Genomic DNA, 51,189 nt, shown 5'->3' with positions numbered 1-51,189 from the left:
CGCGAAGGCATAATGACACCTTTCCGTCCGGTTTGAGTTCTCAGGCGACTCGACGTAGCCTTAATCGGTTGACTTGTGCCCTCGTGGCAGTCGCCCCTGTACACCCGTCCCCGGTCTCGAGCGTCCCGGTGACACCTGATCGGAAGTAGTCCCTCATGAGCAAGCGCACCTTCCAGCCCAACAACCGTCGCCGCGCCAAGAAGCACGGCTTCCGCGCCCGCATGCGCACGCGCGCCGGCCGCAGCATCCTCTCGGCTCGTCGCGCCAAGGGGCGCACCGAGCTCTCGGCCTGAGCCGAGCGGTGCTCGCGAGGCCGAACCGACTCACCCGCGGAGCGGATTACAAGGCCGTCGTCCGTCGGGGTCGCCGGTGTGCCGGCGCGCACACCGTCACCTACGTCAGCCGCGTCGTGACCGATGGTCCGGCGCGGTTCGGCTTCATCGTGAGCCGCCAGGTCGGAGGAGCGGTGATCCGCAACACCGTGCGGCGCCGGCTCAAGGCGCTGTGCTTCGAGTCACTGGGAGCGGTCGCACCCGGGAGCGACGTGGTCATCCGTGTCCTTCCCAGCGCGGCGTCGGCGTCTTTCGCCGAGCTGCGCACCGACATGACGAAGTGCCTGCCGCGGAGGGTCGCATGAGCGTGCTGCCGGCCTATGCGATCGGGGACGCGCGGTTCGAGGCATCCGATTCCCTCCGCAGCCTTCCGCTGCTCCCCCGCAACGCCCTCCTCGCCCTGCTGCACGGCTACCGCGCCACGATCTCGCACACCTACGGCGACGTCTGCAAGTACTACCCGTCGTGTTCGGCGTACGCCGTCGGCGCGGTGCAGCAGCACGGCGCCGTCGTCGGGTCCGCCCTCACCGTCGCCCGGATCGCGCGGTGCCACCCGTGGGCCGCGGGCGGCGTCGACGATGTGCCCCCGCACCGGAACTTCCGGCACGCACTGACCCCGCACGGGTTCGTCGTGCCCGCCCCCACCCGAAAGGACTGATCCGCCGCATGGATCTCTTGCTGGCCTCCACCCCCGCGCCCGAACAGACCGGCGGAGGATTCGATCTGTTCGGGATCATCCTGTGGCCGCTCAAGTGGGCGGTCGAGGCGGTGCTGGTCTTCTGGCACTGGCTGTTCACGGCGATGGGCCTTCCGGCCGCCGACGGCATCACCTGGGTGCTGGCGATCGTCGGCCTCGTGATCGTCGTTCGCTCGGCGATGATCCCGCTGTTCGTGCGGCAGATCAAGAGCCAGCGGAAGATGATGGAAATCGCCCCTGAACTGCGGAAAGTTCAGGAGAAGTACAAGGGCAAGCGCGATCAGCTGTCTCGCGAGGCGATGAGCCGCGAGACGATGGCGCTGTACAAGAAGCACGGCACCACTCCGGTCTCGAGCTGCCTTCCGCTGCTGGTGCAGATGCCCGTGTTCTTCGCGCTGTTCAGCGTGCTCAACGACGTCACCAAGCACGCGACAGCCGGGATCGGTGGGGTGGGCCTGCTCAACGCCGAGCTCACCGAGGAGTTCTACAACGCCAAGCTCTTCGGCGTCGCGTCCCTCCACGAGACCCTCATCGACGCGATCAACACGGGCAACACGGCCGCCATCATCATCCTGCTGGTGCTCGTCGTCCTGATGATCGTGTCGCAGTTCTTCACCCAGCTGCAGATCATCTCGAAGAACCTCTCCCCCGAGGCCAAGACCGGCCAGGCGTACCAGATGCAGAAGATCATGCTGTACGTCCTGCCGTTCGCCTTCGTCTTCTCGGGTGTGTTCTTCCCGCTCGGCGTGGTCATCTACTGGTTCGTGTCCAACCTGTGGACCATGGGCCAGCAGTTCCTCGTCATCCGCGAGATGCCCACGCCCGGCTCGGACGCCGCCAAGGCGCGCGAAGAGCGACTGGCTCGCAAGGGCAAGGCGATCGACGCATCGGGCAAGGTCGTGCCGATGGAGAAGTACCTCGCCGAGCAGCAGCGCCTGTACGAAGAGGCGGAGCGTGCGCGCGCCGCCGCCCCCAAGCGCCAGCAGCCGGTGAGCAAGCAGCGTGCGAAGAAGCAGTCGCAGAAGCAGCCCGGTGCCAAGCAGGGCGGCGCCAAGCCGGCGGGTGAGACGGATGCCGGTGCCGCCGGCTCCCGTCCGGCCTCCTGAGTCCCGACCGACCGTCTCCCGCTCCCCCGGAGGATCACGTCCATGACCACGTCTCCTGACTTCGTCCACACCGAATCCCGCGACGACCGGACGCCGGCGACCGTCGCCCAGCTCGAGGAGGAAGGTGACATCGCCGCCGACTTCATCGAGGGACTGCTCGACATCGCCGACATCGACGGCGATCTCGACCTCGATGTCCGAGCCGGGCGGGCCTACGTCTCGGTCGAGGCGCCGGAGGGCGGGTCGGTGGCGCTGATCGCGGCACCCGACACCGTGCAGGCGCTGCAGGAGCTGACGCGGATCGCGGTGCAGAACCGCACCGGACGGTTCTCGCGGCTGATCCTGGACATCGGCGGGTCCCGCGACGCGCGGGAGCACGAGCTTGCGGCGCTCGTCGATCGCGCGATCGCCCGCCTCGACGACGGGGCGTCGCAGGCGTCGCTCCCGGCCATGTCGAGCTACGAGCGGAAGGTCGTGCACGACATCGTGGCCGACCGCGGCTTCGTGTCGGAGTCGTACGGCGAGGGTGCCGATCGTCACACGGTCATCCGCCGCGGCTGACGTGCCGTTTCACGTGAAACATGTCTGACTCCGCGCACCAGCCGATCATCCAGATCGAACCGGAGCCTTCTGCGGCCGCCGAGATCTTCGGCGACCGTATCGACGTGGCCCGCCGCTTCACCGAGGCCCTCGGCCGCCACGGTGAAGAGCGCGGGCTGATCGGTCCCCTCGAGCCGCCGCGCCTGTGGTCGCGGCACATCCTCAACAGCGCGGTCATCGCGCCCCTGTTCACGGGTCGCGTCGGGGACGTCGGCTCGGGCGCCGGCCTGCCGGGCTTGGTGCTGGCGATCGCCCGGCCCGACGTCGAGTGGGTGCTGATCGAGCCGATGGAGCGTCGTGTGGCGTGGCTCTCCGAGCAGGTGGCCGAGCTGGAGCTCGACAACGTCGAGGTGCTGCGAGCCCGCGCCGAGGACTGGAAGCGCGGTCCGGTGCTGGACGCGGTCACCGCGCGTGCCGTCAGCGCATTGCGCACGCTCGTGCCGATCACCGCTCCCCTGGTTCGGGATGGCGGCGAGCTGATCCTGCTCAAGGGTGCGAGCGCGCCCAACGAGATCGAGGCCGCGCAGAAACAGCTGCGCAAGCACAGAGTCGCGAACGCGCGCGTCGAGGTCGTCGGTGAGGGCCTCCTCCCGGAGCCGTCGCGCGTGATCCGCGCCACCGTTCGCTGACCCCTCTTGCCCGTCGGTCCCCCACCCGTTGGTTGCCGGTCGAGCAGCGAGGGCCCGCGGGTGTGCCGGTCGAGTAGCGAGGTAAGACCGTATCGAGACCCGGGGGTGTGCCGGTCGAGTAGCGAGGTACGAGCGTATCGAGACCCCCGGTTTGCCGGTCGAGGGGCGAGGTACGACCGTATCGAGACCCCGCGGGCGTGCCCGTCGAGCAGCGACGCGCGAGCGTATCGAGACCCCGGGGGGTGCCGGTCGAGCAGCGACGCGCGAGCGTATCGAGACCCCCGGGTGTGCCGGTCGAGTAGCGAGGTACGAGCGTATCGAGACCCCCGGGTGTGCCGGTCGAGTAGCGAGGTACGAGCGTATCGAGACCCCCACGATCAACCGGACTCCCAAGGATCCATAGCGCACCGCCCACCGCGTCGGGCCGATCCGGTAAAGCCCCTGGGCTAATGATGCGCCGCCGCACGCCGTTTTCACTAGCGCCTGATGGTGCGTCCGCCCGGCACCGCAAAGCTGATGTTTCACGTGAAACGACAATCCGGGACGTCCTCCTCGCCCCGCGCGTGCACACAACCTGACAGGCTGCGCTGTTTTACGTGAAACTTTCGCCAGTTTGCCTGAAATCGCACCCGGGGCTGGTCGGTGGTCGAGTCGTCTCCTCCCCAGGCGCCCGGCCTCGCCTCGCTATGCACGAGTCTGATCTTGCGCACGTATGCACGCATGGATCGCGGGCACGCTCGTTCCATGGCATACATGTACATCCTCCATTGCGCGGACGGGTCGACGTACGTCGGGAGCACGCTCCACCTCGAGCGCCGCATCGCCCAGCACAATGAAGGTGAAGGCGCTCTGTACACGAAGACCCGCCTGCCGGTGCAACTGCTCTACTTCGAGCAGTTCGATCGGATCGACGATGCGTACCGCCGTGAGAAGCAAGTGCAGGGATGGGGCCGTGCAAAGAGGTTTGCCCTGGCTGCTGGGCACCTCGATTCCCTGCCGCCACTGAGCAAGAAGACCTTTCGGAGACCGTGATCTTGGGGGCGGAGGCCCGCCTGCGTGTGCGTTTCACGTGAAACGCGCGCGCTGCGAGGGTCGATCAGAGAGGTGACGAGCCTGACCGAACTGCCCCCTTCGGGCTCTCCTACTCGATGTCGCGCGTGGCCGCAAAGAAGCGAGTAGCGATGAGCGAGAATCACCCAGATCCTCGGCGCTCCACTCCGTCCCCACTGCGACACCGAATCCCCCTGTTTGGTGAGCGGGGTACAGAGACACTCCCCCAGGCGTGCGGCCGCAGCGAAGTTCTCGCCACGCGTGTCCTCGAAAGCCAGGCTGCGGGCGTCGCGAACGGGCAGCTCTCCCCTCAGACGTGGCGTACTCCTCACGCAGGAGCCCGCTACACCGGGGTCTCGACACGCTCGTTCCTCGCTACTCGACCGGCGGGATCCGGTCCCGCGCTATGGGGTTTCGATGCGCTCGTGCCTCGCTCCTCGACCGGGACACCGGGGTCTCGATACGCTCGTTCCTCGCTACTCGACCGGCGGGGTCCGGTGCCGCGCCGCGGGGTTTCGATGCGCTGGTGCCCCGGCACTCGACGGGCACCCCGGGGGTCCCGATACGCTGGTGCCTCGCTGCTCGACCGGCACCCCGGGGTCTCGGTACGCTCGTGCCTCGCTCCTCGACCGGCATCCCGGGGTCTCGATCGCTCGTTCCTCGCTCCTCGACGGGCACCCCGGGGGTCCCGATACGCTCGTTCCTCGCTCCTCGACCGGCACCCCGGGGGTCTCGATCGCTCGTTCCTCGCTCCTCGTCGGGGACACCGGGGTCTCGATACGCTGGTGCCTCGCTGCTCGAACGACGGGGGTCCGGTCTTGCGCTACGGGGGTCTCGGTGCGCTCGTGCCTCGCTACTTGACCGACGACGGGCAACGCGTGGCGGCCGAAGCGCGCCCGTGGGGTGTTTCACGTGAAACATGGGAGCCACGAGGCCATGGAGGGGCGTTGCGGAAGGGGCGCGGGGGTGGCGCGGGATAGAGTGGAAGACGTTGTTCACCGGCTCGCGAAAGGGAGAGTGTTTCACGTGAAACAGCCCGACGAGACCGAAGCTCCGGCATCCTTCTCGTTCGACGACTCACCGATCGCCCGCGAAATCGCAGACCTCTCCGCCCGGCGGAAGCTTCTTGAAGCGACAGAGGTCGAGCTTTCCGGCCGCACCCGCGTGCTGACGGTGTCGAACCAGAAGGGCGGAGTGGGCAAGACCACCACCACCGTCAATCTCGCCGCCGCCCTCGCCGACCGTGGGGCTCGCGTTCTGGTGATCGACCTCGACCCACAGGGCAACGCCTCCACGGCGCTGGGGGTACCGCACACCGCGGAAACGCCGAGCGTGTACGACGTGCTCATCGACGAGTTCCCCCTCGCCGACATCGTCCAGGTGAGCCCCGAGTCGCCCAACCTGCTGTGCGCCCCCAGTACCATCCACCTCGCCGGGGCCGAGATCGAGCTGGTCTCGCAGGTGGCCCGCGAGCATCGCCTGCGGACGGCGGTGGAGGAGTACCTCGACAGCCTCGACGAGCGATTGGACTTCATCCTCATCGACTGCCCACCCTCGCTGGGTCTGCTGACGATCAACGCGTTCACCGCCGCCGGCGAGCTGCTGATCCCGATTCAGTGCGAGTACTACGCCCTCGAGGGTCTCAGCCAACTGCTCGGCACGGTGCGCATGATCCAGAAGCACCTCAACCCGCGCCTGCACCTGTCGACGATCATGCTGACGATGTACGACGGGCGCACCCGGCTCGCCCAGCAGGTCGCCGACGAGGTGCGACAGCACTTCCCGCGCGAGGTGCTGCACACCGTCATCCCCCGCTCCGTGCGCGTGTCGGAGGCGCCGAGTTTCGGACAGACCGTCATCGCCTACGACGGCCAGTCCGCCGGCGCCATCGCCTACCGGGAAGCGGCAGTGGAGATCATCCGGCGCGACAGCGCCTCGGACCAACAAGAAGGGGACGCCTGATGGCCGCGAAGCGCACAGGACTGGGACGTGGAATCGGTGCACTCATCCCGACCAACGAGCAGGTCGAGGAGCGCCCCGCCGATGTCTTCTTCCCGCGACCGGTCGCGGTCGAGGAGATCGAGGAAGACCTGGTCGACGTGCCCGGCGCGCGACTGGCGCACATCGATCCGCACGAGATCGTCCCCAACCCGCGCCAGCCCCGCACGAACTTCGATCCCGAGCACTTCGCCGAGCTGGTGCACAGCGTCCGAGAGTTCGGGGTGCTCCAGCCGGTCGTCGTGCGCACGAACGAGAACGGCCAATACGAGCTCATCATGGGCGAGCGCCGCACCCGCGCGGCGCGGGAGGCGGGCCTCACATCGATTCCCGCCGTCGTCCGCGACACGGCCGACGAGCACCTCCTCCGCGACGCACTGCTCGAGAACCTCCACCGCTCCGAACTGAACCCCCTCGAGGAGGCGTCGGCGTACCAGCAGCTGCTCGAGGACTTCGGCATCACCCAGGAAGAGCTCGCGACGCGCATCGGGCGCTCCCGCCCGCAGATCAGCAACACAATCCGCCTGCTGAAACTGCCGGTGCCGGTGCAGCAGCGCGTGGCGGCGGGTGTGCTGACCGCCGGACACGCGCGCGCCATCCTCTCGCTCGAGGACCCCGCCTCGATGCAGCGCCTCGCCGACAAGATCGTGAACGAGGACCTCTCGGTGCGTGCGGCCGAGGCGGCCGCGAAGCTGCCGGATGCCTCGCCGACGCGTGCCGGGAAGCCGCAGGCCGGTTCGCGACGCGCCCACCTCGACGACCTCGCTGAGCGCCTCGGCGACCGCCTGAACACCCGCGTGAAGATCTCCTTGACGGCAAGGAAAGGCCAGATCAGTATAGATTTCGCGAGCATCCAGGATCTCAATCGCATCCTGGAGGAGCTGGGCGAGACGGGCTACGGCGAGGGCTGAGGCCCGGCCCCGCACGCGTCCGGACGAGGGTAACGCGGCAGTGACGCGCGCGGCGGCCCTCCACGTCGGCGTCGCCGCGTACCCTGGTCTGGTGGCACACGACGAGCAGACCCCGCGACGACGGGCGAGCCTGGAGCTGCTGCGCGCCGAGGCCGCCGACGAACTTTCCGTCCTCGTCACCGAGCGCCTGCGCGCGGGCGAGGATCCGTGGGAGTTCATGGAGGACCTCCCCACGGTGGACGAACTGGTCGTCTTCATGCTGCGAGCCGAGAACATCGCCGCGAACGGCGGCGCGAGGCCCAATGCCAGCCGCCACTACCGTGTCCTGCGTCAGATCGCCCTCGACTACCCGCCGCTCACGCGCGCCGTCTGGCGGCTGCTGGGAGACGCGAACACTCATCGCCGCTGGGACGCCACAGTGCGCGCGGACGCCGGCTGACCGCCGGTTCGACGGCTCGCTCTGCGGGCCCGCGCTCTCAGATTCCTCACCCGGCATATGACTCGCCCGCCGTTGCACGACGAGACCCCGCCAGCCGCAGCCGACGGGGTCTCGTGAAGCCGGGAGCTCAGCCGATGTAGCGCGCGAGGTCCTGCTCGAGCGCGAACTTCGGCTTGGCGCCGATGATCGTGGTCTCGACCTGGCCCTTGTTGAACACCTTCATCGCGGGGATCGACGTGATCTGGTACTTCATCGCGAGGTCGGGGTTCTCGTCCACGTTGAGCTTGAGGATCGTGATCTTGTCAGGGTGCTCCGACTGGATCTGGTCGAGGACGGGCGAGACCATGCGGCACGGCCCGCACCACTCGGCCCAGAAGTCCACGAGCACCGGGCCGTCAGCCTGAAGCACATCCTGCTCGAACGTGGCGGAGGTCGTCGCCTTGGCGGTCATCTGGTTCTCCTTCGGTGGAAGTCTGTCGTAGGTGGAAACGGATGCCGCGGGGGGATTGTTCCCGGCATGCCGCGGACTCTCAGGTTCAGACCGGGGCGACCTCGGGCAGGCCCGCGATCTGGTCGCCGTGCGCATCGGGCTCGCCCGCCTCGCCGAGAGCAGCGAGATAGTGCTCGAGGTCGAGGGCGGCGACCGTGCCGCTGCCCGCTGCGGTGACGGCCTGCCGGTACGTCGGGTCGATGACGTCCCCCGCGGCGAACACGCCGGGCACCGACGTCCGCGACGAGCGCCCGTCCACCCACACCGTGCCGTCGGCGGTCAGGTCGAGCTTGCCGTGCACGAGGTGGGTGCGGGGGTCGTAGCCGATCGCCACGAACACACCGTCCAGCGTCAGCTCGCGCGTCGAGCCGTCGACCGTGTCCTTGAGGACCACGCCGCTGACCGCGTCCTCGCCGAGGATGTCGACCACCTCGGCGTTCCAGATGAACTCGATCTTCTCGTTCTTGAATGCCCGGTCCTGCATGATCTTCGATGCGCGCAGCTCGTCGCGACGGTGGATGACGTAGACCTTCGACGCGAACTTCGTGAGGAACGTGGCCTCCTCCATCGCGGAGTCGCCGCCGCCCACGACCGCGATCACGCGCTCGCGGAAGAAGAACCCGTCGCACGTGGCGCAGTACGAGACCCCGCGACCTGACAGGCGGGACTCGCCCTCGATGCCGATCTTGCGCGGGGCGGAGCCGGTGGCGAAGATGACGGACTCGGCCTCGTGCGTGGCCCCGCTGCCGAGGGTGACCCTCTTGACCGCACCGTCGACGTCGAGCGCGACGACGTCGTCGTACAGCACCTCGGCGCCGAACTTCTCTGCCTGCTCCTGCATCTTCGCCATCAGGTCGGGGCCCATGATGCCCTCGGGGAAGCCGGGGAAGTTCTCGACCTCGGTGGTGTTCATCAGCTCGCCGCCCGCTTCGACCGAGCTCGCCACGACGAGCGGGCTCAGGTTTGCACGCGCGGCATAGATCGCCGCCGTGTAGCCCGCGGGGCCCGAACCGATGATGATGACCTGACGCACGTGCGCCCCTTTCCTCGTGAAGCCCCGGCGCCTCGGACGACGGACAAGGGCTCCGGATGCCTCAACACATGGTAACCGCGCGGCATTCCGCGCCCTCCCCCCTTGCGGGCGCGCCGCACGGCAGGTGTCGCGCCGGAGTCACTGGAGCTCCGGGGATCAGGGCGTCAGCGCCCGCCCGGCAGGAACCGCCGCACGAGGCCCGCCGCGACGGAGAGCTCCGGCGCCCTCAGCAGCGCCAGGAACCCGGCGTACACCACGAGGACGACCACCCCGATGATGGCGGCTCCCACGGCGCCCAGCACCTTGTCGGCCATGGTCCACCCTTCCACGCCGCCGAGCAGCTGGAAGGTGAACCAGCCGGCGGCGGCGGCCGGCAGCGCGGCCAGGGCGAACCGGCCGAGCGACAGCATCCAGGAACCCACGCGGATGCCGCCGAGCCGACGATGCAGCAGCCACGCCGCGACGATCACCTGCACCACGCTCGCCAGCGACTGCCCGAGCGCGACCGCCGCCGTGAGGCGGCTCGGCGCCAGCGCCCCGGCGGTGAACGCCCAGAGCGCGCCCCAGGCCGTGAGGACGACGAGCGCGCACTGGAGGATCGTGAAGAGGAAGGGCGTGCGGGTGTCGTCGTAGGCGTAGAAGGTGCGCTGCACGACGAACAGCACGGCGAGCGGGATCAGGCTGACGAGGTAGCAGAGGAGCACCGCTGATGCCGCGACGGCTTCGTCCGGGCTGTCGGTGAAGATGCGGGACGCGGGGATCGCGGCCACCCCGAGCGCGGCGGTGGCGCCCACCACGAACAGCCCGAGGGTGCGGATGCTGCGTCCGACGTCGCCGCGGACATCCTCGTCGCGCCCCGCAGCGGCGTGCTCGCTGAGCTGAGTGAAGTACGGCGTCCCGATCGAGAGGACGATGATCGAGTACGGCAGCATGAACAGCAGCCACGCGTTGCCGGCGACGAACACGCCCGGGTCGCCCTCGGGGATGCGCGACATCACCTGGGACTGCACGAGGCCGGCGAGCTGGCCGGCGAGCACCATGAGGAAGGTCCACCCCGCCAGCTTGCCGACCTGGCCGAGGCCGACGCCGCGCCATCCGAAGTCGGGCCGGACGTGCAGGCCGGTCTTGCGCCAGAACGCGAAGAGGATTCCGGTCTGCACCACGATGCCGAGCGTGGCGGTGCCGGCGAGCACCGCGATCATCTCAGGGGTCCACGCGGTGGTGCTGCCGGCCGGACCGAACAGCCAGATGAAGGCGACGAACCCCGCGATCGAGACGAGGTTGTTGACGATCGGCGCCCATGTGTAGGGGCCGTACACCCGCCGGGCGTTCAGTGACTCTCCGACGAGCGCGAACAGCCCGTAGAAGAGGATCTGCGGCAGGCACCAGTAGGCGAAGGCGGTCGCCAGAGCCTGCTGCTCCGGGGGGAAGGCGGGGGCATACAGCTCGACCAGCAGCGGCGCAGCGGCCGTCGCGAGAACCGTGGTGCCCAGAAGCACCACCGCGCCCAGGGTGAAGAGCTTGGACACGAACGCGCGCCCGCCGTCGTCGTGCGCGGCGGCCTTGACGATCTGGGGCACGACGACCGCACTCAGCAGCCCGGTCGAGATGATCGCGTAGATGTTGTTGGGCAGTTGGTTGGCCACCGCGAAGGCGTTGCCGCCCGCCGTCGTCGCCCCGATCGCCGACACCAGCACGACCGCGCGGAGGAACCCGGTCAGCCGCGACACGATGGTGCCGGCACCGATCAGGACGCTCGCGCGCCCGATCCCGCTCACCGCTGCGCTCCCTCACTCGGCGGGGCGGCGTCGGCGTCGGCTTCGTCAGCGGCGTCGGCGTCGGCGTCGGCGTCGGCGGCGGTGTCGCCGGGAGCGGGTGCGTCTGCAGGGGTGGCGGCATCCGCTCTCCGGCGCCGGCGGCGCACGCGCAGCACGGTGCGGACGATGCCCATCACCAACAGGGCGCCGACCAGGACGGCGAGGGCGCCGATGCCGACCGCCTCCCAGTCGGCCCACACGTTCACCTCGACCGATTCCGGCTCGCCGATCGCCACGAACGCCGGGCTGCGCAGCTGCAGTGTGAGCGTGACCTCGCCGCGCCCGACGCGCGCCTGGACCGGCACCTCGACACGGGTGTTGCTCTGCGCGGTCGCGACGACCGGGGTCTCGTTCTGCACGTCGAGCCGCAGGTTGTCGCGGGTCGTGTACAGCACGAGGTTGACGGGGTACGGCAGATCGTTGCGCACCCAGAACCGCAGCGACGCGTTCGAGCCGTACAGGTCGCTCGGAACGGTGGGAAGCAGCGAGACCGAGCCGAGCGTCGCCCTCGTCTCTGCGCGGTGCTCGGCGATCGCGCCGGGCCACTGCGCATTCCCCACCCATGCGACCCCCAGCAGCTGCAGCATCGCGTTGCGTTCGGGGCCGGTGAGAAGCGACGGCTGGTCGAGAATGGTCGCGAACCGGGCGAGCTCGCCTTCGTCCTGGACCAGAGCCGCCGCCGCCACGGAACCGTCCGGCGACGGCTCGACGTCGGCGACTGAAAGCTCGACGGGCTCGCCGGCGGCGAGGGCGGGCAGCGCACGAGGAACCACGCCGGGCGCGGTGAACGCGGCCGACACGGCCGCCCCGAGCTCGACGCCCGAGCGCCCGTCACCACGGCCGACCGTGACGAGCAGGGGTCCCGAAGCCTCCGCGGCGGCGAATGCCAGATACGCGGTGGCCGCCGTCAGCGGCCCGCCGCGCAGCCACGGCTCCTCGCTGCGCGTGGCCTCGCCGAGCGCCGTCGAGATGTCGCTGTCGTAGACGAGCACCTCGGACTCGCCGACGCGACCGAGCGCAGCCACGGTGCCGCCCGCGGCCCCCGACGGGATCGTGGCGGAAGGCAGCACGGTCATCGAGGGGATGCCGGCGTCGGTCGGCAATCCGCCGAGCTGAGAGACGATGTCGGCGCCGGCGGTGCCGTCGGCCGGCCAGTAGACGCCTGTGCGCGTCGCCGGGCCGATGTCCAGCAGCTCGCCGGTGCTGGGCAGCGTGACACCGGGCGGCGCGGTGGGCGTGGGGCTCGGGGTTCCGGGCCGCGGGGTCGGCGTGGGGGTCGGGCTGGGCGTGAGCCCGGCGAAGTCCGACGGGGACATGTACGCCGCGAACGAGGTGGGGGCGAGCGGCCGCGGCAGGCCGGCCTGCAGCTGGGCGGTGACGTCGGCATCGCCGAACTGGAGGGCGAAGCGGGAGTTCTGGATGCCTTCGAGCCGGGTGAGCCACTCCGCCGCCGAATCCGGGGCCGAGGTGCCGAGCACCCGGATGGCCGCCGGGATCGCCGGGTCGACGGCGAGGATGGCAGGGGTGCCGCTCACCGCGTCGAGCTGGTCGGTCAGCGCGCCGTCGGGCCCGGTCAGCACGGCGAGCTCGTCGGCGGTGAGGAGGCCGTCACGCAGCGGACCTGCGGTGATCGGGACGATCACGCCCAGCCCGACCTCCGGCGCCCCGGCGGGAGGGACGACCATCGCGCTCACGGAGGTCTCGGCGCCGGTCTCTCCCGGGAAGGATGCCGCGAGGGGGTAGACGCCCGGAGCCCGGCCGGCGAGCGACGGATCGTCGGCCGGGATCGTCAGTCCGCGCACCTGGAACGATCCCGCAGCGACGGCTCCGATCGTCTCGGTGGCGATCGGCTGGAGGGAGGGGTCGGATGCCTCGCCCGCCAGCCACGCCGTCAGCGCCGCGCGGTCGGCGAGCGGGGCGGCACCGAGCGAGAGCGTGACGTCGACCGGCGCGAGGTCGGCGCCGGTGCCGTTCTGCCGCGAGATCGAGACGCTGAGCGCCTCGCCCGCCGGGACGACGCCGTTGCCGAGCGGGGACAGTGTGAACGCAGTCGTCCCGGCCGGCACGCCTGACGTGGGGGTGGGCGTCGGTTCCGGCGAGGGAGCCGGTGCGGCCGAGACCGCCGAGGCGGCTGCGGTGGCCGGCGCCGGCAGCACGAGAGGCGCGAGCACGGCCGCCGCGGCGAGCACGGCGGTCACGAGACGCTGTGCGCGGCGAGGGGTGCGCCGCAGTGCTCGCGGTTGGGTCACGATCATCCTGTCGGGGGTTCGCTCCTGTGCGATGTCCTGACCGCACGATCGACTGCGATTCTACGGTCCGTGGCTCCGAGGCCCCCGGATGCCGGGCCGCACGCGGCCAGGCCGCCCCCCGCCACCGCGCGGCGGCCACGTGGGCGCGATTGAATGGTCGGGTGCTTCCCGCATCGGATCCCGCCCTCTGCCACGCCCTCGCCGCCGACCTCCGCGCCGCCGGGTACACCGCCGAGGCGCTGCGCGACGCGTGGGGACCGGCGGCCGACGACGCGATCGCGCGCGGCCTGCGCTCGCCGGCGTCGCGGGCGCTCGGCGACCGCGAGGATGCGCTGGCCGTGCTCGGGCGACTGCTGGTGCTCGGGATGCCGCAGGCCGAGGCATCCGTCGATCGAGCGCTGGTCCGCACCGGCGCGGCGGGGCTGACCCGGCTGGGGCTGGCGGACGTCGAGCGCGGCGAGGTCCGCCCGCGCGCGCTGGTGCGGCCGCAGTCGTACGCCGACGAGACCGGATCCGGGCAGTGGTGGATCGCGAGCGACCTCGACGAGGCGGCGCTGGGCGGCCCCCTTCCCGAGGACCACGTGCTCGGGGTCGGAGGCGCCTCGCTCACCCTCGCCGGGCTGCAGCTGTCGACGCCCGCCGCGCGCGGGCTGGACATCGGCTCGGGGTGCGGCATCCAGGCGCTGCGGGCCCGCGCACACGTCGACCACGTCGTCGCCACCGACGTCTCGGCGCGAGCCCTCGCCTTCACGCGGTTCAACGCGCTGCTCAACGGCGTGGGCGGCATCGAGGTGCGGCAGGGGAGCCTGTTCGCGCCGGTGGCAGGCGAGCAGTTCGACCGCATCGTGTCGAATCCGCCGTTCGTGATCACGCCGCGCGCCGACGACGTGCCGGCCTACGAGTACCGCGACGGCGGCATGGTGGGCGACGACCTCGTGGCCGCGTTCGTCGCCGGCGTCGGGGCGCATCTCGCGCCAGGGGGCGTCGCGCAGCTGCTGGGCAACTGGGAGACCCGCGACGGCGTGGCGGGCCTCGACCGCGTCCGCCGCTGGATCGAATCGTCGCCGGTGCCGCTGGACGCGTGGGTGGTCGAGCGCGAGCGCCTCGACCCGCTGTCGTACGCCGAGCTCTGGGTGCGCGACGGCGGGACCCTCCCCGGCACGCCGGGATTCGCCCGCCTCGTCGACGCCTGGCTGGACGACTTCGGCGCCCGGAGCGTGACCGAGGTCGGCTTCGGATACCTGCTGCTGCGGCGACCGCTGGAGGGCGCGCCGACCCTGGCCCGGTACGAGACGCTCCACGCCGCGCTCCCCGGCGACGGTCTGGGCGCACACCTCGCGACCGCGCTCGAGGCGCACGACCGCCTCGGTGCGCTCGACGACCGCGCGCTCGCGGCATCCGTGCTCCTCGTCGCTCCCGATGTCACCGAGGCCCGCCACCACCTCCCCGGCGCCGAGGATCCGACCGTCATCGAGCTGCGGCAGGGCGGTGGATTCGGGCGCGCGCTCGGTGTCGATCCCGGGCTCGCGGCGCTCGTCGGCGCGTGCGACGGGGACCTCCCCGTGGGCGTGCTCGTCGACGCCATCGCCGAGCTCCTCGGGGTGCAGGCGGGCGCCCTGCGCGCCGACCTCCTCCCGCGCGTGCGCGAGCTGCTGTTCACCGGCTTCCTCCGGTTCGGCTAGCCCGGTCTTCCCGGCCGGAGGTGAGGGCTCCCGGCAGAATGGGCCGGTCTCCGCGTCGGTAGGCTGGAACCCATGCTCAACATGGCCGAGGGCATCGCGCGCCTCGGCGCGCTCGCCGAGTCCCCCGTCGTCGCCGCACTCGCGCGGGCGTTCTCCGCCGCCGGCTTCGACCTGGCGATCGTCGGCGGACCGGTGCGCGACGCGCTCCTCGGCAAGGCCACCAACGATCTCGACTTCACCACCGACGCGCGGCCGGACGACATCCTGCGCGTCGTGACGCCGATCTCGACGGCGCAGTGGGACATCGGCCGCGCCTTCGGCACCATCGGCGCCCGGGTGCGCGGCGAGCAGGTCGAGATCACCACGTACCGGGCCGACAGCTACGACGGGGTCACGCGCAAGCCGACGGTGCAGTTCGGCGACACCATCGAGGGCGACCTCGCGCGCCGCGACTTCACGGTGAACGCGATGGCGCTCCGGGTGCCCTCCCAGACCCTCGTCGACCCGACGGGCGCGGTGGAGGATCTCGTCCGCGGGGTCCTGCGCACGCCGACCGACCCGGCGGTGAGCTTCGGCGACGACCCGTTGCGCATGCTGCGCGCTGCGCGGTTCGCCTCGCAGCTGGGCTTCGAGGTCGACCCCGCGACCGAGGCCGCGATGGCCGAGCTGCGCGAGACGCTCGCGATCGTGAGCCCCGAGCGCGTGCAGGGAGAGCTCTCGCGCCTGCTGGCGACCGACGATCCGGTGCAGGGCATCCGCCTGCTCGTGCGGACGGGGCTGATGGACGAGTTCCTCCCCGAGATCCCCGCGCTGCAGCTGGAGGTCGACGAGCACCACCACCACAAGGACGTCTACGAGCACTCGCTCACCGTGCTGCGGCAGGCCATCGATCTCGAGAAGCGACGGAATCCGGATGCCGCCCCCGACGTCTCCCTCCGGCTGGCGGCGCTGCTCCACGACATCGGCAAGCCCGCCACGCGGCGCCTCGAGCCCGGCGGCGGGGTGACGTTCTACCACCACGACATCAAGGGCGCGCGGCTGGCGCGCAAGCGGCTGCAGGCGCTGCGCTTCGACTCGGCGACCATCGCCACCGTGACGCGCTTGATCGAGCTGCATCTGCGCTTCTTCGGCTACTCCGAGGGCGCGTGGACCGACGCGGCCGTGCGCCGCTACGTGCGCGATGCCGACGCCGAGCTCGAGCGGCTTCACATCCTGACGCGGGCCGACGTCACCACGCGCAACGTCCGCAAGGCCACGCGGCTCGCCCGCGCGTACGACGACATCGAGCGCCGCATCGACGAGCTCGCCGCGCAGGAGGAGCTCGACGCGATGCGTCCCGAGCTCGACGGCAACCGCATCCAGGAGGTGCTCGGCCTCAAGCCCGGGCGCGAGGTCGGCGAGGCGTACCGGTTCCTCCTCGACCTGCGGCTGGACGAGGGCGTCGTCGGCGAGGCCGAGGCCGAACGCCGCCTGCGGGAGTGGTGGGCCGCCCGCACCTGAGCCCGCGCGCCTGGGCCGGGGTGCCCGGGCCGGGGTGCCCGGGCCCCGCGCCTGCCGGGGTGCCGGGCCCCTACACTGGACCCACGCTCCCGCCGACGCCGATCGGAGCACCATGGATTCATCGTGGTCGCCGCGGCGTGAGGTGTCGCCCGAGACCTCGCGCCTGCTGATCGAGCGCGCGCACGAGGAGCTCGTCGCCGGGAACGCGCAAGACGCGCGGCTGCGCGACGTCCGCGCGCTCGTCCGGGAGTCGTGGCGACGCTCGCTCGACAGCCTGGTCGGCGCCGAGGCGCTGCCGCCGCTCGATCTTTCGGCCCAAGAGCTCGAGGCGTACCGCCGCGCGCACCCGCTGGCCGGCGTCATCGACATGGTGCGAGGGCTGCTGCTGCCGGGCGAGGCATCCGAATCCGGCGTCGTCGTGGCGGTCGGCGACGCGGCCGGCCGGCTGCTGTGGGTCGAGGGTGACCGCCGCGTGCGCGCGCTCACCGGCGGCATGGGCTTCGTCGAGGGTGCGAACTGGTCGGAGCTCGCGGTCGGCACCGCCGCGCCCGGCACGGCGCTCGCCCTCGACCGCTCGGTGCAGATCCACGGAGCCGAGCACTTCAACCGTCTCGTGCAGCCGTGGTCGTGCACCGCGGCGCCGGTGCACGACCCCGAGACGCGTCGCATCCTCGGCGTGATCGACGTCACGGGTGGCCCCGAAGCCGTCACGCCGCAGGCGCAGCTGCTCGTCGACGCGACGGCCCGGGCGATCGAGGGTGAGCTGTTGGTGGCGCGACTGCGCGCGCGGGCGGCGCCGGCGCGTCCGGCACGCCGCACGAGTGCGCGCGCCGAGCCGACGCGAGCGGTGCTGCGGGTGCTGGGGCGCGACCGGGCGCAGCTCGAGGTGGTGGGCGACGGCAGGCAGACGCTGTCCGAGCTCGGGCCGCGCCACGCCGAGCTGCTCCTCATGCTCGCGGTGCACCGGCAGGGGCTCTCGGCCGAGCGGCTCGGCGACCTCGTCTACGGCGAGGCGGCCGGGGACGCGGCATCCGTCACCCTCCGCGCCGAGATGGTGCGCCTGCGCAAGGCCCTGGCGAAGGCGGCACCCGCGCTCGTCCCCGAGTCCCGTCCCTATCGCCTCGGCGTCGAGGTCGAGACCGATGCGCACCAGGTGCTGTCGCTGCTCGACCGCGGCGCCCACCGCGTGGCGCTCGCGGCGTACCGCGGCGACGTGCTCCCCGACTCGGTCGCGCCCGGCGTGGAGGAGTTCCGCGAGACGGTGCGCACGACGCTGCGCGAGGCGCTCATGGCCGAGGCATCCGTCGACGTGCTCCTCTCGTATGCCGAGACGGATGCCGCCTCCGACGACCTCGAGCTGCTCCGGCTCTGCCTGTCGATGCTGCCGGCGCGCTCGCCGAGGCGGGCCGGGCTGGTCGCCCGCCTCGAGCGACTCGAGGCTGCCGAGGCCTGACGGCGGAACTCCACGGATCTGCGCGCTCCCGGCGGCTGGGGACGCCCTATCCGCCGTCGCAGGCGCGGATCCGTGGAGTTCTGCCGAACCCCCCGCCGACAACGGTGCAACCTGATGCAACCTCCCGCCGCCTAGCGTCGACGCATCGCGACGACGGACGTCGCGGACAGCGTCGAAGGAGACCAGCATGACCATCGTCGAAGAGGGCGTCTCGAGCATCTACGCCGCCCCCGGGCAGCGCGGCTCGATCGCCGACTACCGCCCTCGCTACGGCCACTACATCGGCGGCGAATGGGTCGAGCCGATCAAGGGCCAGTACTTCGAGAACATCAGCCCGGTCAACGGCAAGCCCTTCACCGAGGTGGGCCGCGGCACTGTCGAGGACGTCGATCGCGCGGTCGACGTCGCGTGGCGCGCGTTCGAGTCGTGGAAGCGCACGACGCCCGCGGAGCGCGCCGTCATCCTCAACAGGATCGCCGACCGCATCGAAGAGAACCTCGAGCGGATCGCGGTCGCCGAGACGTGGGAGAACGGCAAGCCGGTCCGCGAGACGCTCGCCGCCGACATCCCGCTCGCCGTCGACCACTTCCGCTACTTCGCCGGCGTGCTGCGGGCGCAGGAGGGCTCGCTCAGCCAGCTCGACGAGGACACCGTGGCGTACCATTTCCACGAGCCGCTCGGGGTGGTCGGCCAGATCATCCCGTGGAACTTCCCGATCCTCATGGCCACCTGGAAGCTGGCGCCCGCGCTCGCCGCGGGCAACTGCGTGGTGCTCAAGCCCGCCGAGCAGACCCCGGCATCCATCCTCTTCCTCTTCGACATCATCGGCGACCTGCTGCCGCCTGGCGTCGTGAACATCGTGAACGGATTCGGCATCGAGGCGGGCGCGCCGCTCGCACAGCACAAGCGCATCCGCAAGGTCGCGTTCACGGGAGAGACGACGACCGGCCGCCTCATCATGCAGTACGCATCGCAGAACCTGATCCCCGTGACCCTCGAGCTCGGCGGCAAGAGCGCCAACGTGTTCTTCGAGGACGTCGCGCGCGACACCGGCGACGCGTACTACGACAAGGCGCTCGAGGGCTTCACCTTCTTCGCGCTCAACCAGGGCGAGGTGTGCACGTGCCCGTCGCGTGCCCTCATCCAGCGCTCCATCTACGACCGGTTCCTCGGCGACGGGCTCGATCGGGTGGCGAAGATCGTGCAGGGCAACCCCCTCGACCCGGCCACGATGATCGGCGCTCAGGCGTCCAACGACCAGCTCGAGAAGATCCTGTCGTACATCGAGATCGGCAAGCAGGGCGGCGCGAAGCTGCTCGCCGGCGGCGAGCGGGTCGACCTCGGCGGCGACCTCAGCGAGGGCTTCTACGTGGCGCCCACCGTGTTCGAGGGCACCAACGACATGCGCATCTTCCAGGAGGAGATCTTCGGCCCGGTCGTCTCGGTCACCTCGTTCGACGACTTCGACGATGCCGTCTCGATCGCGAACGACACGCTCTACGGCCTCGGCGCCGGGGTGTGGAGCCGTTCGGGCGACACCGCCTACCGCGCCGGCCGCGCGATCGAGGCCGGCCGCGTCTGGACGAACACCTACCACCAGTACCCCGCGCACGCCGCGTTCGGCGGATACAAGCAGTCCGGCATCGGCCGCGAGAACCACCTCAAGATGCTCGACCACTACCAGCAGACGAAGAACCTGCTGGTGTCGTACGCCGACGGCGCGATGGGCTTCTTCTGAGCCTTCCCCAAGACCCGGGCGGCGCTGCTTCGCGCGCCGCCCGGGTCGCAGCATCAGCCCGCAGACGCCGTGAGGAGCCACGATGACCGAGACCCAGACGCACGCGAGGGTGGCGGTGACGGATGCCGCGGCATCCCTGCTCCGCGATCTCACTGCGCAGCACGGCCCGCTGATGTTCCACCAGTCGGGCGGGTGCTGCGACGGCAGCGCGCCCATGTGCTACCCGGTGGGCATGTTCGTCACGGGGCCCGCCGACGTGCACCTCGGCGCGCTCGACGTCGGGCTGGCTGCGCCCATCGACGTGTTCATGTCGGCGGCCCAGTTCGAGTACTGGAAGTACACGCACCTCACGATCGACGTCGTGCCCGGGCGCGGAGCCGGCTTCAGCGTCGAGGGACCGACCGGGATGCGGTTCCTGATCCGGTCGCGCATGCTCACCGATGCCGAGCTCGTCGCGTTCGGGCTGGGTTGACCGGGACACCGGCCGGCGCGGGGGCGCATCGGCGGGCCGGGACTACCGCGAGAACAGCCCGAAGAAGCCGGAGTTCGACAGGAGCCACCAGGCGACGACGATGCCGGCCACGATGATGGTCTTCCACGGGACGCCCTTCTGCAGGCGTCGTCCCTGCGGGGCGACGCCGGGCGGCGGCCGCAGGGCGTCCAGCGGGGCGACGAAGGGGACAGCGGATGCCGCATGCCCCGCGTGGCCGGCACCCGGCAGCGGCGCGGCACCCGGAGTCGCGGCATCCGTCGTCGCGGCGCGTTCCGCCGCCAGCCGCTCATCGCGCCAGCGGGCCCACTGCGCGAGCTTGTCGAGGAGGGCGCCGACGACGGAGAACAGCCACGCCCAGGTCTGCGGGTCGAGCGTGGAGAAGTCGCGCTTGGCGTAGAGGAACAGCCAGTCGTCGACGATCTCGACGTCGAGGGCGGCGGCGTTGTCGATGAAGCGCGCCATGATGTCGGGCGTGAACAGGTAGAGGGCGTCTCGCTCGTAGCCGGCGGGGCACGACAGCGCGAAGTAGCGATCGAAGTCGCCCTCGAGACTGAGGCGCTGATCGCGGTCGAAGGTGAGCGGGAGGTTGGAGCCGAAGAGCGAGTTGTTGCTGGTCGCGTCGAGCACGATGTGCGGAAGCGGCGTGTCGAGCTTCACGGCGACGTAGCCCCACTGGTGCGTCTGCCGGTTCTTGCCCGAGCCGGTGGTGTAGCGGTAGTTGGCGAACTCGACGAAGCGGGGCGTGTCGCCGCGCACCAGATCGCTGGCCTGCCGCGTGCCGCCGATGGCGAAGATCATGCCCGGCAGCGGCGGCGCCGAGAGCCGCGGCAGATACGTCATGCCGTTCGATCGGGCGAAGCGGTCGAGCCGGTACATGCGCTCCTCCGCGCGGCGGGTGCCGCCGAGGAAGAGCAGGACGGCGCCGCCGGCGATGACGCCGAAGACGACGAGCGGGAAGATCAGGAAGAGCACGCTCGCCCCGCCGCCGCCGGCGGCGATCGCGCTCGCCACCGCCGAGACCAGGGTGATCGCCACCGAGCCGAACACGACGGCGAAGATCGCGCCGATCACGATGACCACGACGACGCTGGTGCCGGACCCGGCGAGGCGGCCGGTGCGCCGCAGCTCCTCCGCGAACGCACGGGCGGCGGCGCGTGGCACCGGTTCGACGAGCGGACGCGCGTCGAACGGATAGGCCGGGGCCGTGCCTGCTGCCTGACCGGGTGCGCTCACCCCCTCACGGTACCGGCGAGCCCGCACCGGGCGGGCGGGTGCGCACCGCGGGTGCGGCAGAACTCCACGGATCTGCGCGCGTCGGGACCTGAACCGTCCGATTTTCGCCGTCGGCCACACACATCCGTGGAGTTCTGCAGGCCGCACCGGCGGCGGGGGCCCGCCCGCGCCATGCGGCAGGATCGAGGAAGACGCGAGGAGGCGCCATGACCGATGACCGACGCGACCCCGACGACCTCGACGCGCTGCGCGCGGCATCCGACGTCCTCGGCCTCGACGGGCTCCTCAGCGCCGACGAGCGCGCGACCCGCGACCGGGTCCGCGCCTTCGTCGACGCCGAGATCCGCCCGCACATCGCCGGGTGGTTCGACCGCGCCCACTTCCCCGTGGAGCTCGCCCCGGCGCTCGGGAGCCTCGGCGTGCTGGGCATGGAGCTGGACGGGTACGGATGCCCCGGCCGCAGCTCGGTCGAGTACGGCCTGGCCGCGCTCGAGCTCGAAGCCGGCGACTCCGGCATCCGCACGTTCGTGTCGGTCCAAGGCTCGCTCGCGATGGGGTCGATCCACCGCTGGGGCACCCAGGAGCAGAAGCAGGAATGGCTGCCGCGGATGGCGGCGGGCGCCGTGATCGGCTGCTTCGGGCTGACCGAGCCGACGGCGGGATCCGACCCGTCGCGCATGAAGACGTTCGCGCGCCGCGCGGGCGGCGACTGGATCATCTCGGGCGCGAAGCGCTGGATCGGGCTGGCCTCCGTCGCGCACGTCGCGGTGGTGTGGGCGCAGACCGACGAGGGCGTCCGCGGATTCCTGGTGCCCACCGACGCCCCGGGCCTCGAGATCTCCGTCCTCGAGCCGAAGGGCTCGATGCGCGCGTCGGTGCAGACCGAGCTGCGGTTCGACGGGGTGCGGGTGGCGGCATCCGCTCTCCTTCCCGGTGCGCGGGGACTGCGCGGACCGTTCTCGGCGCTGAACGACGCGCGCTACGGCATCGTGTGGGGCGCGCTGGGCGCCGCGCGCGACAGCTATGAGGCGGCGCTTCGGCACGCGCTGCGCCGCGAGCAGTTCGACCTGCCGATCGCCGGCTTCCAGCTCACGCAGCGCAAGCTCGTCGACATGGTGGTCGAGCTGCAGAAGGGCGGGCTGGTGGCGCTGCAGATCGGGCGGGCGAAGGATGCCGGCACCCTCACGCCCACGCAGATCTCGCTGGGCAAGCTCAACAACGTGCGCGAGGCGATCGGGATCGCGCGGGAGGCCCGTACGATCCTCGGCGGGGACGGCGTGCTGCTCGAGCATTCGCCGATCCGGCACGCGGCGAACCTCGAGTCGGTGCGCACCTATGAGGGGACCGACGAGGTGCACACGCTGATCCTCGGGCAGCACCTCACCGGTCTCGGCGCCTTCCGGTGACGCGCTCGACCAGCCCGGCGGGGCCGGTTGCAGCCTCCTCCCCAGGAAGGCCCGGCGCCGAGGGCCATTGAATGCCCCCGCGCGCGGCGCTAGCGTGTGCACCACGACGCTCGCCGGTCGTCCTCCGTGCGCGTGTCCGTCGGGCAGCGAGGGGGCACCATGGCCGGCACGCGGACGGTGTCCAGGGGCGTCGCGGCGATCGCCCTCCTGCTGACGGCGATCGCGGCGACGGGATGCACGGTCGGAGGCCCGGAGCCCTCTGCGGCGACGTCCACGACCAGCCCGACCCCGGGCGAAGGACCGGGCTCCTCGGAGGCGGGCGGGCTGGATGAGGGCACGCGCTTGCCCCGCTGATGACCTCGCTGATCACCCACCCGATGCCGGTCGAAGGGACCGACGAGAAGGTCCACGTCACCTACGAGCTCCTCCTCACCAACGGGACCGGCGTGCCGTTCCGCCTCGACGCGCTCGAGGTGGCCGACGCGCAGACGCACGAGACGCTCCTGATCGAGGACGAGGAGCGACTCCCGCAGACGGTGACCCGCGTCGGCGCCTCCGCGGGCGGTGTGCCCGGCTCCGGCTCCGTCGTGATCGGGCCGGCCGAGACCTGGATCGCGTGGCTCGACGTGCAGCTCGACCCCGACGCGGAGGTGCCCACGGCCCTCGAGCATCACGCGCAGGGGGCGGTCGTCCCGCCGGAGGGTGAGCCGCGCGACTTCGACGTGATGATCGGCACCACGCCCATCGAGCCCGGGCCGGCGCCCGAAGTGGGCGTTCCCGTCGGCGACGGCATCTGGCTCATGAGCGAGGGATGCTGCCGCGACGACACGCACCATCGCCGCGGGTTCGCGCCCGTGAACGGGCAGGCGCTGGTACCGCAGCGCTTCGCCATCGACTACTACCTGCTCGACGAGGAGCACCGCACGTGGGAGGGCGACCCCTCGCAGCTCGAGAGCTACTTCACGTACCGGCAGCCTGTCCTGGCTGCGGCCGCGGGCACGGTGGTGCGCGCGCTCGACGGCATCCCCAACACCACCTCGCTTCCGGAGCCGCCCCCGATCCCGCCCATCGAGGAGACCGTGGGCAACCACGTCATCGTGGAGATCGCGCCCGGACTTTATGCGCTGTACGGGCACATGGACCCCGGCTCTGTGCGCGTCGAGGTCGGCGACCGGGTCGAGATGGGCCAGGAGCTCGGGCTCATCGGCAGCAGCGGCAACTCCACGACACCGCACCTGCACTTCCACTTGCAGACCGCCGAGACGTTCTTCCCCTCCGACGGGGTGCCCTACGTCTTCGACGAGTTCGAGCTGCTGGGCTGGGTCCCCGAGCGCATCTGGGACGACGACCTCGGCCTGCAGCCGACCGGAGTGCTGCCGTTCGAGGAGTTCGAGCCGAGCGTGCGGCGCGCCGAGCTGCCGCTGGACCGGACGGTGATCCGGGTGGACCGGTCGGAGTGAGCGGCGCCCGTCGCCCGCCGATTCGGCGGAGCAGGCGGTATCCGGTACCATAGGAGGGTTGTCCGCACGCGCACCGAGCGCGGTCAGCCGGATGACGTGCAACACACCCTCCTGCTGCCGGGAAATGCCCGGCAGCCGTTCTAGTCCGAAGGAGGTGGGTTAGTGACGCACCAGTACGAACTCATGGTCATCCTGAACCCTGAGATCGACGAGCGCCAGGTCGGCGCCAATCTCGACAAGTTCCTCAAGGTCATCACGGCCGACGGCGGCACCATCGAGAACATCGACATCTGGGGCAAGCGCCGTCTCGCCTACGAGATCCAGAAGAAGACCGAGGGCATCTACGCCGTCGTCAACTTCACCGCGACCGCCGCGACCACCCAGGAGCTGGACCGCCAGCTGAACCTGAGCGAGCAGATCATGCGCACCAAGGTCCTGCGGGCCGAGGAAGCGATCGCCATGATCGCCTCGGAGAAGCAGCGTGCCGACGAGCGCGCCGCCCGCAAGTCCTCGAAGGGCGTGCGCCGCGTCGAGCCCGTCGAGACCAAGGCTTAAGGGTCATGGCCGGCGAGACGATCATCACCGTCGTGGGAAACCTCACGGCTGATCCCGAGCTGCGTTACACGCAGAACGGCCTTCCCGTCGCGAACTTCACGATCGCGTCGACGCCGCGCAACTTCGACCGTCAGGCCAACGAGTGGAAGGACGGCGAAGCGCTGTTCCTCCGCGCGAGCGTGTGGCGCGAGTTCGCCGAGCACGTGGCCGGCTCGCTGACCAAGGGCATGCGGGTCATCGCGACCGGCCGTCTCAAGCAGCGCAGCTACCAGGACCGCGAGGGCAACAACCGCACCGCGATCGAGCTCGAGGTCGACGAGATCGGCCCCTCGCTGCGCTACGCGACCGCCCAGGTCACCCGCGCCGCGGGCGGCTCCGGTGGTGGCGGCAGCTTCGGCGGCGGTGGCCAGTCTCGTCCGGCGCAGGTCGCCGACGAGCCGTGGTCGACGCCCGGCTCGCAGAACGCCGGCGGAGCCGGCGGCGGCGACGCGTGGGCGGCTCCGGGCGCGTACGGCGACGACACGCCTTTTTGATCGCTCGATCTCAGACAGATTCCGGATGCCTCGTGACGAGGCATCCGATCAAGAAAACGTAAAGGAAACACCATGGCTGGAAAGGCAACCGGCGACCGCCGGAAGCCGCGGAAGGGCGCGAAGAACGCGGCCCCCGCGAAGGCGATCCGTGTCGGCGTCATCGACTACAAGGACGTCGCCACCCTCCGCAAGTTCATCTCGGAGCGCGGCAAGATCCGCGCCCGTCGTATCACCGGTGTCTCGGTGCAGGAGCAGCGTCTGATCGCCAAGGCGATCAAGAACGCGCGCGAGATGGCGCTCCTGCCCTACGCCGGCGCTGGCCGCTAAGGAGTACCCACATGGCAAAGCTCATTCTCACGAACGAGGTCGCCGGGCTCGGCAGCGCCGGTGACGTGGTCGAGGTCAAGAACGGGTACGCCCGCAACTACCTCATCCCCCAGGGCTTCGCGGTCGCGTGGACCCGCGGTGGCGAGAAGCAGGTGGCGTCGATCCGCGCCGCCCGCGAGTCGCGCGCGATCCACGACCACGAAGAGGCCGTGGCGCTCAAGAACAACCTCGAGACCAACAAGGTCCGCCTGGCCGTGAAGGCCGGCTCCGAGGGTCGCCTGTTCGGCGCCGTCAAGACGTCCGACGTCGCCGAGGCCGTCAAGGCCGCGGGTCTGGGCGAGCTCGACAAGCGCAAGATCCACATCACCTCGCCGATCAAGTCGACGGGCGAGCACGAGGCGACGGTCCGTCTGCGCGACGACCTCACCGCCGTGATCACCCTGCAGGTGGTCGCCGCCAAGTAGTACCTGGCTCACGAGCGGATGCCGCGGACCCTCGGGTCCGCGGCATCCGTGGTCTTCGCGGCGCGCTGTTCGGGATTCAGTCTGCAGCGCTCGGCCCGGCCGACCGAGCCGCGCGGTTCTGCGGCGACGGCAGGCGTCGCCGGGCGACGAGACTGAATTGTGAACGGGGAGAGCGGATGCCGCGACGCCTGGTCGCGGCATCCGCAGTGCATCTCCCCTGCGGGCCGGCCCGATCCGGCAGCCGCAGGGGAGATGACTCGCTCCGTGGCCCGTGGATCCGTCCAGGCAGTGCCGGATGCCACGGGCCGGGAGATCGGGAAGTCACGAGGAGGGAGGGCCGGAAACGCCGTGCTCCGGTGGGTCGGTCGGAGGTGCGCCGCACGTGTCGACGCACCCCCGTCGACTCACGCTGCGCGGCGCCGCACGGCGCTGGCGAAGCCGCCCGCCACCAGGAGGGTGAGACCCAGGAGCACGAACGGCATCGCGCCGGACCCCCCGGTCGCGGCGAGCTGAGCGACCGCGTCGGCCGAGGCGGCCGAGCCGGTCAAGCTTGCGGTGCCGGCGTCACCCGAGGCTCCCGGGGTTCCGGACGTGCCCGGGGTGCCGGGAGTGCCCGGGGTGCCCGGGGTGCCCGGGGTGCCCGGGGTGCCGGGGGTGCCGGGGGTGCCGGGGGTGCCCGGGGTGCCGGGGGTGCCGGGGGTGCCGGGGGTGCCGGGGGTGCCCGGGGTGCCCGGGGTGCCGGGAGTGCCCGGGGTGCCGGGGGTGCCGGGGTCGGTCGTCGAGCTGTCGCCGATCACCGAGATGGCGTTGCCGTCGATGGTGACGGGCAGCGTGATCGGGGCGAGGATCTGCGTCCCGCCGACGATCGAGCCGGTCCCGTCGGTGCCGCCCACGATCCCGCTGCCGGCCGTCGCCGGTGCGGTGGTCGTGCCGTCCGTCGAGCTGTCGCTGATGACCGAGATGGCGTTGCCGCCGGCGGTGATCGGTGCGGTGATGGGCACGATGACCTGGGTGCCGCCGAGGAGGGAGTCCTCGCCGTCGGTGGTGCCGGTCGGTGCGCCGGTGCCCGTTCCCGGCGCCGCGGTGGCGGCATCCGTCGACTCGCTGTCGCCGATGACCGAGATGGCGTTGCCGCCGGCGGTGATCGGTGCGGTGACGGGCGCGACGACCTGGGTGCCGCCGAGGAGGGAGTCCTCGCCGTCGGTGGAGGCATCGGTGCCGGTGCCCGTCGTGCCCGCCCCCGGCGCGGTGGTCGCGCCGTCCGTCGAGCTGTCGCCGAGGACCGAGATGGCGTTTCCGCCGGCGGTGACCGGTGCGGTGATGGGCGCGATGACCTGGGTGCCGCCGAGGAGGGAGTCCTCGCCGTCGGTGGAGGCATCGGTGCCGGTGCCCGTCGTGCCCGCCCCCGGCGCGGTGGTCGCGCCGTCCGTCGAGCTGTCGCCGATGACCGAGATGGCGTTGCCCGACACGGTCACCGGAGCCGCCGCCGAGACGATCCCTTGGGTGCCGGCGAGGATCCCGTCCTGGCCTGACGTCTCAGCGGTGGCCGGCGCGGGCGCCGGTGCCGGCGCAGCGGTGGCGGCATCCGTCGACGAACTGTCGCCCACGACCGAGATCGCGTTGCCCGCGACCGTGACCGGCACGTTCACCGACACGAGGCCCTGGGTTCCCGACGCGACGCCGTCGTTGCCGCTGGTGGTCGCCTCGGCAGGCGCCGTCGTCGATGGCGAGGCAGCGGTGCCGGCCTCGCTGCTGGAGTCGCCGACCAGCGAGAACGACGTGCCGCTGACGGTGACCGGGAGTGTGACGTCGACGACGGCCTGGCTGCCCGACAGCAGTCCGTCCTCGCCGGTGGTTTCGGCCGCCGTGGCGACCGTCGCGCCGAGCAGCGTGATGCCGCCGGCCAGAAGCGTGCCCCACAGGGCGCGCTTGCAGAAAGTACGCATGAGTGTGTTCCCCTTCGAGATGAATCGGATGCAGCGCGCGAAGAGGCGCTGCGCAGCGCGCGGAAGAGCGCGCTGAATCTGCCGCAGCCCGCTCGCAGGAGCGGGGCGGCGGCGATCCGATCAGTCGGGGGAGACGTCGGTGGAGCCGGCGGGTGCCGGTGGCGCATGCTCGTCCTCGGGACCTGCTCGACGCACCCAGGCACGGTGTGCGGCGAGTGGAACGAGGGCGACGAGCGCCCAGGCGCCGGGACCCGCACCACCGGGTCCCGCCGACGCGGAGGGCAGGCAGAGCCCGCCCGGAGAGCTGGAAGGTCCGCTCGCGCCGAGCGCGGCGGAAGAGTCGAGGAGGACGTCGGCGACACCGGCCACGGTGACGGATGCCGCAGCCCACGCGACGCGCAGGGCGACGGTGGCAGCGTCCGAGGCGCTCGCGAGGAGAGGAGAGACGCCCGCAGCGCCGAGGTCAAGGTCGGCGGGCGCGGCGTCGCCCGCGCTGGAGTGGGCGGGGCTGGAAAGGTCGAGCGCGGGCAGCTCCGGAGCACCGGGGAGGGGCGCGACGCCGTCGACGGGCGGCTCGCCGATGGTGGCGCCGGTCTCGGAGACGGAGCCGACGACGCCGGCGAGCGTCTCATCGACGGTGGTGCCCACGGTGGTGACGGCCTCATCGATCCCGACGGCCGCGACGAGGTCGCCGACGACCGGCACCTCCTTCACGGCGTCGACCACCGGCTGCGCGATGCTGCCGACGGCACCGCCGGAAGCGGCATCCGCAACCGGCTGCGTGGCCGCCGCGACGGCCGCTCCGACGTTCTGCACCACCTGGCTCACCGGCTGCTGGACGGGAGGCGGCGCCGATGCCACCGCCGTATCGGCCGTCGACACCACACCTGTGGTCACGGTCGAGACCGTCTGCGTCACGGTCGCCGCCGCGGTGTCGACCGCGGCAGTGACGCCGCCGAGTGCACCCCCGAGGAGCCCCTTCTCGTCGTCCTGCGCGTGCGCCTGCCCGATGCCGAGCACGAGCGAGAGGACGACCCAGGCGAACGCGGTAGCGGTCCCGATGAGGGTCAGCCGCATGATCCTCGGCAGCTGCGAGGTTGCGATCTCCACGTTCACCTCCCACGACGAAAGGGCCGCACGTCCGGACGGATCGTGCGTGAGGGTGCCTGGACCTCAGAGGTTAGCGGGTACCCGAGGCCGGGGCAAGGGCGTCGGGGCGGGGGTTGCGCTCGGCCGGATATGGCGCTACCGCCGACTTGCACAACGCGCAGAATTGTGCACAGGTCGGCGCGCTCGCGCGAACCTTCAACCCCTGGTTCAACCACATCGCCGTCCACAGCCTGTGAAAACCAGAGACGCAGATCAGCGGCGGTTTCCCGCATCGAAGGCGGAGAATCACCGACGGTTCTCCACAGGCGTTGCTCACAGGCGCATCGGCGTTTCTCGCAACCTCTCCACAGAGTTATCCACAACCGCTGTTGCGAGTGTCGGAGGCCGTCCATAGCGTGGGGTCCGGCCCACTCGGGACGCGCGCGTCGCAATGCTGGGGGTGGCGCGGCAGTCGGGCCAGACGCAGAAGCGGAGTGCGATCCTTCAAGATCCCGCTCCTCGGTCGTGCGCGCAGGCGTGCGTTTCGGATGCCCGAACATCCATCGACCGACGACCACGACGAGTGCCAGGGAGGACGCGCAGCCTATGTCGATCGCCGACATCTCCGAAGAGCGCATGGGAGGCCCTCGGGAGTTCGAGCGCACTCCCCCGCACGATGTCCTCGCGGAGCAGAGCGCGCTGGGCGGCATGCTGCTGTCGAAGGACGCGGTGGCCGATGTCATCGAGACGCTGCGCGGCACCGACTTCTACGTCCCGAAGCACGAGCTCATCTTCGAGGCCATCCTCACCCTGTACTCGCACGGCGAGCCGACCGATGTGGTCGCCGTCACCGACGAGCTCATCAAGACCGGTGAGCTGCAGCGGGCTGGAGGCGCGGACTACCTCCATACCCTCACCTCGATCGTGCCGACCGCGGCCAACGCCGGCTACTACGCCTCGATCGTCTCCGAACGCGCCCTGCTGCGCCGGCTCGTCGAGGCGGGCACCCGCATCGTGCAGATGGGCTACTCCGGCCAGGGCGAGGCGCTCGACCTCGTCAACAACGCGCAGGCCGAGATCTACTCCGTCACCGGGGCGGAGCAGGCCGAGGACTATGTGCCGCTGACGATCGCGGTCGACGCGGCGGTCGAGGAGATCGAGGCCGCACGCGGCCGCGACGGCCAGATGACCGGCATCCCGACCGGCTTCTCGGGTCTCGACCAGCTCACCAACGGACTGCATCCCGGTCAGATGATCATCATCGCGGCCCGTCCTGCGATGGGTAAGTCCACGCTGGCGCTCGACTTCGCCCGCGCGGCGGCGATCAAGGCCGACATGCCCACGATCTTCTTCTCGCTCGAGATGGGGCGCAGCGAGATCGCGATGCGACTGCTGAGCGCGGAGGGGGCGATCCCGCTGCAGTCCATGCGCAAGGGCACGCTGGACTCCCGCGACTGGACCACCGTCGCTGCCACCCGCGGCCGCATCAACGACGCGCCGCTGTACATCGACGACAGCCCCAACATGACGCTCGTCGAGATCCGGGCGAAGTGCCGCCGCCTCAAGCAGCGCGCGGGTCTCAAGATGGTCGTCATCGACTACCTGCAGCTCATGACGTCCGGCAAGCGTGTCGAGTCGCGCCAGCAGGAGGTGTCGGAGTTCTCCCGTGCGCTCAAGCTCCTCGCCAAGGAGCTGCAGGTGCCGGTGATCGCCCTGTCGCAGCTGAACCGTGGTCCCGAGCAGCGCGCCGACAAGAAGCCCGCGCTGTCAGACCTGCGTGAGTCGGGCTCGATCGAGCAGGACGCCGACATGGTCGTCCTGCTGCACCGAGAAGCCGCGTACGAGAAGGACTCCCCGCGGGCCGGTGAGGCCGACCTGATCGTGGCCAAGCACCGCAACGGGCCCACCGACACGGTGACCGTGGCATTCCAGGGCCACTTCTCGCGCTTCACCGACATGGCCCCGGGCGACTTCGGGTGACCGCCGTAGTGTGGAGGGCGTGACACGGTCTCCCGCACAGCGGCGAGCCCGCCGGCGTCTGCTCGGCTGGCTGCCGATCACTTTCGTGGCGCTGATCTGCGTGGGAGTCGTCATCGCCGCCGTGCTGATGCAGAACTCGTGGTGGACCGATTCTCGCCGGCCGGCCGCGGCAGACCAGCAGGCAGCCGATGGCACGTCGATGTTCGGCGGGCCTGGCATCGACTACCTCACGCGACAGGGAATCCTCCGCATCCGCATCGGCGAAGACTCCCTGCCCGCACGAACGGTGGGGCTCGAAGAGCGCGGACGCCAGACCTTCCGGCCGATCACGCCGATCGAAGCGGTGGTCGTGGCGCCCGACGGCGCCTTCTACCTGGATCTCGTGCGCTCCTTCACCGTCGTGACAGACGGCGATCGCGTGGAATCCGTCGAGCTGGTCCGTGAAGCGGACGGCGCGTGGCAGAGCGTCTTCCCGCAGCTGCGCGACGTCGCTCCGTCCTGGGGGTGGACGGATGCCGACCTCGAACGGTTGCAGGACGATCTGACGGTCGCATCGGCCGCCGAGGGCGGCGGGGTCTACTCCGCGAGGACGGCACCCGTTGCCCACAAGGGCGCGGAGGTCTCCGCCGAAGTGTCGGTGGACGTTCCCAACGCCGACGTCACAGCGACGTTCGTGATCAGCGCGACGCGCTGACCGAGTCCCGAAGCTCGCAGGGTGAGCGGATCCGGGGCGGCACGCGTCCCTGTATCGGACGAAGCCGCCCAGGAGTACCCTCAGGCGCGAGGAGCCGACAGGGGAGTCGGCTGCTTGGGGATCCGCGCATGTCGCGTCGGGGTCGATCCTCTGCGGGTTTCACACGATCCGAAGAGAGGACCATCATGTTCCGCAAACTCAGCTCGTTCATCGGCGCGCTCCTCGCCGCCGGCCTCATCATCGGCGGCTCGGCGCCCGCCCAGGCGAGCGTCGTCGAGCGATACAGCCTCGACTCCTCCTCGAGCGGCACAGTCTCGGACTTCTGCGGTTCGGGTCTGGACGCCGCCTTCACGTACGACCAGACGGGCAGCGGCTCGATCAAGATGAGGGGTCAGGACGGACCGCAGTGGTTCCACGAGAAGCTGCGAATCGTTCAGACCTTCACGTACAACGGGATGACGGTGACCGACGTCCAGCCGAACACGCTCAGCAAGGACCTGAAGATCGTCGACAACGGCGACGGCACCCTGAGCATCACCGTGCTCCTCACCGGCGGTGGGCGCCTGGTCGGCGACAACGGGAAGGTGCTGGCGAAGGGTGACGGCCAGGTGAGGTTGCTTCTGCTCATCGACATCGAAGAGGACGTGGTGATCAGTGAAGAGGTGGTCTTCGGCTCGACCGGCACGAATGACGACTACTGCGCCGCGATCCTCGACTACTGGGGCGTCTGACCGCCATCGACCGACGAAGCGCCCGAGAGGCCACCACGCTCGGCTGGGGAACCGGCCGAGCGTCGTCGTGAAGCCTCCGCCGAGCGCTGTGGGCTGCGGATTCGCCCTCTGCGCGCCGTAGCAGGCACCGGACGTGGGAATATGTGGGGAAGGAAAACAAAACCCTCGCCCGGACCTGAAGGAGAGCCGATGTCGGCCCCGGACCTTTCCCACCGATTCCGTGAGGTCGCCCTGCGGGTGGTCGCTCCCGACGGGCAGCCTGTCGCCTACGGCCCGGTCACGGTGGAGCAGACGCGTCACGCGTTCGGCTTCGGGAACATCGGCTTCGACTTCGTGGGCCTGCTCGGCGGGACGCCGCGGACGGCGGCAGACGCGGGGCGCGTCTTCGGCGGAGCCGACGCTGAGCGCGCCGTTCCGCTCCTCGACGACTGGCTCGATCTCTTCGACACCGTCACCCTGCCGTTCTACTGGCGCGGCTTCGAGCCGCGACCGGGGAGTCCGGACAGCTCCCGGCTGCTCACCGTCGCCCGCTGGTTCGCCGACCGAGGAATCCGGGTGAAGGGGCATCCGCTCGTCTGGCACACGCTGGCCCCCCTCTGGCTGCAGGACCGGACCGACACCGAAGTGGAGGCCACGATCCGCGACCGCATCGCGCGGGAGGTCACCGCCTTCGCGGGCGTCGTCGACCTCTGGGACGCCATCAACGAAGCGGTGATCCTGCCCGTCTTCACGGCGGAGGACAACGCCGTGACCCGCCTCGCGCAGAAGAAGGGGCGTGTGGGGATGGTGCGCCTGGCGTTCGAGACGGCACGCGAGGCCAACCCCTCAGCCCGCCTCGTGCTGAACGACTTCGACCTCGGTGAGGACTACGAGCGGCTCATCGAGGAGTGCCTCGACGCCGGCCTGCGGATCGACGCGCTCGGGCTGCAGACCCACATGCACCAGGGCTTCCGCGGGGAGGAGCAGATCTGGACGATCCTCGAGCGGTTCGCCCGTTTCGGCCTTCCCCTCCAGCTCACCGAGACGACGCTGCTCTCGGGCGACCTCATGCCGCCGGAGATCGTCGATCTGAACGACTACGTCGTGGACTCGTGGCCGTCCACCCCGGAGGGCGAGGAACGACAGGCCGATGAGCTGGTGCGGCACTACCGCACGGTCGTCGCGCACCCCGCGGTGGAGTCGCTGACCTACTGGGGACTGACAGACGACGGCGCCTGGCTCGGGGCTCCGTCGGGGCTCGTCCGTTCCGACGGCTCGCGCAAGCCCGCCTACCGCGCGCTGCGCCGGCTCATCCGCGGAGGATGGTGGCACGCGCCCCAGGCGCTGCGACCCGACGCCGACGGGCTCGTGCGAGTGCGCGGCTTCGCGGGCGACTACCGCGTGACCGCGCCGCACGGCTCCGCCGACCTGTTCCTTCCCGCAACCGGCGACGCCTCAGTCATCGACGTGCGACTGGATGGCTGAGCGGAGCTCTCGGCCGTGCCGGGGGACCTTCGCGCCGCGAACCGGGCACCATGGCCGGCCGGGCACGCCGGTCCCCGGCTCGACTGAACATCGACCCCCTTCTGTTCGCGTTGCGGCGAGCAGCGTTCGGATCCGGACCTCTGCACAATTCTCCCCGAATCGATTCGATACACTGAGCGGTCGGGCGCGTCATCGCCCTGTTCTCCGTCCCGTTGCTCATCGGCAACGTGGTGCAGCAGCTGTACCACGTGATCGATGCGATCGTCGTCGGCCGCCAGCTCGGCGTCGAGGCGCTCGCCGCTGTCGGTGCGACGGGGAGCATGCTGTTCCTCCTGCTCGGGTTCGCGTGGGGCCTCACGTCAGGCTTCGCCATTCCGACTGCTCAGGCATTCGGTGCCCGCGACCTCGTCGCCGTCCGCCGGTCCGTCGCAGCCGGCACGATCCTCACCGGGGTGTGCACCGTCGTGCTCACGGTCGGGGCGCCGCTCATCAGCGCGCCGCTGCTCGTGCTGCTGCAGACACCGCCCGAGCTGATGGACGACGCGGTGATCTTCGCGCAGATCAGCTTCCTCGGCGCCGGCGCGATGATGTTCTTCAACTACCTCTCGGCGATCATCCGCGCGATCGGCGACTCGCGCACTCCCCTCCTCTTCCTGTCGCTGGCGTGCGGCCTCAACGTGGGACTCGTCGTCCTCATGGTGGGCCCGCTCGGCTGGGGCGTCGCGGGGGCGGCACTGGCCACCGTCGTGTCGCAGGCGACCTCGGTGCTGCTGTGCCTGGCCTTCGTTCGTCGACGGATGCCGGTGCTCCACGTGCGTCGCGAGGACTGGCGTGTCAGCCGCGCCGAGCTGGCCGAGCACCTGCGCCTCGGGCTGCCGATGGGCCTGCAGGCGTCGATCATCGCGATCGGGACCCTGGCGGTGCAGGTGGCGCTGAACACCCTGGGAGCGGACGCGGTCGCGGCGTACACGGCAGCCGCCCGCGTCGACATGCTGGCGCTCACGCTGCTGCAGTCGCTGGGTCTGGCGGTGTCGATGTTCGTCGCGCAGAACTTCGGCGGCGGACGCCCCGACCGCATCCGGCGCGGAGTGAAGCAGGCGCTCTGCATGGCAGTGGCCGCCTCGGTGGTCATCGGGCTGCTTCTCATCATCTTCGGCGCGGCGCTCGTGCGGCTGTTCGTCGGCGACGGCGAAGGCGAGGTCGTCGGCCTCGCCGCGCAGATGCTCGCGATCAACGGTGCGACGTACTGGATCCTCGGCATCCTCTTCGTGCTGCGCGGTGCGCTGCAGGGGCTGGGACACGCGCTCATCCCCACGGTGACCGGCGTGATCGAACTGGCCATGCGCATGGGGTCGGCGATCGTGCTCGGCGGGCTCTTCGGGTTCGTCGGCGTCGCCGCGGGCAACCCGCTCGCGTGGCTCGGCGCGGTGGTCGTGCTGGTGCCGGCCTATATCCACGCGCACCGGCGGCTCGGGCGCGCACCGGTCACGCCGCTGGTGGCCACACCCACCACGCCCATCGCGGTCATCGGGCCCGCCGAGGGCTCGAGGACCGTGGACGCGGTGATCACGCAGCCGATCGCGCTGCCGCCGGCAGACCAGATTGCGCGCCACCGGCCCCGGTTCCCGGTGCTGTCCGCCCGTGACCGGCGCCGCACGCGGGGCTGATCCGGTCCGCCACCGACGGACTGCTCGCAGCACTCGAACCGCCGCAGACGCGACGGTGCCCCGGGGTCCGCGTGGATCCCGGGGCACCGTGGCGGCAGATCACCGATCGCCGGTGAACGCGTCCTTCACGTCATCGCCGGCCTTCTTCATCTTGGCGCCGAACTGCTCGCCCTGGCCTTCGCGCTCCAGACGCTCGTTGTCGGTCGCGTCCCCGACAGCCTCCTTCGCCTTGCCTTTCATGTCTTCCATGTTGTGCTTGATGTCATCTCCGACGCCCATCGGCATCTCCTTTCATCGTGTGGACAGAGGTCGTAGGGCTTGCCCCGGGATCAGTGGCGTTCTCCGGCGAGTCCGACGCGGTCGACGCGCCGGTGATAGCGCATGCCGGTCATGCCGCCCAGAACCGCGCCGGCCAGCGCGACCACGGCGGCGCCGACGGCGGTGAGGATTCCGGTCAGGGTCGCCGTATCGGCGCTCACCGGGATGCGGGGGAAGATGTCCACGTTGGCGAGGATGTCCCACTGGTTGCCCGCGATTGCGGTCAGGACGGCGATGAGGATCGCGATCACGATCGCCCAGAGCCAGACGGCGAGCCCCTGCTTCGCCCCACTGAACCGAGCCATGCGCCCCGCGACATAGCCGCCGGCGAAGTATGCGACGAAGAGCACGATGCCGATCGCGATGGCGCCGATGATCGTCGCGCCGCCCACGTTCTCGCTCGCGGCCTCCGCCGCATCCTCGACGACCTGCGGAGCGTTCAGCCCGGTCGCGGCGCCGATCGCGGCCACGACGGCGGTGAGGAAGACGAGGGCGCCGAGGGCGGTGAGCCATCCGAAGAACGCGGCGCCGAACTTCATGCCGCCGAAGCGCTCCTTCTCCCGCGCGACGACGGTGTCGTGCAGCGACCCCTGCCGGGCGTCCGCGACGCCGTCGCGGTCGCGGTCCACGGTCTGAGCGCGGCCGACCTCCCGGTCGTCGCGGACGCCGTCGCCGTCCGCGTCACTCGCGGACGGCAGGGGACGCGTGCGGTCATCGGAGGAGTCCCGCGGGAGGTCTGCGGTCGTCCGAGGCGGAACGTCGTTCCGGTACGGGTCGCGCGGATCGTTGGTGCTCATGCTGCGAACGTATGCCGCCCGCGTGCGCCCGCTCATGCGGTTGCCAAGTCCGCGCCTCAGGCGTACCCTTTGCCTCCCTCGGCGCCGGCAGCCGCGTTCCGGCGGGCATCCCCGACGAGCAGAATGGGCGCATGGATGCCGCCGCCTCGCTCCCCCGCACCGAGATGCCGTCCGCCACCTACGTGATGTCGGCCGAGGGGTACCGCATCGCCACCTACGCTTGGGGTGAGGCGAGTGCCGAAACAGTCCTCTGCGTCCACGGCTTCGCCTCGAGCTGCCGTGACAACTGGGTCGAGACGGGGTGGGTGCGAGCCCTGACCGGTGCCGGGTACCGGGTGATCGGCGTCGATCAGCGGGGCCACGGCGCGAGCGACAAGCCGCACGAGCCGCTGGCGTACTCCATGAGCGCGCTCGTCGCGGACCTCGTCGCCGTGCTCGACACCTATCTCCTCGACGGGGCGCGCTACGTGGGCTACTCGCTGGGCGCGAGAGTGGGGTGGCAGCTCGCCGTCGACGCGCCCGAGCACGTGGGCCGCGCGGTGCTCGGGGGCATCCCCGACGGCCGCCCGCTCGGTCGCCTGCGCATCCCGCAGGCGCGGGCGTATGCCGAGCAGGGAATACCGGTTGAGGACCCCGTCACCCAGAACTACGTGCGCCTGGCCGAACGCGTGCGCGACAACGACCTGCTCGCGCTCATCGCCCTCGCCGAGGGCATGCGATTCGGCGATGCCGACCCCGACCCCGACCGGCCCCCGCAGCAGCCGGTGCTGTTCGCCACCGGCTCGGAGGACGCCATCCTCCACCGGTCCCGCACGCTGGCGGCGACCGCGCCGCACGGCGTCTTCGTGGAGATCCCGGGGCGGCACCATTTCAACACGCCCGGCTCCCGGGTCTTCCGCGAGGCGGCGCTGGAGTTTCTCGGATCCTGAGCAGGCGAAAGACCCGACGGCATCCGGTCAGGCGACGGCCTTCTTCACGAGGTCGGTCACCCGCTCTTGGACGGCGGGGGTCCAGGCGAGGACGGCGAAGCCGATGGGCCACATGTCGCCGTCGTCCAGGTGTGAGGGCTCGTCGAAGTTGATCGTCGCGTAGCGCGTCTTGAACTTCGAGGCCGGCTGGAGGAACATCACGACCTTGCCGTCGTTGTTCGCGAAGGCGGGGAAGCCGTAGAACGTCTTCGGCACGAGGTCGGGCGCCGTCTCGGAGACCACCTGGTAGAAGCCTTCGGCGAGGGCCTTGTCGGTGCCCTCAAGCTTGCCGATCGCCTCGAGCACCTGCTTCGTGCCCGCCTCGCGGCTCTTGCCGGCCTTCGCCTGGGCCCGCAGCTCCTTCGCGCGCTCCTTGACCGCGTCCCGCTCCTCCTGACTCAGCCCGTCGGGTGACGTCTTGCCTGCCATGTCGGTCCTTCCTCCTCTGTTCGGTGCGGCTGCTCCGCAGCCCTCCCCTTCACGCTATGAGCCACCGGTCCGTCGCGCTTCTCCATTCCTGCGGGATGCGGCCGTGTTGAACCGCGGAAGACGAGCCCCTACCGTGAGGTGTCGACCGAACCAGGAGCCCCGATGACCGCGCCCGACGACATGCACCGGATCTCGCCCGACACCACGCGCGCCGTCGACGACGTGCTCGACTACGCGCGGCGACGCGCGCTGTACCGAGACGTGCCACTGGACAAGCCGACGACACCCCGAGAGCTGCAGCGCCTGGCGTCCGGCTCGATCACGTCGGACGGCATCGGGGCCCGCCGCGCGATCGCCCTCTTCGAGAACGTCCTCGCGCCGGCGTGCGTCTCGACCGACCACCCGGGGTACCTCTCGTTCATCCCCTCGGCCCCGAGCAAGGCGTCGCTCGCCTTCGACGTCGTGGTGTCGGCATCTGCCATCTACGGCGGCTCGTGGATGGAGGGCGCCGGTGCCGTGTACGCCGAGAACGAGGTGCTGCACTGGCTGGCGAAGGAGTTCGGGCTTCCCGAGACCGCGGGCGGCGTGTTCGTGCAGGGCGGCACGATCGGCAACCTCTCGGCACTCGTGACGGCCCGGGATGCCGCGCGCCGGCGCCTCGCGGAGGGGGGCCGGCGTGCGCCCGCGCGCTGGGTCGTGGTGTGCAGTGCCGAGGCGCACTCGTCCATCGCCTCGGCGGCCGCAGTCATGGACGTCGACATCGCGCCCGCCGAGGTGGACGGGGACGGGAGGCTGCGCCCCGACGCGGTCGCCCGCGTGCTGGATGAGCACGGCGACGCCGTGTTCGCCGTCGTCGCCACGGCGGGCACCACGAACTTCGGGATCGTCGACGACATCGCCGGCGTCGGCGCGGTCGCCAAGAAGCGCGGGGTGTGGTTCCACGTCGACGGCGCGTACGGCCTCGCGGCCATGCTGGTGGAGCGCATGCGGCCGGCGTTCGCGGGCGTCGAGCTCGCCGACTCGGTCATCGTCGACCCCCACAAGTGGCTGTTCGCGCCGTTCGACGCCTGCGCGCTGATCTACCGCGAGCCGGCGCTCGCGCTGTCGGCCCACACGCAGAAGGCCGAGTACCTCGACACGCTCACCGGCAAGCCCGACTGGAACCCGTCCGATCTCGCCATCCAGCTCACCCGCCGTGCGCGGGGCCTGCCGCTGTGGTTCTCGCTGGCCACCCATGGCACCGGGCAGTACCGCGCTGCGATCGAGTACGGGATCGACCTCGCGCGCCGCATCGCGGACGAGATCGAGCGACGCGAGGGTCTGTCGCTCGTGCGGGATCCGCAGCTGTCGGTCGTGGTGTTCCGCCGCGAAGGATGGTCGCTCGCCGACTACGCCGCGTGGTCGGAGCACCTCCTCGAGGAGCAGCTGGCCTTCGTCGTGCCGAGCTCGCACGCGGGCGAGCCGGTGCTGCGCTTCGCCATCGTCTCGCCGCTGACCACGTTCGAGCTGCTGACCGAGGTGCTCGACACGCTCGGGTGAGGCAACGTCCCGCTCCGGCGCCCCGGGAGTCTTGCACTGCGGGCGACGTAGACTGGGGGCATCCGTTCTCGTTCCCGAGAACCCGCCCCTTCGCAGGATCACCGTGACCTCAGCCGATTCCCGCGCGTTCGCCGTGCGCCACGTGCAGCTCGCGCGCGCCGCCTTCGCGACCATCGCCGCGCTGATGATCACCTTCTCGCCCGACCATTCGGCGGCCGTCGGCGGTGCGGTCTTCAGCGGCTTCGCGATCGCCACGGGCATCGTGCTGCTGGTCTCGGTCTGGCTCGTCTACCCCGCGGGCCGCCGCTGGCCGGCGGCCGCTCTGGGCGGCGCCACGATCGCGGCCGGCATGGTCAGCGGGCTCTACCCGCTGCGCACGCCCGTCGGCTTCTTCGCGATCGTCATCGTCTGGGCGCTCGTCACCGGCGTCCTCGAGGTCATCGCCGGCTGGCGGGAGCTCGCCGCGCGCGGCGAGCGGCGCGAGATCGTTCCCGGTGTCGCCGACGCGCGCCCCGCCGCGCCGGTGGGTCCTCGCTCCGAGAGCCGCGACGCGATCATCGTCGGAGCCGTCACGGCGGCGCTCGGAGTGGCGCTGCTGTTCGTGCAGCCGGCCTACGCCCTGGACTACACGATCGAAGAGGCGCAGGCGACGTACACGCTCACCGGCGTCACCATCGGCGTGGGCCTCTTCGGCGCGTACGCCGCGATCATCGCCGTCTACCTCGGCATCGCCGGGTTCTCCCCGCGTGCCGCCGCCGTCACCGTGGATGAGCCCGCATCCGCCGACCCGACCCCGCAGAAGGACTCCGCGTGAGCCACGACAGCCCCACCCGCCGCGACCTGATGAAACCCCTGCAGCTGCTCGGGCTCGCTTTCGCGGCCGCGCTGTTCGCGGGAATCGTGACCCTCGTGTCGATGGGCTTCTTCCAGCAGCGCACCGCCGAAGAGGCGCAGGTGGCGGTGATGACGGCCCTCGTCGTCGCCGGGGTGAGCTTCATCGCGGTGCTGCTCATCGTGTCGCTGCTGCTGCTCGCGGTCGATCCGGCGCAGATCGCCAAGCCGATCGACAAGCCTGTGCTCTTCGACGACGACGACGCCGGTGACACGCCGCGCACGGACCCGGGCCCCGCGGCATCCGGCTCCGGTCCCCAGGCCTGAGACGGCTCCGCCGGAGGGCGGGCTTCAGCCGAGCTCGTCGACCAGCTGGGAGGCCAGCCCGGCGTAGGTGGCGGGGGTGAGGGCGAGCAGGCGCTCCTTGGCCTCGTCCCCGATGTCGAGCCGGCGCACGAACTCCGCCAGCTCGGGTGCGCCGACCCGGCGGCCGCGCGTGAGGTCCTTGAGAAGAGCGTAGGGATCGCTGATCTGCGACCGGCCCGCCGCGATCTCGGCGCGCACGACCGTCTGGATCGCCTCGGCGAGCACCTCCCAGTTCGCGTCGAGGTCGGCACGCAGCACGTCCTCGGCGAGGGAGATCTCGCCGAGACCCCGCGCGAGGTTGTCGAGCGCCAGCAGGGAGTGGCCGAGCGCGACGCCGATGTTGCGCTGCGTCGTCGAGTCGGTGAGGTCGCGCTGCAGGCGGCTGGTGACGAGCGTCTGCGACAGCGTCGACAGCAGCCCGCCCGAGATCTCGAGGTTCGCCTCGGCGTTCTCGAACCGGATCGGGTTGATCTTGTGCGGCATGGTCGACGACCCGGTCGCCCCGGCGACGGGGATCTGCGTGAAGTACCCGATCGAGATGTACGTCCAGATGTCGGTGGCGAGATTGTGCAGGATGCCTCCCGCGTGCCGGACCCGGTCGTACAGCTCGACCTGCCAATCGTGGGACTCGATCTGGGTGGTCAGGATGTTGAAGTCCAGACCCAGGCCCTCGATGAACGCGCGGGAGACGTCGGGCCAGTCCACGTCGGGAGCCGCGGAGAGATGGGCGGACCAGGTGCCGGTGGCGCCAGAGAACTTGGCGAGGTACTCACCGCCGTCGATCTGGTCGGCGACGCGGGCGAGGCGCCACGCGAAGACCCCGAGCTCCTTGCCCATCGTCGAAGGGGTCGCGGGCTGCCCGTGCGTGCGGGACAGCATCGCGGCATCCCGGTGCCGCACGGCGAGTTCGCTCAGGGCTGCGATGACCGTGCGGAGCTTCGGCAGCCACACGCGCCGGATCGCTCGCTGCACCGTGAGGGCGTACGACGTGGAGTTGATGTCCTCGCTCGTGCAGGCGAAGTGGGTCAGCTCGGCGATCCCGTCGTGCTCGAGGGTGGAGAGCCGGTCGCGCACCAGGTACTCGATCGCCTTGACGTCGTGGCGGGTCACCGCCTCCTTCTCGGCGAGCCAGTCGATCTCTGCCTGGCCGAACTCGAGGTAGAGGGCGCGCAGCCGGGACTTCTCGTCGTCGCTGAGCGGAGAGGTGCCGAACAGCGAGCGGTCGGTGAGCGCGATGAGCCACTCCACCTCCACCTCGACCCGCGCGCGATTGAGGCCGGCCTCGGAGAGGTACTCGCCCAGCTCGCCGACCGCCGTGCGGTAGCGGCCGTCGAGGGGGCTCAGTGGCTGGGGCGGCAGAGAAGACACGGTGGCTCCCGTCGATCACGTCGAAGGCGACCGTCGCACCGGCGTCAGGGAGCCGGGCGGATCGCGGGTTCGAGTTGCCGGAAGAGCGCCCGGCTCGCACTCTCGATCATACCGAGCACCTCGTCGAACATTCCCGGGCCGGCATAGTACGGATCCGGCACGTCCAGCGTCGAGGCGGCCGGGTCGAACGACATCAGCAGCGCGATCTTGTCGGCGTCCGCTTCGCTCCGGGCCCAGCCGTGGAGGATGCGCTCGTGGCTGCGGTCGAGCGCGACGATGAGGTCGCTGCGGACGAAGTCGCCGTGGGTGAACTGCCGCGCACGGTGGCGCGTCCCGTCGTAGCCCGCGCGCTGGAGGGCGTCGATAGTGCGCTGGTCGGCGCGCTCGCCGACGTGCCAGTCGCCGGTGCCGGCGCTCGTCGAGGCCACGCGCGAGCCGAAGCCGGAGGCATCCGCGAATCCCCGGAACACGACCTCCGCCATCGGAGAGCGGCAGATGTTGCCGGTGCACACGAAGACGACGCGGAAGGGCGCCACCTCGCTCGCGGTCATGGCGTCCATTCTGGACCGAGCCGACTCCGAACGTTAAGGAACTCTCCTCCACGGCACTTCCCCCGTGCGCACCCCTCGCCTAGCTTGGCAATCACGTGTGGGCGATCGGCCTGCGCGCGTCCCCCGCGCGGTACACCCTTCCGCGCCGCTCCTGTGGAGGTTCCGTGTCCCCATCACCCCGCAGACTCCCCGCCGCGCTCGCGGCCGCCGCGCTGGCAGCGACAGGCATCGTGGCCGTCGCCGCGCCGGCCGCCGCGGCGGAGGGAGATCTGCTGATCAGCGAGTACGTCGAAGGCACTTCGTTCAACAAGGCGATCGAGCTCTACAACCCAGGCACGACGTCGGTCGACCTGGCTGCCGAGGGCTACACCCTCCAGGTCTATTTCGCGCCTTCGGCGACGCCGACGTCGTTCGCGCTCACCGGAACCGTCGCGGCGGGTGACGTCTTCGTCTTCGCCCAAGGCCCCACGGCGTCGAACCCCGTCGACCCGGCGATCGGTGCCGTAGCGGATCAGACGACGACGGCGTCGCTGTTCAACGGAGACGACACCATCGCGGTCGCCAAGAACGGCGTCATCGTCGACGTCCTCGGCCAGATCGGAACCGATCCGGGAACGGAGTGGGGGACGGGCAACAACTCCACACAGGACAACACGCTGCGCCGCGCGTCCGACATCTGCGTCGGCGACCCGAATGGCAACGACGTGTTCGATCCCACTGTCGGCTGGGTGGGCTACGCCACGAACACCTTCGACGGTCTCGGCTCCCACACCGCGGACTGCGGCGGCGAGCCGCCCGCGGCGCGCGTGGTGATCAACGAGTTCTCGGCCGACACCGCCGGCATGTCGGGCGACGTCGAATACGTGGAGCTGCTGGCGAGCCCCGTGACGACCGACCTTTCGGCCTACCGCGTGCTCGAGATCGAGGGCGATCTCAGCGGCACGGCGACGGGGACGGTCGACGAGGTGATCGCGTTCCCCGTTGCGGATGCCGCGGGCCGCAGCCTCGCGCCGCTCGGCAACGGCGCCCTGGAGAACGGCAGCCTCAGCCTGCTGCTGGTCACCGGCACCTTCCCCGCGCTCGGCACGGACATCGACGCGAACGACGACGGCGTCATCGACGACGGTCTCGGCTTCACCGTCGTGGACGCGGTAGCTGTGAAGGACGCCGACGCGGACCTCACGTACGGCGGCGTCACTCTCGGGGTCGGGTACGACGGGCTGGCCTTCGATCCGGGCGGGGCATCCCGCATCCCGGACGGCGCCGACACCGATGCGCCCGCCGACTGGGTGCGCAACGACTTCGACCTCGCCGGGTACAACGGCACCGCCGGCACGCCTGTCTTCGGCGAGGCCTTCAACACCCCGGGCGCCGTCAACGGCGCCGTTCCGCCGCCTCCGCCCATCGAGGCGGGATGCGACCTGGACGTGGTCGCGATCGGGTCGGTGCAGGGCGCCGGTGCCGCGTCCGAGCGTGACGGCGACAGCCTGCGGATCGAGGGCACGGTCGTCGGAGACTTCCAGTCCGGCGGCTTCGACGGCTTCTACGTGCAGGATGCCGGCGACGAGCTCGCCGGCACGTCGGACGGTGTCTTCGTCTACCTCCCCGGCGGGGCTGACGTCTCGGTCGGGAGCGTGGTGAGCGTCGCCGGCGAGGTCGACGAGTTCTTCGGCCTCACTCGGATCAGGGCCGTCGACATCGAGGTGTGCGCCACGGGGCAGCCGTTGCCCGAGCCTGTCGAGCTCACCCTGCCGGCGACGCCGGAGGAGCGCGAGGCGCTCGAGGGCATGTACGTGACGCTGCCGCAGCAGCTGACCATCGGCGAGACGTTCGACTTCGCGCGCTTCGGCACGATCAGCCTCACCCTGGGACGCCAGTACCAGCCGACCGGCCTCTACGACGCGGGTTCGGCAGAGGCGGCCGCGCTCGCCGCGAAGAACGTGGCCGAGAGCATCGGCGTCGACGACGGCCGCAGCGTGCAGAACCCCGATCCCGCGGTTCACCCGAACGGCGAGGAGTTCACCCTGGCGAACACGTTCCGCAGCGGGGACCTGGTGCAGAACACCACGGGCATCCTCGACTACCGGTTCGACACGTGGGCCGTGCAGCCGACGCAGGGCGCAGACTTCGCCTTCGGGAATCCGCGTCCCGGTGTGCCGGAGGTCGGCGGTGACCTGAAGGTGGCGAGCTTCAACGTGCTCAACTACTTCACGACGCTGACCGGACCCGACGCGCGCGGTGCCAACGACCCGGTGGAGTTCGAGCGTCAGGAGGCGAAGATCGTCACGGCGCTGGCCGAGATCGACGCCGACGTGTTCGGGCTCATCGAGATCGAGAACAACGCCACCGCGGTCGCCGCCCTCACCGAGGCGCTCAACGAGCGCATCGGCGCCGACGTCTACGACTACGTCGACACCGGCGTGATCGGCACCGACGTCATCACGACGGCGCTCCTCTACAAGCCGGCGTCCGTGACGCCGGCGGGCGCCTTCCAGCTGATGGACGAGTCGAAGGATCCCCGCTGGCTGGACGACTACAACCGTCCCGGACTGACCCAGACGTTCGAGGACGAGGATGGGGCGAAGGTCACCGTCGTCGTGAACCACCTCAAGTCCAAGGGCTCCGACTGCAACGCCGTCGGGGACCCGGTGGACCCGAACGGGCAGGGCAACTGCAACGGCGTGCGCACGCAGGCCGCGGCCGCGCTCGCCGACTGGCTCGCGACAGACCCGACCGGGCAGGGGACGGCCGGGCGCGAGCTCATCCTGGGCGACCTGAACTCCTATGCCCAGGAGGACCCCATCCAGGAGCTCACCGCGGCGGGGTACACCGACCTGCTGGCCGAGTTCGACGAGCCCCAGGCGCCCGCCTACTCGTACGTGTTCGACGGCCAGCTCGGATACCTCGACTACGCGCTGGCGGGTCAGGACGTGCGGGACGAAGTGACCGGCGCAGCCGCATGGAACGTCAACGCCGATGAGGCGAGCCTCATCGACTACGACATGACGTTCAAGGCGCCCGCGCAGGATGCGATCTACGCGCCGGATGAGTACCGGTCCAGCGACCACGACCCGGTGATCGTGGGGCTCTCGCTGACCCCGCCGGACGTGACGCCGCCCACGATCGAGGTCGCGGCCGACCCGTCGTTCATCCTGGTGCCGAACAACAAGATGCGCACCATCGAGTTCGACGTCGACGCCGCCGACGACCGCGGCGACGTCACGGTCGCGCTCACCGGGGTGACCGCGACCGGCTCGGCCAAGGCCGAGTGGGAGATCACGGGCGACCGCACGGCCCGGATCAAGGCGGTCAACGGGGTCGTCTACGAGTTCACGTGGACGGCGACGGATGCCGCGGGCAACACCTCGACCGACACCGCGCGCGTGGTCGTGGGGTTGAAGGGACTCCGGCCGCCGCGGTGATCCGCGTCGCGCGATCCCCGTTGTGAGCGGAGGGGCGTCGTCCGTCGGGACGGCGCCCCTCCTCCCCATCGGCGCGACGAGCGGGGCTCTGCACGGATCCGCACTCCGGGCGTCGCGGGCCGACGCCTGCCGCCACCATCGAAGGGTGATCCTTCCCCTCGACGCCGGCACGTCGGCCTCCCGGCTGCAGCTCGTCGCCGGTGCGCTCTCGCCTCTCATCGACCGGATGACGGATGCCGCCTCCGCCGCCCGCGGACTCGCCGACGACGTCGACTGGCAGGCCGAGGCTGCGCAGGCGTTCCATGAGCGAGCCGTCGCGTGGGCGGGCGACGTGTCGGGGCTCGCCTGCCTGGCCGAGACCGTGCGGCTCGAAGCCCTGCGGGCGCGTGACCGTGCGGCGTTCGCCGCGGCGCTGCCAGGCGTCGCCCCGACCGGGGACCGGCGATGAGCGGCGGACCGCCTTCCGAGGACGGGGGGGCGCCGCGGCGACCGGTGCGCACGGACTCGATCGATCCCTACGGCGGTCTTGTCACCCTGCTGGGCGAAGCGTGGCCGCGCGTCGACCGCGGACTCCAGCTCCAGGCCGGCGGCGCGGTCGCCGTCGACACCGCGACGCTGCGGACAGCTGCGGAGGGCTTCGGGCGGGCCCGGTCCGAGCTCGACGACATCGCGGTGACCCTGGCGGGCCTGCGCCGGCAGCTGCAGGACGCGCCGTCGCACGCGGCCGCGGCCGAGTCGGCGGCATCCGTTCTCTCGTCCCGGATCCAGGCGGCGCAGGATGAGGCGCACCGCATCGCCGCGGCGCTGCACGAGGCCGCGGTCGCGTACGAGATGGTCGAGATCCAGGCCGAGCATCGTGCCGCGGTGCTGGCAGGCGATGCCGACCGGGCACGGCGCCTGGATGCGCGACTGACCGGCCTCGCCGACACGTACCCCGACGCCTGGCGCACGGCTCTCGGCGCGGAGTTCGGGCGGGCGGTGCTGTGGCCGTCCGAGCTGGTCCGCCAGGGGACGCAGTGGGGCGTCGCCGTCGGCGGCTCGGTGAGCGAGCCGGGCGCCATCGCCCTCGGCGCCGGCGTGGGGTTGGTCACGCTCGGCGGCGCGGCGTTCGTGGGGTTCGCCGGCACCGGGCGGCTGTCACGCGGGGCGCGCCTCACGGGCGAGGCCGGTCCGGTCGTCGTGCGCAGCGTCCCCCCGGCGGCGCCCGGCGGACCCGCGCCCGGTGCGGGCGCGACCGTCCCACCGCCGGGTGGCTCCGCTCACGGTGCCGGCGCGGCGCAGGTTCGCGTGGCGCCCACCGGCCCGGCAGTGGCCCCGCGGAGCCTGGCGGCGGTGACCGAGCGGATGCCGGGCGCCGGCGATTCCCGGGTACGGGTCGAGCGCTACACGATGCCCGACGGCGGCAGGCAGTTCGCCGTCTACATCGCGGGCACCCAGTCGCTCGCCCTCGGGGGCGACGACCCGTGGGACAACGCGTCCAACGCCGAGCTGTACACCGGTCGGATGTCGGACTCGTACGCGGCCACCGAGGCGGCCCTCCGGGCGGCGGGCGCGCGGGAGGGTGACGTCGTGCACGCGTTCGGCCACTCCCAGGGCGGCATGATCGCCGGGCACCTGGCGCTCGAGGGAGGCTACGACGTGCGCACGCTCGTCTCGCTCGGGTCGCCGGTCGAGGCCGATGTCGGCGATCGCACACTGAGCGTCGCCCTCCGCCACACCGACGACCCGGTTGCCGGGCTCGCGGGCGGCGGGCACGGGGAAGGGGTCGGGGCACCCGGCAGCTTCGTCGCCGAGCGCGTCGCCGATCCCGACGCCGGTCCCGACGACGCCCGGCTGCCCGCGCACCGGCTGAGCGCGTACGCCGAGACGGCAGCGCTCGTGGACGCCTCCACCGATCCGCGCGTCGACGGCCTGCGCGAGGTGTTCGCCGACCTGCGGCGGGCCGAAGCCGTGGCGGTGACCGAGTACGCCGCCACCCGCGGCAGCGGATCGGCCGTCAGTCCTTCTTCGGACGCAGGATGATCCCGAACACCCAGTTGATGAGCGTGATGATGATGGCGGCGACCAGACCCCACCAGAAGTCCTCGACGCGCAGCCCCCAGCTCCACCAGCTGGTGAGCCACGCCGTCAGCCACAGCAGGAACGCGTTGATGAGGAGGCCGATGAGTCCCAGCGTGAGGATGTAGAGCGGGAAGGCCAGCACCTTGATCACGGTGCCGATGAACGTGTTCACCAGCGCGAAGATCGCCGCGACGATGAGCAGGGTCAGCACCAGCTGGAGCGTGTCGCCCGGAGGGAACGGGATGACGCTGACCTGCAGCGCCGGGATCAGGGTGACGACCCAGATCGCGAAGGCGTTGATGACGACGCGGATGAGGAAGCCCATAGTGCGCCCAGTCTTCCACGACGCCACGCGGCCGCCAACGGCTGTCGGGCGGGTCGCATCGCGGGTCGCTGCCGGCGGCGCGCGCCGGGTGGGAGCGGGACGGCAGACGCGGAGCGGACCGCGCTCGTAGACTCGGGGCGTGACCGACGCTTCCGACATCCCCGTCCGCGTGCGCCCGGAGGTGGCGGCGCTTCCCCCGTACAAGCAGGGCAGGCAGGCCGGCGCCGAGGCGTACAAGCTCTCGAGCAACGAGAACCCGTTCGACCCGCTGCCGGGAGTGCTGGAGCGCGTGCGGGCGGCCAGCGCGCTGAACCGGTATCCGGATGCCACGGCCGCACGTCTGCGCGAGCGCCTGGCCTCCCGCTTCGGCGTCGGCACCGACGAGGTGCACGTCGGCGCCGGCAGCGTCTCGATCCTCGCCCAGCTGGTGCTGGCGACCTCCGGTCCCGGCGACGAGGTGATCTACGCCTGGCGCTCGTTCGAGGCCTACCCGTGGCTCGCGGTCGTCTCCGGCGCCAGGCCCGTCCAGGTGCCGCTCGCGGCGGGCGCCCGGCACGACCTGGACGCCATGGCGGCCGCGATCACCGAGCGCACGCGCGCGATCCTGGTGTGCAGCCCGAACAACCCCACCGGGCCCATCGTCACGCAGGCCGAGTTCGACGCGTTCGTCGCCCGGGTGCCGCAGAACGTCCTGGTGATCCTCGACGAGGCCTACGCCGAGTTCGTCACCGATCCCGACGCCGTCGACGGAGCCGCCGTGCTCAGCCGCGGCGACCACCCCAACGTGGTGGTGCTCCGCACCTTCTCCAAGGCGTACGGGCTGGCGGGCCTGCGGATCGGGTACGCGGTCGGTCACCCGCGGATCCTGGACGCCGCCCGCACCACCGCCATCCCGCTGTCCGTGACGGCGCACGCCGAGGAGGCCGCGCTGGCGAGCCTGGAGGCGGAGGACGAGCTCCTGGAGCGCGTGCGGATCATCGCCGCGCGCCGCGACCTCCTCGCGGAGGGACTGCGCGCCGCGGGGTGGGACGTCCCGGCCGCCCAGGGCAACTTCGTCTGGCTGCCCGCCGGTGACGAGACCGCCGCCTTCGCGACCGCGTTCGAGGAGGCCGGCCTGATCGTGCGCCCCTTCGCCGGTGACGGCATCCGGATCTCCGTCGGCGAAGAGGAGTCTGTCGAGAAGGTCCTAGGAATCGCGGCATCCGTTGTGAAGAACCTCCCGGAAGGGCACGCAGGGGTGCGGGCTAGCGTGGAACGGTGACCCCGCCTGAAGAATCGGTGACGACCGACGCTGCGGCGCTGGCCGATGATCCCGCGACCGTCCGCTTCCTCGAAGCGGACGGCACGTTCGCCCCCACCGCCGCCGCGGAGCCTTATCGGGAGGCCGTCGACGCCCTGAGCGACACCGACCTCGAGACGTTCTTCCGCGACATGGCCGTCATCCGGGCGTTCGACGTGCAGGCGACCAACCTGCAGCGTCAGGGACAGCTCGCGCTGTGGCCGCCGAGCTACGGTCAGGAGGCGGCGCAGGTCGGCTCGGCGCGCGCCGCCCGCGCGCAGGACCACCTCTTCCCGTCGTACCGCGAGCACGTGGTCACCAAGATCCGCGGCGTCGACCCGATCGACATCATCCGCGTGATGCGCGGCCTCACTCACGGCGGGTGGGACCCGACGGATCCGAAGAACGGCAACACGCACATCTACACGCTGGTGCTGGGCTCGCAGACCCTGCACGCGACCGGCCTCGGCATGGGGCTCGTGTTCGACGGCCGCTGCGGCACCGGCGACCCCGAGCGCGACGAGGCGGTCATCGTCTACTACGGCGACGGCGCGTCCAGCCAGGGCGACGTGCACGAGGCGATGGTGTTCGCCGTCAGCTACCGCACCCCCGAGGTCTTCTTCCTGCAGAACAACCAGTGGGCCATCTCGGTGCCCGTCGCGACGCAGTCGCGCTCGCCGCTGCACCAGCGCGGCGCGGGCTACGGGATGCCGAGCACGCTGGTCGACGGCAACGACGTGCTGGCGAGCTGGGCGGTCACGCGCGCCGCGCTGGACGAGGCGCGCGCCGGCGGCGGCCCGCAGGCGATCGAGGCCATGACCTACCGCCTCGGGGCCCACACGACCAGCGACGACCCCACCAAGTACCGCACATCGAGCGAGGAGGAGTCGTGGCGCCGCCGCGACCCGATCGCCCGCATGAAGGCGTTCCTGCTGGCCCGGGGTGCGTCCGAGGCCTTCTTCGCCGACGTGGACGCCGAGGCACAGGCGCTCGCCGACGACGTCCGCACGCGCACCAACGCCTTGGGCGGCCTCGAGCCCGACTCGATGTTCGCGCACGTCTACTCCGAATCGCACCCGGTGATCGAGGAGCAGCGCCGGTGGCTCGCCGAGTACGAGGCATCCTTCGAAGGAGGCGCATCGTGACCCTCTCGATCAGCTCACCGGACG

Annotated in this window: 48 protein-coding genes; 35 read left to right on the top strand and 13 right to left on the bottom strand. The window is 71.1% G+C overall.

Annotation, left to right across the window (positions count from 1 at the left end; genetic code table 11):
- Nucleotides 1–155 precede the first annotated feature (155 nt).
- The 10 genes from rpmH (at nucleotide 156) to IR212_RS16975 (ending at nucleotide 7,762) form a co-directional block, all read left to right on the top strand.
- Complete coding sequence (rpmH, locus tag IR212_RS17020) at nucleotides 156–293, top strand: 50S ribosomal protein L34 (protein ID WP_005054680.1); 138 nt, start codon at nucleotides 156–158, stop codon at nucleotides 291–293.
- An 8-nt stretch (nucleotides 294–301) separates the two neighbouring features.
- Complete coding sequence (gene rnpA, locus IR212_RS17015) at nucleotides 302–637, top strand: ribonuclease P protein component (RefSeq protein ID WP_194397018.1); 336 nt, start codon at nucleotides 302–304, stop codon at nucleotides 635–637.
- A complete protein-coding gene (yidD, locus tag IR212_RS17010) occupies nucleotides 634–990 on the top strand; it encodes a membrane protein insertion efficiency factor YidD (RefSeq protein ID WP_194397017.1) in 357 nt (118 codons plus the stop codon). Before rnpA ends, yidD begins: the two co-directional genes overlap by 4 nt.
- A gap of 8 nt (nucleotides 991–998) precedes the next feature.
- Entirely contained in the window at nucleotides 999–2,135 is a 1,137-nt protein-coding gene (gene yidC / locus IR212_RS17005) for a membrane protein insertase YidC (RefSeq protein WP_228479398.1), read from the top strand.
- Between the two features lie 42 nt (nucleotides 2,136–2,177).
- Complete coding sequence (locus IR212_RS17000; protein WP_194397016.1) at nucleotides 2,178–2,696, top strand: Jag family protein; 519 nt, start codon at nucleotides 2,178–2,180, stop codon at nucleotides 2,694–2,696.
- 20 nt (nucleotides 2,697–2,716) lie between these two features.
- The gene (gene rsmG / locus IR212_RS16995; protein ID WP_194397015.1) at nucleotides 2,717–3,364 is read left to right on the top strand and encodes a 16S rRNA (guanine(527)-N(7))-methyltransferase RsmG; all 648 of its coding nucleotides are present in this window, start codon (nucleotides 2,717–2,719) and stop codon (nucleotides 3,362–3,364) included.
- Nucleotides 3,365–4,108: 744 nt separating this feature from the next.
- A complete protein-coding gene (locus tag IR212_RS16990; RefSeq protein WP_194397014.1) occupies nucleotides 4,109–4,396 on the top strand; it encodes a GIY-YIG nuclease family protein in 288 nt (95 codons plus the stop codon).
- 1,044 nt (nucleotides 4,397–5,440) lie between these two features.
- A complete protein-coding gene (locus IR212_RS16985; protein WP_420488605.1) occupies nucleotides 5,441–6,376 on the top strand; it encodes a ParA family protein in 936 nt (311 codons plus the stop codon).
- Nucleotides 6,376–7,323 (top strand): ParB/RepB/Spo0J family partition protein, encoded by a 948-nt coding sequence (locus IR212_RS16980; protein ID WP_194397012.1) that lies wholly within the window; start codon nucleotides 6,376–6,378, stop codon nucleotides 7,321–7,323. The genes IR212_RS16985 and IR212_RS16980 overlap by 1 nt, the downstream gene beginning before the upstream one ends.
- Before the next feature lie 91 nt (nucleotides 7,324–7,414).
- A complete protein-coding gene (locus tag IR212_RS16975) occupies nucleotides 7,415–7,762 on the top strand; it encodes a tryptophan synthase subunit alpha (RefSeq protein ID WP_194397011.1) in 348 nt (115 codons plus the stop codon).
- A 127-nt stretch (nucleotides 7,763–7,889) separates the two neighbouring features.
- Here IR212_RS16975 and trxA read toward each other — a convergent pair whose 3' ends face one another.
- The 4 genes from trxA to IR212_RS16955 form a co-directional block, all read right to left on the bottom strand.
- A complete protein-coding gene (gene trxA / locus IR212_RS16970) occupies nucleotides 7,890–8,213 on the bottom strand; it encodes a thioredoxin (protein ID WP_194397010.1) in 324 nt (107 codons plus the stop codon).
- Between the two features lie 85 nt (nucleotides 8,214–8,298).
- Nucleotides 8,299–9,285 carry a thioredoxin-disulfide reductase gene (trxB, locus tag IR212_RS16965; protein WP_194397009.1) on the bottom strand — a complete coding sequence of 329 codons (987 nt, stop codon included), beginning with the start codon at nucleotides 9,283–9,285 and terminating at the stop codon, nucleotides 8,299–8,301.
- Between the two features lie 164 nt (nucleotides 9,286–9,449).
- Nucleotides 9,450–11,063 carry a murein biosynthesis integral membrane protein MurJ gene (murJ, locus tag IR212_RS16960; protein WP_194397008.1) on the bottom strand — a complete coding sequence of 538 codons (1,614 nt, stop codon included), beginning with the start codon at nucleotides 11,061–11,063 and terminating at the stop codon, nucleotides 9,450–9,452.
- Nucleotides 11,060–13,351 carry a DUF6049 family protein gene (locus IR212_RS16955; protein ID WP_228479397.1) on the bottom strand — a complete coding sequence of 764 codons (2,292 nt, stop codon included), beginning with the start codon at nucleotides 13,349–13,351 and terminating at the stop codon, nucleotides 11,060–11,062. The genes murJ and IR212_RS16955 overlap by 4 nt, the downstream gene beginning before the upstream one ends.
- Before the next feature lie 161 nt (nucleotides 13,352–13,512).
- On the opposite strand from IR212_RS16955, the gene IR212_RS16950 reads away from it, so the two are divergent.
- The 5 genes from IR212_RS16950 to IR212_RS16930 all read left to right on the top strand — a co-directional run bounded on the left by IR212_RS16950 (nucleotide 13,513) and on the right by IR212_RS16930 (nucleotide 20,196).
- Entirely contained in the window at nucleotides 13,513–15,033 is a 1,521-nt protein-coding gene (locus IR212_RS16950) for a DUF7059 domain-containing protein (protein ID WP_194397007.1), read from the top strand.
- Between the two features lie 72 nt (nucleotides 15,034–15,105).
- Nucleotides 15,106–16,533, top strand: coding sequence for a CCA tRNA nucleotidyltransferase (locus tag IR212_RS16945; protein ID WP_194397006.1), 1,428 nt, complete (start codon nucleotides 15,106–15,108; stop codon nucleotides 16,531–16,533).
- Nucleotides 16,534–16,645: 112 nt separating this feature from the next.
- Nucleotides 16,646–17,986, top strand: coding sequence for a GAF domain-containing protein (locus IR212_RS16940; RefSeq protein ID WP_194397005.1), 1,341 nt, complete (start codon nucleotides 16,646–16,648; stop codon nucleotides 17,984–17,986).
- Between the two features lie 187 nt (nucleotides 17,987–18,173).
- Nucleotides 18,174–19,724 carry an acetaldehyde dehydrogenase ExaC gene (gene exaC, locus IR212_RS16935; protein ID WP_194397004.1) on the top strand — a complete coding sequence of 517 codons (1,551 nt, stop codon included), beginning with the start codon at nucleotides 18,174–18,176 and terminating at the stop codon, nucleotides 19,722–19,724.
- Nucleotides 19,725–19,806: 82 nt separating this feature from the next.
- Nucleotides 19,807–20,196 (top strand): DUF779 domain-containing protein, encoded by a 390-nt coding sequence (locus tag IR212_RS16930; RefSeq protein ID WP_194397003.1) that lies wholly within the window; start codon nucleotides 19,807–19,809, stop codon nucleotides 20,194–20,196.
- Nucleotides 20,197–20,238: 42 nt separating this feature from the next.
- On the opposite strand, the gene IR212_RS16925 is transcribed toward IR212_RS16930, so the two are convergent.
- On the bottom strand, nucleotides 20,239–21,450 hold the full coding sequence (locus IR212_RS16925; protein WP_194397002.1) for a hypothetical protein: 1,212 nt from the start codon (nucleotides 21,448–21,450) through the stop codon (nucleotides 20,239–20,241).
- 206 nt (nucleotides 21,451–21,656) lie between these two features.
- Here IR212_RS16925 and IR212_RS16920 point away from each other — a divergent pair, with 206 nt between their 5' ends.
- The 6 genes from IR212_RS16920 (at nucleotide 21,657) to rplI (ending at nucleotide 26,195) form a co-directional block, all read left to right on the top strand.
- Nucleotides 21,657–22,856, top strand: coding sequence for an acyl-CoA dehydrogenase family protein (locus IR212_RS16920; RefSeq protein ID WP_194397001.1), 1,200 nt, complete (start codon nucleotides 21,657–21,659; stop codon nucleotides 22,854–22,856).
- Nucleotides 22,857–23,209: 353 nt separating this feature from the next.
- Nucleotides 23,210–24,316 (top strand): M23 family metallopeptidase, encoded by a 1,107-nt coding sequence (locus IR212_RS16915; RefSeq protein WP_194397000.1) that lies wholly within the window; start codon nucleotides 23,210–23,212, stop codon nucleotides 24,314–24,316.
- A 162-nt stretch (nucleotides 24,317–24,478) separates the two neighbouring features.
- Nucleotides 24,479–24,871 carry a 30S ribosomal protein S6 gene (rpsF, locus tag IR212_RS16910; protein ID WP_194396999.1) on the top strand — a complete coding sequence of 131 codons (393 nt, stop codon included), beginning with the start codon at nucleotides 24,479–24,481 and terminating at the stop codon, nucleotides 24,869–24,871.
- 5 nt (nucleotides 24,872–24,876) lie between these two features.
- Nucleotides 24,877–25,404: a single-stranded DNA-binding protein gene (locus IR212_RS16905; protein ID WP_194396998.1), complete on the top strand. Its 528-nt coding sequence runs from the start codon at nucleotides 24,877–24,879 to the stop codon at nucleotides 25,402–25,404.
- 72 nt (nucleotides 25,405–25,476) lie between these two features.
- Nucleotides 25,477–25,731, top strand: coding sequence for a 30S ribosomal protein S18 (rpsR, locus tag IR212_RS16900; protein WP_005054609.1), 255 nt, complete (start codon nucleotides 25,477–25,479; stop codon nucleotides 25,729–25,731).
- A gap of 11 nt (nucleotides 25,732–25,742) precedes the next feature.
- Nucleotides 25,743–26,195: a 50S ribosomal protein L9 gene (gene rplI, locus IR212_RS16895; RefSeq protein WP_194396997.1), complete on the top strand. Its 453-nt coding sequence runs from the start codon at nucleotides 25,743–25,745 to the stop codon at nucleotides 26,193–26,195.
- A 404-nt stretch (nucleotides 26,196–26,599) separates the two neighbouring features.
- On the opposite strand, the gene IR212_RS16890 is transcribed toward rplI, so the two are convergent.
- Both IR212_RS16890 and IR212_RS16885 read right to left on the bottom strand, forming a co-directional pair.
- A complete protein-coding gene (locus tag IR212_RS16890) occupies nucleotides 26,600–28,141 on the bottom strand; it encodes an LPXTG cell wall anchor domain-containing protein (RefSeq protein ID WP_194396996.1) in 1,542 nt (513 codons plus the stop codon).
- A gap of 120 nt (nucleotides 28,142–28,261) precedes the next feature.
- Nucleotides 28,262–29,251 (bottom strand): hypothetical protein, encoded by a 990-nt coding sequence (locus IR212_RS16885; RefSeq protein WP_228479396.1) that lies wholly within the window; start codon nucleotides 29,249–29,251, stop codon nucleotides 28,262–28,264.
- A 585-nt stretch (nucleotides 29,252–29,836) separates the two neighbouring features.
- Here IR212_RS16885 and dnaB point away from each other — a divergent pair.
- The 5 genes from dnaB to IR212_RS16860 all read left to right on the top strand — a co-directional run bounded on the left by dnaB (nucleotide 29,837) and on the right by IR212_RS16860 (nucleotide 35,766).
- Complete coding sequence (dnaB, locus tag IR212_RS16880; RefSeq protein ID WP_194396995.1) at nucleotides 29,837–31,210, top strand: replicative DNA helicase; 1,374 nt, start codon at nucleotides 29,837–29,839, stop codon at nucleotides 31,208–31,210.
- 19 nt (nucleotides 31,211–31,229) lie between these two features.
- The gene (locus IR212_RS16875) at nucleotides 31,230–31,904 is read left to right on the top strand and encodes a hypothetical protein (protein ID WP_194396994.1); all 675 of its coding nucleotides are present in this window, start codon (nucleotides 31,230–31,232) and stop codon (nucleotides 31,902–31,904) included.
- A gap of 185 nt (nucleotides 31,905–32,089) precedes the next feature.
- Nucleotides 32,090–32,635: a hypothetical protein gene (locus tag IR212_RS16870; protein ID WP_194396993.1), complete on the top strand. Its 546-nt coding sequence runs from the start codon at nucleotides 32,090–32,092 to the stop codon at nucleotides 32,633–32,635.
- A gap of 189 nt (nucleotides 32,636–32,824) precedes the next feature.
- Nucleotides 32,825–34,099 carry an endo-1,4-beta-xylanase gene (locus tag IR212_RS16865; RefSeq protein ID WP_194396992.1) on the top strand — a complete coding sequence of 425 codons (1,275 nt, stop codon included), beginning with the start codon at nucleotides 32,825–32,827 and terminating at the stop codon, nucleotides 34,097–34,099.
- Nucleotides 34,100–34,326: 227 nt separating this feature from the next.
- Entirely contained in the window at nucleotides 34,327–35,766 is a 1,440-nt protein-coding gene (locus tag IR212_RS16860) for an MATE family efflux transporter (protein WP_237684554.1), read from the top strand.
- A 99-nt stretch (nucleotides 35,767–35,865) separates the two neighbouring features.
- On the opposite strand, the gene IR212_RS16855 is transcribed toward IR212_RS16860, so the two are convergent.
- Nucleotides 35,866–36,045 carry a CsbD family protein gene (locus tag IR212_RS16855; RefSeq protein ID WP_194396991.1) on the bottom strand — a complete coding sequence of 60 codons (180 nt, stop codon included), beginning with the start codon at nucleotides 36,043–36,045 and terminating at the stop codon, nucleotides 35,866–35,868.
- 50 nt (nucleotides 36,046–36,095) lie between these two features.
- On the bottom strand, nucleotides 36,096–36,881 hold the full coding sequence (locus IR212_RS16850) for a YrzE family protein (RefSeq protein ID WP_194396990.1): 786 nt from the start codon (nucleotides 36,879–36,881) through the stop codon (nucleotides 36,096–36,098).
- A 131-nt stretch (nucleotides 36,882–37,012) separates the two neighbouring features.
- Here IR212_RS16850 and IR212_RS16845 point away from each other — a divergent pair, with 131 nt between their 5' ends.
- Nucleotides 37,013–37,810 (top strand): alpha/beta fold hydrolase, encoded by a 798-nt coding sequence (locus IR212_RS16845; RefSeq protein WP_194396989.1) that lies wholly within the window; start codon nucleotides 37,013–37,015, stop codon nucleotides 37,808–37,810.
- 27 nt (nucleotides 37,811–37,837) lie between these two features.
- On the opposite strand, the gene IR212_RS16840 is transcribed toward IR212_RS16845, so the two are convergent.
- Complete coding sequence (locus IR212_RS16840; RefSeq protein ID WP_194396988.1) at nucleotides 37,838–38,278, bottom strand: hypothetical protein; 441 nt, start codon at nucleotides 38,276–38,278, stop codon at nucleotides 37,838–37,840.
- A 162-nt stretch (nucleotides 38,279–38,440) separates the two neighbouring features.
- Here IR212_RS16840 and IR212_RS16835 point away from each other — a divergent pair, with 162 nt between their 5' ends.
- The 3 genes from IR212_RS16835 to IR212_RS16825 all read left to right on the top strand — a co-directional run bounded on the left by IR212_RS16835 (nucleotide 38,441) and on the right by IR212_RS16825 (nucleotide 40,975).
- Nucleotides 38,441–39,817: a pyridoxal phosphate-dependent decarboxylase family protein gene (locus IR212_RS16835; RefSeq protein WP_194396987.1), complete on the top strand. Its 1,377-nt coding sequence runs from the start codon at nucleotides 38,441–38,443 to the stop codon at nucleotides 39,815–39,817.
- Between the two features lie 103 nt (nucleotides 39,818–39,920).
- Nucleotides 39,921–40,631, top strand: coding sequence for an acyl-CoA synthetase (locus IR212_RS16830; protein WP_194396986.1), 711 nt, complete (start codon nucleotides 39,921–39,923; stop codon nucleotides 40,629–40,631).
- Nucleotides 40,628–40,975, top strand: coding sequence for an amino acid transporter (locus IR212_RS16825; RefSeq protein WP_194396985.1), 348 nt, complete (start codon nucleotides 40,628–40,630; stop codon nucleotides 40,973–40,975). The genes IR212_RS16830 and IR212_RS16825 overlap by 4 nt, the downstream gene beginning before the upstream one ends.
- A gap of 24 nt (nucleotides 40,976–40,999) precedes the next feature.
- Here IR212_RS16825 and purB read toward each other — a convergent pair whose 3' ends face one another.
- Together purB and IR212_RS16815 are read right to left on the bottom strand one after the other, a co-directional pair.
- Nucleotides 41,000–42,382, bottom strand: coding sequence for an adenylosuccinate lyase (gene purB, locus IR212_RS16820; RefSeq protein ID WP_194396984.1), 1,383 nt, complete (start codon nucleotides 42,380–42,382; stop codon nucleotides 41,000–41,002).
- A 44-nt stretch (nucleotides 42,383–42,426) separates the two neighbouring features.
- A complete protein-coding gene (locus tag IR212_RS16815; RefSeq protein ID WP_194396983.1) occupies nucleotides 42,427–42,933 on the bottom strand; it encodes a low molecular weight protein-tyrosine-phosphatase in 507 nt (168 codons plus the stop codon).
- A 164-nt stretch (nucleotides 42,934–43,097) separates the two neighbouring features.
- Between IR212_RS16815 and IR212_RS16805 the strand changes: the two genes are divergently transcribed.
- The 3 genes from IR212_RS16805 (at nucleotide 43,098) to IR212_RS16795 (ending at nucleotide 48,377) form a co-directional block, all read left to right on the top strand.
- Nucleotides 43,098–46,355: an ExeM/NucH family extracellular endonuclease gene (locus IR212_RS16805; protein WP_228479395.1), complete on the top strand. Its 3,258-nt coding sequence runs from the start codon at nucleotides 43,098–43,100 to the stop codon at nucleotides 46,353–46,355.
- A 145-nt stretch (nucleotides 46,356–46,500) separates the two neighbouring features.
- Nucleotides 46,501–46,803 (top strand): hypothetical protein, encoded by a 303-nt coding sequence (locus tag IR212_RS16800; protein WP_228479394.1) that lies wholly within the window; start codon nucleotides 46,501–46,503, stop codon nucleotides 46,801–46,803.
- A 44-nt stretch (nucleotides 46,804–46,847) separates the two neighbouring features.
- Entirely contained in the window at nucleotides 46,848–48,377 is a 1,530-nt protein-coding gene (locus IR212_RS16795; RefSeq protein WP_194396982.1) for a hypothetical protein, read from the top strand.
- On the opposite strand, the gene IR212_RS16790 is transcribed toward IR212_RS16795, so the two are convergent.
- On the bottom strand, nucleotides 48,352–48,741 hold the full coding sequence (locus IR212_RS16790; protein ID WP_194396981.1) for a phage holin family protein: 390 nt from the start codon (nucleotides 48,739–48,741) through the stop codon (nucleotides 48,352–48,354). The two genes, IR212_RS16795 and IR212_RS16790, sit on opposite strands and share 26 nt — an antisense overlap.
- 139 nt (nucleotides 48,742–48,880) lie before the next feature.
- On the opposite strand from IR212_RS16790, the gene IR212_RS16785 reads away from it, so the two are divergent.
- Nucleotides 48,881–50,002, top strand: coding sequence for a histidinol-phosphate transaminase (locus tag IR212_RS16785; RefSeq protein ID WP_194396980.1), 1,122 nt, complete (start codon nucleotides 48,881–48,883; stop codon nucleotides 50,000–50,002).
- 38 nt (nucleotides 50,003–50,040) lie between these two features.
- On the top strand, nucleotides 50,041–51,165 hold the full coding sequence (locus tag IR212_RS16780) for a thiamine pyrophosphate-dependent dehydrogenase E1 component subunit alpha (RefSeq protein WP_194398747.1): 1,125 nt from the start codon (nucleotides 50,041–50,043) through the stop codon (nucleotides 51,163–51,165).
- The last annotated feature ends 24 nt before the right edge of the window (nucleotides 51,166–51,189 follow it).

The organism is Microbacterium atlanticum, from assembly GCF_015277815.1.
In the GTDB taxonomy this organism is placed as follows: Bacteria; Actinomycetota; Actinomycetes; order Actinomycetales; family Microbacteriaceae; genus Microbacterium; species Microbacterium atlanticum.
Note: the sequence above shows the minus strand (reverse complement) of the source record. Positions and strands in the feature narration are given on the sequence as shown.

Excerpts from the sequence above, each read along its gene's own strand:
- IR212_RS16940 (WP_194397005.1), top strand. The coding sequence starts at position 16,646 with ATGGATTCATCGTGGTCGCCGCGGCGTGAGGTGTCGCCCGAGACCTCG.
- rpsR (WP_005054609.1), top strand. The coding sequence starts at position 25,477 with ATGGCTGGAAAGGCAACCGGCGACCGCCGGAAGCCGCGGAAGGGCGCG.
- IR212_RS16845 (WP_194396989.1), top strand. The coding sequence starts at position 37,013 with ATGGATGCCGCCGCCTCGCTCCCCCGCACCGAGATGCCGTCCGCCACC.
- yidD (WP_194397017.1), top strand. The coding sequence starts at position 634 with ATGAGCGTGCTGCCGGCCTATGCGATCGGGGACGCGCGGTTCGAGGCA.
- IR212_RS16870 (WP_194396993.1), top strand. The coding sequence starts at position 32,090 with ATGTTCCGCAAACTCAGCTCGTTCATCGGCGCGCTCCTCGCCGCCGGC.
- IR212_RS16850 (WP_194396990.1), bottom strand. The coding sequence starts at position 36,881 with ATGAGCACCAACGATCCGCGCGACCCGTACCGGAACGACGTTCCGCCT.
- IR212_RS16930 (WP_194397003.1), top strand. The coding sequence starts at position 19,807 with ATGACCGAGACCCAGACGCACGCGAGGGTGGCGGTGACGGATGCCGCG.
- dnaB (WP_194396995.1), top strand. The coding sequence starts at position 29,837 with ATGTCGATCGCCGACATCTCCGAAGAGCGCATGGGAGGCCCTCGGGAG.
- rplI (WP_194396997.1), top strand. The coding sequence starts at position 25,743 with ATGGCAAAGCTCATTCTCACGAACGAGGTCGCCGGGCTCGGCAGCGCC.
- IR212_RS16815 (WP_194396983.1), bottom strand. The coding sequence starts at position 42,933 with ATGACCGCGAGCGAGGTGGCGCCCTTCCGCGTCGTCTTCGTGTGCACC.
- IR212_RS16920 (WP_194397001.1), top strand. The coding sequence starts at position 21,657 with ATGACCGATGACCGACGCGACCCCGACGACCTCGACGCGCTGCGCGCG.
- IR212_RS16890 (WP_194396996.1), bottom strand. The coding sequence starts at position 28,141 with ATGCGTACTTTCTGCAAGCGCGCCCTGTGGGGCACGCTTCTGGCCGGC.
- IR212_RS16835 (WP_194396987.1), top strand. The coding sequence starts at position 38,441 with ATGACCGCGCCCGACGACATGCACCGGATCTCGCCCGACACCACGCGC.
- yidC (WP_228479398.1), top strand. The coding sequence starts at position 999 with ATGGATCTCTTGCTGGCCTCCACCCCCGCGCCCGAACAGACCGGCGGA.
- IR212_RS16980 (WP_194397012.1), top strand. The coding sequence starts at position 6,376 with ATGGCCGCGAAGCGCACAGGACTGGGACGTGGAATCGGTGCACTCATC.
- trxA (WP_194397010.1), bottom strand. The coding sequence starts at position 8,213 with ATGACCGCCAAGGCGACGACCTCCGCCACGTTCGAGCAGGATGTGCTT.
- IR212_RS16990 (WP_194397014.1), top strand. The coding sequence starts at position 4,109 with ATGGCATACATGTACATCCTCCATTGCGCGGACGGGTCGACGTACGTC.
- exaC (WP_194397004.1), top strand. The coding sequence starts at position 18,174 with ATGACCATCGTCGAAGAGGGCGTCTCGAGCATCTACGCCGCCCCCGGG.
- rpmH (WP_005054680.1), top strand. The coding sequence starts at position 156 with ATGAGCAAGCGCACCTTCCAGCCCAACAACCGTCGCCGCGCCAAGAAG.
- IR212_RS16790 (WP_194396981.1), bottom strand. The coding sequence starts at position 48,741 with ATGGGCTTCCTCATCCGCGTCGTCATCAACGCCTTCGCGATCTGGGTC.
- rsmG (WP_194397015.1), top strand. The coding sequence starts at position 2,717 with ATGTCTGACTCCGCGCACCAGCCGATCATCCAGATCGAACCGGAGCCT.
- IR212_RS16865 (WP_194396992.1), top strand. The coding sequence starts at position 32,825 with ATGTCGGCCCCGGACCTTTCCCACCGATTCCGTGAGGTCGCCCTGCGG.
- IR212_RS17000 (WP_194397016.1), top strand. The coding sequence starts at position 2,178 with ATGACCACGTCTCCTGACTTCGTCCACACCGAATCCCGCGACGACCGG.
- IR212_RS16915 (WP_194397000.1), top strand. The coding sequence starts at position 23,210 with ATGACCTCGCTGATCACCCACCCGATGCCGGTCGAAGGGACCGACGAG.
- IR212_RS16945 (WP_194397006.1), top strand. The coding sequence starts at position 15,106 with ATGCTCAACATGGCCGAGGGCATCGCGCGCCTCGGCGCGCTCGCCGAG.
- IR212_RS16905 (WP_194396998.1), top strand. The coding sequence starts at position 24,877 with ATGGCCGGCGAGACGATCATCACCGTCGTGGGAAACCTCACGGCTGAT.
- IR212_RS16840 (WP_194396988.1), bottom strand. The coding sequence starts at position 38,278 with ATGGCAGGCAAGACGTCACCCGACGGGCTGAGTCAGGAGGAGCGGGAC.
- IR212_RS16855 (WP_194396991.1), bottom strand. The coding sequence starts at position 36,045 with ATGGGCGTCGGAGATGACATCAAGCACAACATGGAAGACATGAAAGGC.